Annotated in this window: 46 protein-coding genes, 9 tRNA genes and 3 pseudogenes (2 of these 58 cut by a window edge); 21 read left to right on the top strand and 37 right to left on the bottom strand. The window is 49.4% G+C overall.

Going from position 1 to position 57,671, the window contains the following annotated elements:
• The 3 genes in view from SIL79_RS16845 to SIL79_RS16855 are tightly spaced (each overlapping or abutting the next) and all read right to left on the bottom strand, a layout consistent with a single transcriptional unit that may run on beyond the window.
• A protein-coding gene (locus SIL79_RS16845; protein ID WP_082014331.1) for an ATP-binding cassette domain-containing protein crosses the window boundary here: on the bottom strand, positions 1 to 1,597 show its 5' portion. It extends 269 nt beyond the left edge of the window; the window shows 1,597 of its 1,866 coding nt (coding positions 1–1,597); its start codon is at positions 1,595 to 1,597; its stop codon lies beyond the left edge, outside the window.
• The gene (locus tag SIL79_RS16850; protein ID WP_233962382.1) at positions 1,594 to 2,655 is read right to left on the bottom strand and encodes an ABC transporter permease; all 1,062 of its coding nucleotides are present in this window, start codon (positions 2,653 to 2,655) and stop codon (positions 1,594 to 1,596) included. Before SIL79_RS16850 ends, SIL79_RS16845 begins: the two co-directional genes overlap by 4 nt.
• Complete coding sequence (locus SIL79_RS16855) at positions 2,646 to 4,154, bottom strand: ABC transporter substrate-binding protein (RefSeq protein WP_233962381.1); 1,509 nt, start codon at positions 4,152 to 4,154, stop codon at positions 2,646 to 2,648. Before SIL79_RS16855 ends, SIL79_RS16850 begins: the two co-directional genes overlap by 10 nt.
• Positions 4,155 to 4,796: 642 nt before the next feature.
• Here SIL79_RS16855 and nikR point away from each other — a divergent pair.
• Entirely contained in the window at positions 4,797 to 5,207 is a 411-nt protein-coding gene (gene nikR / locus SIL79_RS16860; RefSeq protein ID WP_039035281.1) for a nickel-responsive transcriptional regulator NikR, read from the top strand.
• A gap of 159 nt (positions 5,208 to 5,366) precedes the next feature.
• On the opposite strand, the gene lpxM is transcribed toward nikR, so the two are convergent.
• From lpxM to pheS, 4 genes are all read right to left on the bottom strand, one after another.
• Positions 5,367 to 6,320, bottom strand: coding sequence for a lauroyl-Kdo(2)-lipid IV(A) myristoyltransferase (gene lpxM, locus SIL79_RS16865; RefSeq protein ID WP_039035282.1), 954 nt, complete (start codon positions 6,318 to 6,320; stop codon positions 5,367 to 5,369).
• A gap of 146 nt (positions 6,321 to 6,466) precedes the next feature.
• Positions 6,467 to 6,763 (bottom strand): integration host factor subunit alpha, encoded by a 297-nt coding sequence (gene ihfA, locus SIL79_RS16870; RefSeq protein ID WP_025009628.1) that lies wholly within the window; start codon positions 6,761 to 6,763, stop codon positions 6,467 to 6,469.
• 3 nt (positions 6,764 to 6,766) lie between these two features.
• The gene (pheT, locus tag SIL79_RS16875; protein ID WP_039035283.1) at positions 6,767 to 9,154 is read right to left on the bottom strand and encodes a phenylalanine--tRNA ligase subunit beta; all 2,388 of its coding nucleotides are present in this window, start codon (positions 9,152 to 9,154) and stop codon (positions 6,767 to 6,769) included.
• 15 nt (positions 9,155 to 9,169) lie between these two features.
• Positions 9,170 to 10,150 carry a phenylalanine--tRNA ligase subunit alpha gene (gene pheS / locus SIL79_RS16880; protein ID WP_039035284.1) on the bottom strand — a complete coding sequence of 327 codons (981 nt, stop codon included), beginning with the start codon at positions 10,148 to 10,150 and terminating at the stop codon, positions 9,170 to 9,172.
• Positions 10,151 to 10,515: 365 nt separating this feature from the next.
• On the opposite strand from pheS, the gene SIL79_RS16885 reads away from it, so the two are divergent.
• Complete coding sequence (locus SIL79_RS16885; protein WP_039035303.1) at positions 10,516 to 12,264, top strand: DEAD/DEAH box helicase; 1,749 nt, start codon at positions 10,516 to 10,518, stop codon at positions 12,262 to 12,264.
• A 50-nt stretch (positions 12,265 to 12,314) separates the two neighbouring features.
• Entirely contained in the window at positions 12,315 to 12,572 is a 258-nt protein-coding gene (locus tag SIL79_RS16890; protein WP_025009626.1) for a GrxA family glutaredoxin, read from the top strand.
• Positions 12,573 to 12,841: 269 nt separating this feature from the next.
• Here SIL79_RS16890 and SIL79_RS16895 read toward each other — a convergent pair whose 3' ends face one another.
• A complete protein-coding gene (locus tag SIL79_RS16895) occupies positions 12,842 to 14,683 on the bottom strand; it encodes a sensor histidine kinase (protein ID WP_162206388.1) in 1,842 nt (613 codons plus the stop codon).
• A 110-nt stretch (positions 14,684 to 14,793) separates the two neighbouring features.
• Positions 14,794 to 17,016: a GGDEF/EAL domain-containing response regulator gene (locus SIL79_RS16900; RefSeq protein ID WP_162206389.1), complete on the bottom strand. Its 2,223-nt coding sequence runs from the start codon at positions 17,014 to 17,016 to the stop codon at positions 14,794 to 14,796.
• A 497-nt stretch (positions 17,017 to 17,513) separates the two neighbouring features.
• Between SIL79_RS16900 and SIL79_RS16905 the strand changes: the two genes are divergently transcribed.
• On the top strand, positions 17,514 to 17,984 hold the full coding sequence (locus SIL79_RS16905) for a GNAT family N-acetyltransferase (protein WP_144362212.1): 471 nt from the start codon (positions 17,514 to 17,516) through the stop codon (positions 17,982 to 17,984).
• Between the two features lie 40 nt (positions 17,985 to 18,024).
• Positions 18,025 to 18,510, top strand: a complete 486-nt coding sequence (locus tag SIL79_RS16910) for a LabA-like NYN domain-containing protein (protein WP_039035287.1) — start codon at positions 18,025 to 18,027, stop codon at positions 18,508 to 18,510.
• A 158-nt stretch (positions 18,511 to 18,668) separates the two neighbouring features.
• On the opposite strand, the gene SIL79_RS16915 is transcribed toward SIL79_RS16910, so the two are convergent.
• Positions 18,669 to 19,298, bottom strand: coding sequence for a DUF2987 domain-containing protein (locus SIL79_RS16915; protein WP_039035288.1), 630 nt, complete (start codon positions 19,296 to 19,298; stop codon positions 18,669 to 18,671).
• On the bottom strand, positions 19,276 to 20,103 hold the full coding sequence (locus tag SIL79_RS16920) for a glucosaminidase domain-containing protein (protein ID WP_039035289.1): 828 nt from the start codon (positions 20,101 to 20,103) through the stop codon (positions 19,276 to 19,278). Before SIL79_RS16920 ends, SIL79_RS16915 begins: the two co-directional genes overlap by 23 nt.
• 148 nt (positions 20,104 to 20,251) lie before the next feature.
• On the opposite strand from SIL79_RS16920, the gene yvcK reads away from it, so the two are divergent.
• The gene (yvcK, locus tag SIL79_RS16925) at positions 20,252 to 21,154 is read left to right on the top strand and encodes a uridine diphosphate-N-acetylglucosamine-binding protein YvcK (protein ID WP_039035290.1); all 903 of its coding nucleotides are present in this window, start codon (positions 20,252 to 20,254) and stop codon (positions 21,152 to 21,154) included.
• A gap of 79 nt (positions 21,155 to 21,233) precedes the next feature.
• Here yvcK and SIL79_RS16930 read toward each other — a convergent pair whose 3' ends face one another.
• Positions 21,234 to 22,427 carry an amino acid aminotransferase gene (locus tag SIL79_RS16930; RefSeq protein WP_071476958.1) on the bottom strand — a complete coding sequence of 398 codons (1,194 nt, stop codon included), beginning with the start codon at positions 22,425 to 22,427 and terminating at the stop codon, positions 21,234 to 21,236.
• A 988-nt stretch (positions 22,428 to 23,415) separates the two neighbouring features.
• A tRNA-Ser gene (locus SIL79_RS16935) sits at positions 23,416 to 23,506 on the bottom strand.
• 206 nt (positions 23,507 to 23,712) lie between these two features.
• On the opposite strand from SIL79_RS16935, the gene SIL79_RS16940 reads away from it, so the two are divergent.
• Both SIL79_RS16940 and fabA read left to right on the top strand, forming a co-directional pair.
• Positions 23,713 to 25,317 carry a Lon-insertion domain-containing protein gene (locus tag SIL79_RS16940; protein ID WP_144362196.1) on the top strand — a complete coding sequence of 535 codons (1,605 nt, stop codon included), beginning with the start codon at positions 23,713 to 23,715 and terminating at the stop codon, positions 25,315 to 25,317.
• A gap of 76 nt (positions 25,318 to 25,393) precedes the next feature.
• The gene (gene fabA / locus SIL79_RS16945) at positions 25,394 to 25,909 is read left to right on the top strand and encodes a bifunctional 3-hydroxydecanoyl-ACP dehydratase/trans-2-decenoyl-ACP isomerase (RefSeq protein ID WP_039035293.1); all 516 of its coding nucleotides are present in this window, start codon (positions 25,394 to 25,396) and stop codon (positions 25,907 to 25,909) included.
• Positions 25,910 to 26,005: 96 nt separating this feature from the next.
• On the opposite strand, the gene rmf is transcribed toward fabA, so the two are convergent.
• The 5 genes from rmf to rlmKL form a co-directional block, all read right to left on the bottom strand.
• Complete coding sequence (rmf, locus tag SIL79_RS16950) at positions 26,006 to 26,182, bottom strand: ribosome modulation factor (protein ID WP_082014336.1); 177 nt, start codon at positions 26,180 to 26,182, stop codon at positions 26,006 to 26,008.
• 182 nt (positions 26,183 to 26,364) lie between these two features.
• On the bottom strand, positions 26,365 to 28,206 hold the full coding sequence (locus tag SIL79_RS16955; protein WP_162206390.1) for a DUF3466 family protein: 1,842 nt from the start codon (positions 28,204 to 28,206) through the stop codon (positions 26,365 to 26,367).
• 28 nt (positions 28,207 to 28,234) lie between these two features.
• Positions 28,235 to 30,148, bottom strand: a complete 1,914-nt coding sequence (locus SIL79_RS16960) for an ABC transporter ATP-binding protein (protein WP_039035295.1) — start codon at positions 30,146 to 30,148, stop codon at positions 28,235 to 28,237.
• Position 30,149: 1 nt separating this feature from the next.
• Entirely contained in the window at positions 30,150 to 30,380 is a 231-nt protein-coding gene (locus SIL79_RS16965) for a glutaredoxin family protein (RefSeq protein ID WP_039035296.1), read from the bottom strand.
• On the bottom strand, positions 30,373 to 32,502 hold the full coding sequence (gene rlmKL / locus SIL79_RS16970) for a bifunctional 23S rRNA (guanine(2069)-N(7))-methyltransferase RlmK/23S rRNA (guanine(2445)-N(2))-methyltransferase RlmL (RefSeq protein WP_039035297.1): 2,130 nt from the start codon (positions 32,500 to 32,502) through the stop codon (positions 30,373 to 30,375). Before rlmKL ends, SIL79_RS16965 begins: the two co-directional genes overlap by 8 nt.
• Positions 32,503 to 32,876: 374 nt before the next feature.
• Here rlmKL and SIL79_RS16975 point away from each other — a divergent pair.
• The 6 genes from SIL79_RS16975 (at position 32,877) to SIL79_RS17000 (ending at position 33,701) form a co-directional block, all read left to right on the top strand.
• Positions 32,877 to 32,953 (top strand) — tRNA-Met (locus SIL79_RS16975).
• Positions 32,954 to 33,131: 178 nt separating this feature from the next.
• Positions 33,132 to 33,208: transfer RNA gene (locus tag SIL79_RS16980), tRNA-Met, on the top strand.
• A 41-nt stretch (positions 33,209 to 33,249) separates the two neighbouring features.
• Positions 33,250 to 33,326, top strand: a tRNA-Met gene (locus SIL79_RS16985).
• A 48-nt stretch (positions 33,327 to 33,374) separates the two neighbouring features.
• Positions 33,375 to 33,451: transfer RNA gene (locus SIL79_RS16990), tRNA-Met, on the top strand.
• 48 nt (positions 33,452 to 33,499) lie between these two features.
• A tRNA-Met gene (locus SIL79_RS16995) sits at positions 33,500 to 33,576 on the top strand.
• Between the two features lie 48 nt (positions 33,577 to 33,624).
• A tRNA-Met gene (locus SIL79_RS17000) sits at positions 33,625 to 33,701 on the top strand.
• 241 nt (positions 33,702 to 33,942) lie between these two features.
• Here the strand turns inward: SIL79_RS17000 and SIL79_RS17005 are convergent.
• Positions 33,943 to 34,188: pseudogene (locus SIL79_RS17005) on the bottom strand (integrase core domain-containing protein); the annotation flags it as partial.
• A gap of 47 nt (positions 34,189 to 34,235) precedes the next feature.
• Entirely contained in the window at positions 34,236 to 34,934 is a 699-nt protein-coding gene (locus tag SIL79_RS17010) for a DUF3334 family protein (protein WP_039036120.1), read from the bottom strand.
• 315 nt (positions 34,935 to 35,249) lie between these two features.
• Between SIL79_RS17010 and SIL79_RS17015 the strand changes: the two genes are divergently transcribed.
• The 5 genes from SIL79_RS17015 (at position 35,250) to crr (ending at position 40,319) form a co-directional block, all read left to right on the top strand.
• Entirely contained in the window at positions 35,250 to 36,884 is a 1,635-nt protein-coding gene (locus tag SIL79_RS17015; RefSeq protein WP_039036121.1) for a methyl-accepting chemotaxis protein, read from the top strand.
• Between the two features lie 380 nt (positions 36,885 to 37,264).
• Positions 37,265 to 37,654 (top strand): ACT domain-containing protein, encoded by a 390-nt coding sequence (locus SIL79_RS17020; RefSeq protein ID WP_025010258.1) that lies wholly within the window; start codon positions 37,265 to 37,267, stop codon positions 37,652 to 37,654.
• Positions 37,655 to 37,733: 79 nt separating this feature from the next.
• Positions 37,734 to 37,991: an HPr family phosphocarrier protein gene (locus SIL79_RS17025; RefSeq protein ID WP_028779985.1), complete on the top strand. Its 258-nt coding sequence runs from the start codon at positions 37,734 to 37,736 to the stop codon at positions 37,989 to 37,991.
• Between the two features lie 11 nt (positions 37,992 to 38,002).
• Positions 38,003 to 39,706, top strand: coding sequence for a phosphoenolpyruvate--protein phosphotransferase (ptsP, locus tag SIL79_RS17030; RefSeq protein ID WP_162207325.1), 1,704 nt, complete (start codon positions 38,003 to 38,005; stop codon positions 39,704 to 39,706).
• Positions 39,707 to 39,809: 103 nt separating this feature from the next.
• Complete coding sequence (gene crr, locus SIL79_RS17035; protein WP_039036123.1) at positions 39,810 to 40,319, top strand: PTS glucose transporter subunit IIA; 510 nt, start codon at positions 39,810 to 39,812, stop codon at positions 40,317 to 40,319.
• A 140-nt stretch (positions 40,320 to 40,459) separates the two neighbouring features.
• Here the strand turns inward: crr and SIL79_RS17040 are convergent, their stop codons facing one another.
• The 10 genes and pseudogenes from SIL79_RS17040 to SIL79_RS17085 all read right to left on the bottom strand — a co-directional run.
• Complete coding sequence (locus SIL79_RS17040; RefSeq protein WP_162207326.1) at positions 40,460 to 41,182, bottom strand: response regulator; 723 nt, start codon at positions 41,180 to 41,182, stop codon at positions 40,460 to 40,462.
• Positions 41,157 to 42,842: an ATP-binding protein gene (locus tag SIL79_RS17045; RefSeq protein WP_162207327.1), complete on the bottom strand. Its 1,686-nt coding sequence runs from the start codon at positions 42,840 to 42,842 to the stop codon at positions 41,157 to 41,159. The genes SIL79_RS17040 and SIL79_RS17045 overlap by 26 nt, the downstream gene beginning before the upstream one ends.
• 10 nt (positions 42,843 to 42,852) lie before the next feature.
• Positions 42,853 to 44,370 carry a tripartite tricarboxylate transporter permease gene (locus tag SIL79_RS17050; protein WP_144362200.1) on the bottom strand — a complete coding sequence of 506 codons (1,518 nt, stop codon included), beginning with the start codon at positions 44,368 to 44,370 and terminating at the stop codon, positions 42,853 to 42,855.
• A 3-nt stretch (positions 44,371 to 44,373) separates the two neighbouring features.
• Positions 44,374 to 44,847: a tripartite tricarboxylate transporter TctB family protein gene (locus tag SIL79_RS17055; protein ID WP_101095128.1), complete on the bottom strand. Its 474-nt coding sequence runs from the start codon at positions 44,845 to 44,847 to the stop codon at positions 44,374 to 44,376.
• A gap of 13 nt (positions 44,848 to 44,860) precedes the next feature.
• On the bottom strand, positions 44,861 to 45,826 hold the full coding sequence (locus SIL79_RS17060) for a tripartite tricarboxylate transporter substrate binding protein (protein WP_039036151.1): 966 nt from the start codon (positions 45,824 to 45,826) through the stop codon (positions 44,861 to 44,863).
• Positions 45,823 to 46,482: a hypothetical protein gene (locus SIL79_RS17065; protein WP_039036150.1), complete on the bottom strand. Its 660-nt coding sequence runs from the start codon at positions 46,480 to 46,482 to the stop codon at positions 45,823 to 45,825. Before SIL79_RS17065 ends, SIL79_RS17060 begins: the two co-directional genes overlap by 4 nt.
• A gap of 502 nt (positions 46,483 to 46,984) precedes the next feature.
• Entirely contained in the window at positions 46,985 to 47,335 is a 351-nt protein-coding gene (locus SIL79_RS17070; RefSeq protein ID WP_071477220.1) for a hypothetical protein, read from the bottom strand.
• 64 nt (positions 47,336 to 47,399) lie between these two features.
• Positions 47,400 to 47,765: pseudogene (locus tag SIL79_RS17075) on the bottom strand (IS630 family transposase); the annotation flags it as partial.
• Between the two features lie 35 nt (positions 47,766 to 47,800).
• Positions 47,801 to 48,751 (bottom strand): IS30 family transposase, encoded by a 951-nt coding sequence (locus SIL79_RS17080; protein ID WP_319619655.1) that lies wholly within the window; start codon positions 48,749 to 48,751, stop codon positions 47,801 to 47,803.
• 103 nt (positions 48,752 to 48,854) lie between these two features.
• A pseudogene (locus SIL79_RS17085) lies at positions 48,855 to 49,529 on the bottom strand (IS630 family transposase); the annotation flags it as partial.
• Positions 49,530 to 49,719: 190 nt separating this feature from the next.
• On the opposite strand from SIL79_RS17085, the gene SIL79_RS17090 reads away from it, so the two are divergent.
• Entirely contained in the window at positions 49,720 to 50,742 is a 1,023-nt protein-coding gene (locus SIL79_RS17090; protein ID WP_162206998.1) for an IS110 family RNA-guided transposase, read from the top strand.
• Positions 50,743 to 51,103: 361 nt separating this feature from the next.
• Positions 51,104 to 51,790 (top strand): IS110 family transposase, encoded by a 687-nt coding sequence (locus tag SIL79_RS17095; RefSeq protein WP_162206575.1) that lies wholly within the window; start codon positions 51,104 to 51,106, stop codon positions 51,788 to 51,790.
• Between the two features lie 273 nt (positions 51,791 to 52,063).
• Here SIL79_RS17095 and SIL79_RS17100 read toward each other — a convergent pair whose 3' ends face one another.
• The 7 genes from SIL79_RS17100 to dnaQ form a co-directional block, all read right to left on the bottom strand.
• Positions 52,064 to 53,104 (bottom strand): helix-turn-helix transcriptional regulator, encoded by a 1,041-nt coding sequence (locus SIL79_RS17100; RefSeq protein WP_082014229.1) that lies wholly within the window; start codon positions 53,102 to 53,104, stop codon positions 52,064 to 52,066.
• A complete protein-coding gene (locus SIL79_RS17105) occupies positions 53,091 to 54,095 on the bottom strand; it encodes a hypothetical protein (protein ID WP_039033207.1) in 1,005 nt (334 codons plus the stop codon). Before SIL79_RS17105 ends, SIL79_RS17100 begins: the two co-directional genes overlap by 14 nt.
• 79 nt (positions 54,096 to 54,174) lie before the next feature.
• The gene (locus SIL79_RS17110; protein ID WP_233962375.1) at positions 54,175 to 55,089 is read right to left on the bottom strand and encodes a hypothetical protein; all 915 of its coding nucleotides are present in this window, start codon (positions 55,087 to 55,089) and stop codon (positions 54,175 to 54,177) included.
• 317 nt (positions 55,090 to 55,406) lie between these two features.
• Positions 55,407 to 55,483 (bottom strand) — tRNA-Asp (locus tag SIL79_RS17115).
• Positions 55,484 to 55,534: 51 nt separating this feature from the next.
• Positions 55,535 to 55,611 (bottom strand) — tRNA-Asp (locus SIL79_RS17120).
• Between the two features lie 101 nt (positions 55,612 to 55,712).
• Positions 55,713 to 57,005, bottom strand: a complete 1,293-nt coding sequence (locus SIL79_RS17125) for a TIGR03503 family protein (RefSeq protein ID WP_405130444.1) — start codon at positions 57,003 to 57,005, stop codon at positions 55,713 to 55,715.
• A 35-nt stretch (positions 57,006 to 57,040) separates the two neighbouring features.
• Positions 57,041 to 57,671 carry the 3' portion of a DNA polymerase III subunit epsilon gene (gene dnaQ, locus SIL79_RS17130; protein WP_039033209.1) on the bottom strand. The gene runs 116 nt beyond the window's last position, so 631 of the gene's 747 nt are visible here — the last part of the coding sequence; the start codon falls outside the window, past its right edge — the gene reads right to left on this strand; the stop codon is at positions 57,041 to 57,043.

The following is a 57,671-nucleotide window of genomic DNA, read 5'->3' on the forward strand; positions in this document are numbered from 1 at the left end:
CGGCAATACTCGTTCGCAGACTGGCGCTATCCGTCACCTCGGTGAGCCGACCGCGGCGCAGCAGATACAGCTCGGCATCCAAGGCCAGCACAGCCCTGAGGTTATGACTGATAACCAGTACCGCCTTGGGGCTGGCGTCTAAACCCAGCCGCTGCTGCAAGGCGCCGCTGGCAAAGTCGTTGAGTAAGGCGTAAAGCTCAGTGGCGGCAAGCTCATCCAGACCGCAACAAGGCTCATCGGCCAGCAATAGTTCCGGCGCTTGCAATAGGGCCTGCGCCAGTAATACCCGCCGGGCCATACCGCCGGAGAGCATGGGAGGATAAGCCGCCAAGATCTCCGCTGTGATACCCAGCTCGTCATACAGAGCCTGCCGGTAAGGACGCATGGCATCATCACAGTACCAGTCAAGCAATTCGCTTATCTTAATGTTGGCGTCCAGCACCTGGGTACTCTGAGCGCAAAGCGCCGTCTTTTGCGGCCGCATCAAACCAGCGCATTGCATGACTATCCCCTTTGGCAAACAGCCCATGATAGCCAGCGCCAGCAAGCTCTTACCGGCGCCGCTCTCACCCAGCACTGCAGTAACCTGTCCTGGAACCACCTCAATATTGAGCCCATCCAGCAAGGTTCTGCCACTACTATCCTTAAGCGTTAAATCTGTCACTTGGGTATGAATGGCGACGACGGGTTTAACATCGCTTGAGGAAAGTAAATCACCTTTAGATCTCAAGACATTGGTGCCCGGTAACTTAGGCGCAGCCATACCGTCTCTGGCAAACTGGATCAGATTTTCGGCAAGCTTAGACAACAGCAAAACAAAGCTCAGCAGCAAGATCCCGGGAAACAGCGCCAGCCACCATTGGCCAAGCAACAGATAGCGATTGGCCTCAGCCAGCAGTTCGCCTATGGAGGGCGCGTTGCTGTCGAGGCCAAAACCAAGAAAGCTCAGCGCCGCGACATGAAGCAAGGCGTGCGGAAACAAGTTGAGCCCGCCAATCAGCCACTGCGGCATGATATGAGGCCATAAGTGGCGCATGCGGGTGCTTAACCTGGAGCCGCCAAACCCCAGCGCCAGACTGACATAGGACTGAGCCAGGATTTCATCCATTTCCAGTAAGAGTAAACGGGTCAGTCTCGGCCAATGACTCAAAGCCAGGGCCGCAATCACCCCATATTCCTGTCCACCAAAGGCCAGCGCAAGTAAGATCAGCAGCAACAGATGTGGCAGTGACATACAGAGATCGCAACCGAGTAATACAGCTTGACGCCACCTGGAGCCGGTTTGCGCCAGCAAGGCCAGCAGCAGTGCCAGCGAACTGCTGAGCAGTACCGCCAGCGCGCCTATCCACAGACTTTTGAGCATGGCCGCGCCGCTACGCTCGGCCATATCACGCCCAAGCCAATCCGTCCCCATGGGATGAGCCCAGGATGGCCCCTGACTCTTGGCCAGCAGGTTAAGCTCACTGGCATGATTGCCAAATAGCAGGCATAGTGTCGTCAGCAAGAAAAGTCCGCAAACCGGCCAAAACCAGATGGCGACGCGACTGCCATCCTTGGCCTGAAGGCTTTTCAAGCAAAGCGTTAATCCGCCCATCATGCCTGCACTCCAGTGGCATGAGTCGAAAGTCCACTGAGCCTGCCACGCTGCAATCTGGCGCTGATAAGCTCGGCGGCCAGGTTACCGCAAAACACAAACAGCGCCGAAAACAGGGTAATCCCCATCAGCAAGGGCGCATCGTTACCGAGTCCGGCCTTGACCAAGGCGCTACCGAGTCCGGGGAAATTAAACACGGTTTCGGCGAGAATAGAGCCGCCGAACAGCTCGGCAAAAGAAGCAAAGTGCAGCACTATCGCGGGCTTTAGACTATTGGCAAAGATATGCTTCTTGAATACCGCCAGACGACCTTTACCGTGACTTTGGGCATATCCCACATATTCGCTGTGGTAGAGATCCAGCACCTTTTCCCGGGTGTGCAGCACCAAGGGTGAGAGTTGGCTTAGCGTCAGGACAGTCAAGGGCAAAGCGAGGTGCAACAACATACTGCCAAGGCTCTGCTCGGTAAAACTCAGCCCCAGCGGCGCAGCGCAGCACACGGGTGTCCAGGCCAGAGTGACAGAAAACAGGCTTATCATTATCATTGCCAACCAAAATGACGGAATGCTCGAAAGCAGCCAGGCAAAGCGTCTCAGCCAGCGATCGCAGAAACTCCCTTCGGTGATGGCACACAGCAGTCCCAGGCCATAACCGAGCAGCAGAGCCAGTCCCCAGGAGAGCGCCATCAACAGCAAGGATAGCGGCAAGCGCTCGGCAATCACCTCGGAAACGCTCTGGCGAAACACCAGACTCTGACCCATATCGCCACTCAGCAGAGCGGAAAAGTAACTGCTGATCTGCTGCCAGAGTCCAGTGTCCAACCCTAGCTCGCGGATCATCTGGGTGCGCTGGGCATCGGATACCGCCAGCAGATTACCGCCCAGATAGTGAATTAAGGGATCGAGCGGCGACAAGGACAAGAGCACAAAAGCCAGCAAACAAGCAAGCAACAACAGCAGCGCCAGCCGCAGAGACCGCAACAAAGCTCCCCGCCAGCAAACTGACGACCACTTTTGCGCCACTATCGGCTTGTTGGCAGACAACATTGGTTTCATGGACATTGCCAGCGCCACTGGTTGATATTATTGGTGATCGGCCAGCCATGACCGTGAGGTTCCACCAAGGGTTGCCCCAAATCGAGACAAGGGTTGGCGGCATACAGATGCTGCAGATTCACCAACCAACTCCAGGGCACATCCCGGCTTATCTGTTGCTGTGCCTGTTTCCAGAATGCAATCGCACTGTCGACAGAGTCTGCCTCGCGAGCCTTTTCCAGCGCCTTATCGACCAGCGGGTTATCATAATAGCCGGAGTTGAAATAGCCTTTACCGGCATTGCGGCTGTCGTAGACAAGCGCCATCTCATTGGCCGAAAGGCTGCCAAAGCCAAAGAGCACCGGCGCCTGATGCATCACCCGATAGATATTTTCCCAGCTGTCCGCCTTGGGCTCCACCTCGAACCCAGCCATTCTGGCCATCTGGGCACTGGCCAGCGCCAACTGCTCACGTATGCTGTCACCGGCCAGATAGTAGAGCGGGAATGTCAGCCGTTGCCCATTCTTTTCGCGAATGCCGTCCGCTCCCGGTAACCAACCGGCGTTGGCCAAGAGTTCTGACGCTTTGAGTAAACGCTGCTTCATCTGCCAATCGGCCCAATCGGGAACCGCGCCGCCCCATGGCAAGTCATCGGCGATTGACCAGGCCGGTCTTGCGTAGCCCCCCAGCAGATTATCGACCAGTTGCTGGCGGTCGATCACCATATCGAAGGCTTGGCGCACCGCCAATTCACTGGTGACCGGGTTATCTTCCGCCCGCATCGGCCAGGCAATGCCGCGGTTATCGACGCTGGTTTGTGACCACAGGCGATAATTACCCTGCGCCATCAGGGCATCGGCATATCTGGGTGCCAGCGCCGAGAGTTGCAACTGCCCGGTTCTGAGCATGGCAAAGCGGCTGTCTTCGTCGGCAAAGACGATAACCAATTTGTCGAAAAAGGGCTTTTTCAGCAGCGGGTTGTCAGGATCGGCACTCTGATATTTAGGGTTAGCTTCCAGGATCAACTGCTGCCCCTTATCCCAGCGGCGCATTTTATAGGGCCCCGAACCTATGGGATGCTGACCATAATCCGGGCCGTAACTGTCGCTTGGTACTATCGCCAGCTCGGCCAAGGTATCGATAAAACCGATATCTGCCTGCTTGAGGGTGAATTCGACTTGCAGCTCAGACTTTTGTTCCACCTTGACCAAATTGGATAAATCCTGCATACCGGCAGCATTTCTGGCCTGCTCAAAGGTAAAAGCCACATCCTCTGCGTTGAGCGGACTGCCGTCACTGAACAGCAGATTAGGCCTCAGGGTTACTGTCCATTTGAGCCTGTCGGGGCTCAAGGTCCAATCGCTGGCAATATCACCGATAAACTCGCCGCCGCCTGAGCGGCGCAGCAAGGCAGATTGAATGAGCGGATTATTGTAGCGCCCCCAACCTAGGATGGGGTCAAAGCCACCATCGGGCTCCGCACCCAGCACCATGACCAAGGGCTCTGGGGTCGTATTCGCTTTCAACTGGAAAGGCAAAGCTACTGCCAACAGAGTCAGTAACAGCAATCCGGTAGTTGATATTGTCGACTTAGACCCATGTTTTGATTGTGTCAGTTTTTCTGACCTTTGCGGCTTGGACCGGCAAATGGGTTTGCTCTTGGATTTGATATAAGCAGATGAAAGCAACACCTGAAACTCCCGAACCTGGCTAAAATTTTTTAGACTTATTGACGGATATGATGGCGGTTCCGCGGCAAAGTGATACTAACTTGTATGTTGGTTTGCCAAGGAGAAGAGCGCAATTCAAGTTCAGTGCATAACCAGATCATTTGAGCCGAACCCTAACTATTCATATAAGCTAGGGATCCGACCAATGGGTGCAGCAGGAAATGATCAAGCTCTCTTGATTGCTTAAATAGGCTTGTTTATTAAACGCCCACAAGGCATTTTCAGTGTTATGTTCGACCGGAACCTAACGCCACCCGCCGATATTACTTATTTATTTTTAGTAACACTACCCCGATTCCTTTCAGTGTAACAGCACAAAAAACCAACAAAGATAAAAAGTTTGCTATAGATCACACCCAATGAAAATGGAAAAGGACATTTTGTGGCAAAGCTTGTGTAAGCTCTACTAACCAATAGTGTTTTTCTGAAGAAACAGTCATGACAGATGAAACTCAACGTTTTACCGTATCCCTACCCCAATCACTGTTCGAAGAGATAGAAAATGATAGCCGCGAGCGAGGCTATCAATCACGTTCAGAATATATTCGCGATCTGTTTCGCGACAGGATAGTTGATAAGCAATGGAACAACAGCAAAGAGGATGTTGTAGGTGTACTGACCTTGGTTTTCGATCATCATCAGAGAGGTTTGTCGGAAAAGCTGATTGAAATCCAGCACAATCATCTAGTACACGTGCTCTGCAGTACCCATGTCCACATAGACCATCATAAGTGTTTGGAAACCATTATCCTCAAAGGTCAGGCTTTTGAAGTAAATAAGTTGGTCAATCAAATAGCGGTACTGAAAGGGGTTAATCTCGCGCGTTTAAGTCGTGCCGGAATTATCTGATATTGCATAGTGCCCACCATCAAGCACAAACCTGCCGGTATTGCACGCAAAGTCATTGCCATAAGCAGCTATCCCGCTATGGCAATGACCGCATGAGACACAAGTCTAAATGCAAGTAATGATATTAAGTTCCTTGGTAATCCGAGCCTATGTTGATATTCAATAGATAGACGGCATACCTTCCGGGCGGGTACGCAGCACCTTAAGAAACCACATATATTGCTCGGGATAGGCGGTAATCACCTGCTCCACGGCCTTGTTTAATGCAATGGCTTCATTTTCCTTACCTTGCATCGACTCAGGGGCAATCGCCGGCATAACCGTCAAACGAAAACATCTGGCTTGGTCATCATAACCAATTTTCACAGGCATCACCTGGGCGTTACCTGCCTGTGCCAAGCGGCCAACCACTGGCAAGGTGGCCTTGACAGTCCCTAAAAATGGCGCAAATACGCTCTGCTCCGGCCCTAAGTCTTCATCCGGCAGATAGAAGAAACTGTTGCCCTGTTTCAGCTCAGCCAACAAGGCCCGGATCCCGGCTTCACGCATATAGATATTGCCGCCTTGCGAACTACGCATCCGGTTATTGAACCAGTTGAACAATTCATTTCGATGCGCTTTGGCCATAGACACCATGGGCAAGTCCAAATTGAGTCTTAGGCCGGCATACTCTATGCCCCAAACGTGAGGCATGATAAAGATAATCGGCTGCCCGGCTTCACGGGCAGAGGCAATATGCTCTTCTCCCTCAACCTTGACTCTTTTGCGTATATAGGAGCTCGGCATCAAGATAAGCTCAGATTGTGCCAGCAGTGTCATTACAAAAGCTTCGGTGTTGCGTTCCAGCAACTGCTCGATTTCCTGCTCACTCTTATCGGGGAAACAGGCTTTAAGGTTGGCTCTGGCTACACTTATCGGTTTATGAGCGACACGTTTGACCAAACGCGACAACCCACGGGCAATAGGATCTCTAATGAGAGCAGGCAAGAGACCAAACAGAACCAGTACGCCTATCGCCAACCAACTCCCCCAAAACCTGGGGTGCAGCAATGACCAACGGAAGCGCCTATCGAAGTATTTGCCTTTCTTAGGCTTGGAAGGTGTATTTGACAAGGTTTAACCCCTGGGTTTAATCCCAATGCAATGCCAAACCAGGCATTAAAAATGCGACACAGCAGGGTAGAAGCACTTTCTACAGACACAAACAGGGAAGCCACCCACAGGAGCGGCTTCCCTGTTCTAAATTACTGACCGAGCAGTTATTTGCCTTTGTTAGCGGCTTCTACGCGACTCTTCAGTTTCTGTCCCGGACGGAATGTCACCACCCGGCGGGCAGAAATTGGGATATCCTGACCTGTTTTGGGATTCCTTCCCGGTCTTTGATTCTTATCCCTAAGGTCAAAGTTGCCAAAGCCAGATAACTTGACCTGCTCACCATTTTCAAGCGCGGTTCGGATCTCTTCGAAAAACGCTTCAACCATCTCTTTTGCTACCCGCTTGTTAATACCAAGCGTTTCAAAAAGATGCTCTGCCATTTCGGCCTTGGTAAGTGCCATACTTTAATCCCTCAACGATGCGTTGAACTCAGACTTGAGTGCAGAAACCACTGTATCAACCATCTCAGCAATCTCTTTTTCCTCAAGTGTACGAGTGTTATCTTGTAACGTAAGTGCGATCGCCAGACTCTTTTTGCCCTGCTCTACACCTTTACCTCGGTATACATCGAACAAGTTTAAGCCAACCAACTGATTTTCGCCAACTTTTCTTATCAGCGTCATCACTTCACCTGCGGCGACTTCTTCATCAACCACTATGGCGATATCGCGGCGATTGGCTGGAAACTTAGACACAGCCTGGGCTTGCGGCAATTTAGCCTGCAGCAAGGCGTCCAATTCCAGCTCAAAAACTATGGTTTTGCCATTCAGCCCAAAAGGCTTCTCGAGGCTGGGATGGACTGCACCTATATAGCCTATGACCCGATCATTTCTCAATATTTCAGCACATTGCCCCGGATGCATAGCCGGATGCTGCGCTCCTTTAAAACTAAATTCAGCTTCGGAAACTGTCAAGCCAATAATGGCTTCTAAATCACCTTTAAGATCGAAGAAATCAACGGTTTTCGACTCCATGCTCCAGTGTTCATCGCTCTGGGGGCCGGCGATCACCGCGCCCAGCATGGTTTGTTGTCTTACGCCGGATTCTGCTTGTACATCAGGAATAAAGCGTAAACCTGTCTCAAACAGGCGTACACGAGCCTGCTGACGGGCCTGGTTGTAACCCACGGCATTCAGCAATCCGGTGAACATGGACAGGCGCATGGCCGACATTTCACTGGAAATCGGGTTAGGCAATACCATAGCGTCGCTGTCAGGGTGAACCAGTTTTTGCAGCTTGGGATCCACAAAGCTGTATGTGACGGCCTCCTGGAAACCCCGTGCCACCAACAAAGCTCTTACCCGGCTCAATTTAAGATCCGACTCTTTATGATCTGTCATAGACAGACGCGCCAGCGGGGCTGTGTTCGGAATGTTGTTATAGCCGTAAATCCGGGCAACTTCTTCAATAAGATCTTCTTCAATTGCCATGTCGAAACGGTAAGTGGCGGTTTTCACCTGCCAGTCACTGCCCTGTTTTACAACTTGGAAGCCCAATCGGGTCAGAATTTGTTCAACATCTGTGTCATCGATATGATGTCCGAGCAGTTTGTCCAGTTTGCTGCGGCGCAGTTTAATGTCGGCAGCCTTTGGCAGATGCGCTTCGCTCTTGGCTTCAACCACAGGACCGGCTTCGCCGCCACAGATATCCAGCACCAAACGGGTGGCTCTGTCCATGGCTTTATGCTGCAGCTCTGGATCAACACCGCGCTCAAAGCGATGCGAAGAGTCGGTGTGCAATCCAAGACGACGGGCCTTGCCCATGATAGCCAGCGGCGCGAAGAAAGCACACTCAAGCATGATATCGCGGGTTTGCTCGCTGACACCGGAAACCTCACCACCGAAGACACCGGCCAGGGCCAATGCCTGGCTGTTATCGGCAATCACCAGGGTATCGGCTGGCACAGTAATTTCGTTGCCATCGAGCAGAGTCAGTTTCTCTTCACCGTTACCCAGGCGTACCTTGATACTGCCGTCAATCTTGTCCAAATCGAAAGCATGCATCGGCTGGCCGAACTCAACCAACACATAGTTGGTGATATCCACGATAGGGTCTATAGAACGAATACCGCTACGGCGCAGCTTTTCCACCATCCAATCAGGCGTTTGCGCCTTGACATTGACATTACTGATAACCCGGCCCAAATATCTTGGACAGGCTTCCGGGTTGGCGACCTCTATTTCAACTGTACGCTCACTACTGACACTGGCGGCTTCCCAACTTGGCTCGGTCACGTTCAGTCGGTTGAGCACGCCCACTTCGCGGGCCAGTCCCACCATACCCAGGCAATCGGCGCGGTTAGCGGTAAGATCCACATCGATAATCACGTCATCGAGCTGCAGATATTCGCGAATATCTGTACCAATAGGCGCCTCCAGCGGCAGTTCAATGATGCCGTCGCTTTCAATATCTATGCCCAACTCGCCATAAGAGCACAGCATGCCGTGTGAAGCTTGTCCACGCAGTTTGGCTTTCTTGATCTTGAAGTCGCCAGGCAGCACAGCACCGACAACGGCCACGGCAACCTTGAGTCCCTGACGGCAGTTAGGGGCGCCGCAAACAATATCCAGCAGCTCTTCGCCACCGACATTGACCTTGGTAACCCGCAGCTTGTCGGCATCGGGGTGTTGACCACATTCAACCACCTCACCCACTACCACGCCGGAAAAGTCACCGGCTACGGCAATGACATCGTCCACTTCCAGGCCGGCCATGGTGATTTGATGAGTTAATTCGTCACGGCTAATCGCAGGGTTAACCCACTCACGAAGCCAGGATTCACTGAATTTCATAATACTAAAGCTCCGTTATTTGAATTGCTTGAGAAAACGCAGGTCGTTTTCGAAGAAGGCACGCAGGTCGTTGACACCATAGCGCAACATGGCCAGACGCTCGACACCCATACCAAAAGCAAAACCGGAGTATTTATCAGGATCGACTCCCACACCGCGCAGCACATTCGGGTGAACCATGCCGCAGCCGAGCACTTCCAGCCAACCATTCTTGCCTTTTACATCCACTTCGGCAGACGGCTCGGTAAAGGGGAAGTATGAAGGACGGAAACGAATCTCCAAATCCTCTTCAAAGAAGTTACGTAGGAAGTCGTGCAAAATGCCTTTCAGCTCGGCAAAGTTTACATTCTCGTCCACCAGCAGACCTTCCACCTGATGGAACATAGGCGTGTGGGTCATATCATAGTCATTACGATAGACTCGGCCGGGAGAGATGATTCGCAACGGCGGTTTTTCCACTTCCATGGTGCGAATTTGCACCCCTGAAGTCTGGGTACGCAACACTAACTTGGGATTGAAGTAGAAAGTATCGTGATCAGCCCGAGCTGGATGATGCTCAGGAATATTCAAGGCATCGAAGTTATGATAATCATCTTCGATTTCCGGCCCCTGTACGACACTAAAGCCCAACTCACCAAAAAAGCTTTCAATTCGTTCTATGGTACGGGTGACCGGATGTAAACCACCATTATCCAGGCGACGTCCCGGCAGGGTGACATCGACTTTCTCTGTCTGGAGTTTCTGTTCCAACTCGGCGGCTTTCAGCCCTTCAATGCGCTGATTGAGGAACTGCTGTACCTTTTGCTTGGCTTCGTTGACCTTCTGGCCGAAGGCGGGCTTTTCTTGTGGACTCAGGGTCGCCATCAACTTCATCATGTCGGTGATCTTGCCCTTCTTGCCAAGATAATCGACGCGGATGTCATCGAGGATTTTCAGATCACTGGCCCCTTCGATGGCGGCTAAGGCCTGTTCTACGATCTCAGTTAACTGCTGCATCTTCTCTTCCAGTGCATGCCGGCCCGTAGGCGGCGATTTTGGTGTCTGTTTGAATTAAAACAGTAAAAGCGTGAAATTTTACGTTAGCCACGAGTCTTTGACCAGTGTCATGAGGCATTTTAGCAAATGAATTGCCTAGAAAAAGTGCTTTTTTTAACCATTGATGTCCTGAGGCGGATGAGTTGTGGTGTCCGAAGGTAAAAAGTCGCCAACAAACCCGGAAAACCACAGAAGCCTGGCGCGTCTGTGATAAGCTCGCCCCACGGTCAACTCCTCTTCGCAACTCAGTGTCCACAGATAGTAAAAAGCCAGCAGATCAGAAAGCGACGACAAACACTCAGGCAGAAGATACCGCCAAGGTCGGCATTCGCCTACGTGATTATCAGCAGCAAGCCGTAGATGCTGCAGTACGTTATTTCCGCGCTCAGTCTGGCTCGGCTGTGATAGTGCTGCCCACGGGAGCCGGCAAGAGTTTGGTGATTGCTGAGCTGGCCCGCATCGCCAAAGGCAAGATACTGGTACTGACCCATGTCAAAGAGCTGGTCGCCCAAAACGCCGAAAAAGTTGCTCTGTTGACCGATGAAGCCAGCATCTACTCGGCCGGACTGAGGCAAAAGCTCACCCAAGGCAAAACCGTTGTCGCCAGCGTGCAATCCGCCGGGCGCAACCTGGAAGCCTTTGACAGCCACTACTCCCTGGTAGTCATAGACGAGTGCCACAGAGTGAGCCTTGAGCAAGACAGCCAGTATCAACAACTGCTTGAACACCTCAAATCCCACAACCCCAAACTTAAGCTGCTGGGATTGACGGCCACCCCTTATCGCCTTGGACTGGGATTTATCTATCGCCGCCACTATCACGGCCGGGTTGGTAATCCCGACCGAGGGATTTTCGATGACTGCATTTTCGAGTTGCCCTTAAGGCCCCTCATTAAGCAGGGCTATCTGACACCGCCCAGGCTTTACGATGGCCTGAGCGCTCAGTATGACTTCAGCAGCCTGCCGAGCAACGGCAATGGAGAATACGATGAGGCCAAGGTCGATGCCCTGCTCAGTCACAATGGCCGCGCGACCAAGGCCATTGTTAACCAGCTAAGACAACTGGCCAACACCCGCAAGGGGGTGATTATTTTTGCAGCCACAGTGCGTCACGCCGAAGAAGTGCTAACACTACTGGCTGACGAACAGGCAGCGCTCATCACAGCGACCACAGAGATGCAGCAAAGGGATGCCATCATCCGCGCCTTTAAAGCCCAGAAACTTAAGTTTCTGGTCAATGTAGCAGTGCTCACAACAGGGTTTGATGCGCCCCATGTGGATCTTATTGCCATCATGCGGCCTACGGCATCTGTAAGCCTGTTTCAACAGATGGTTGGCCGCGGCCTGAGACTGGCCGAAGGCAAACAGGACTGTCTGGTCATAGATTATGCCGCCAGCGGCTTTGATCTCTTCTATCCCGAGGTTGGCACTCCCAAGCCAGCGGCAAACTCGGTGCCGGTGCAGGTTCCCTGCCCCGAGTGTGGTTTTGCCAATATCTTCTGGGGCAAGACGGATGAGGATGGTGACATCATCGAACACTTCGGCCGCCGCTGCCAGGGACTGTTGCAGGACAATAATCAATGCAGTTATCGCTATCGCGCCAAATCATGCCCGGATTGCGGCGCCGAAAACGATATCGCTGCCAAGATTTGCCACCAGTGCCAATCGACCCTGGTCGACCCGGACAAACGCCTCAAAGAGGTGTTGTCAAAACAGCATCACCACCTGTTCAAAGTGCAGCAAATGTTGCTGCATGCCGAAGAGGGGCGTCTCAGAGTTCAGTATCTGGATTACGACGGCAATGACTTCAACCAGTATTTTAAAATGGAGACCAGTGCTCAACGCCGGGCACTGTTTGCTTGTTTTATCCATCCCCACAGCAAAACACCCGGGCTGAATCTGCCGAAATACAGCCAACCACAACAAGTTGTCGAAGATGCGGCGCGGTTTCGGGCACCGGACATGCTGCTGCTGAAAAAACAGGCGCGGCGCTGGGATTTATTGCAAACTTTCTTTGATTATCAAGGCAGGTTTCAAACCGAAAAATCATTCCTGGGATCAAGCAACTTAGCATAGGCCTTTAAGCTGTGGTATAACTGCTGCAAATCAAGTCCATGGGAGTCAATATGTTTGTAGTTATTTTCGGTCGTCCAGGTTGCCCATATTGTGTACGTGCAGTGCAACTTTCTGAGCAACTGGCAGAGAAGCGTGATGATTTCAAGTTTAAGTATGTCGATATACACGCCGAAGGCATCACCAAGGCCGATCTGGAAAAAACCGTAGGCAAGCCGGTTGAGACTGTGCCGCAGATCTTTGTCGACAAAGAGCACGTCGGCGGCTGCACTGAATTTGAAGCCTACGTCAGAGAAAACAACCTGCTTTAATCCAAGTTACACTTCCCAATCAAGGACGATACCTTTTATGCTCAAAAGCAAGGGTATCGTCCTGCATCCAACCTTTTCTGCCTCAATCGAACGACAACTTCAAAAGCAAACAGTTAAGCCGACCTACTGCGAGTAACACCGTGACTATGTATGCCCGTTTCGTTCCAGCGGGTGTTGTCAGTGTCTTGCTTGCCAAGGAGTAGATAGACAGCAATTTTGTTTTTAAAGCACTCTCAAGCGCCATAGAGCTCAGCATCTATGCAGCTTGTTCAGGAAGCCATATTCCCGGTAGCAGCCTTTTCCGATTTGCCATCGACCTGCTCAAGCGGCAACAGCAAAATCATCGAAGTACCTATACCATTGACTCCTCTTGAAACCCGCACGCTCCCCCCCAATACTTCAGTGGTCAAATGATGCACTATATGTAGCCCAAGCCCGGTGCCGCCGCTGTTGCGTTTGGTAGTATAAAAGGGGTCAAACACTCGCTGACGATCCTGATCTTCAATCCCGACACCATTATCCATCACACAGATCTCAACCTTATGCTGAAGTTTACGGGCGCAGATATGGATCTCTCCCCGATCAGTATCTTCAAAAGCATGGATGAGTGCATTGTGCACCAGATTCTGAAGTACCTGCCCCAAAGGTCCAGGATAACTGTGCATATGGATATCCGAGGGAATATCAGTGGTCAGCTTATGATGACTGTGTTTCCACTGACCATGATTCAGCGCCAGAATGTCCGTCACCAACTCATGCAACCAAAAGGCTTGCCGGTCAGCATTAGCTCTGTCGGCAGCTACCTGACGAAACTGTTGAATAAGCAGTGCCGAGCGTTTGAGATTGCGTTCGGCCAGAGTCAAACCTTCCTCCTGGTATTGAATAAATTCCTCCAGTTGCGAGCGTTTGATAGTACCGTTGTGATAATCCCGCTTGAGTTCACCTAGCCTGTCATTGAGTGCAGTAACACACAGCATTGCCGCACCAATAGGTGTATTGAGTTCGTGAGCTACCCCGGCCACCATCAAACCCAAAGATGATAATTTCTCGGTACGAACCAACTCCTGCTGCGATGCCTTCAACTGAGCCAGCGTCATTGCAAGCGCCGCGTTACTTTGCTGTAACTCATGAGCCTTGTCTTCCAAACGCAGGTTGGAGCGCGCTAAAAACGCTCCCAGCAAAGTCATACATAAAAAAACTACTGCACCAACGCCGGCGTAGAGCCGTTTTAATCTGGCTTGAATGAGCAGTGGCTGTTCATCATGGGATAGGGTGTAAAGTATGGGTACCTTGCTGTCACCGTTCAGTATTGGCGCCACGCGGGAGAAAGTCCACATCCCGGTTTCATCGATAAACTGCCCTTGTTGTTCCTGTTGTATACGCCGCCAAACTTCAGGATGGACAACTGCCAGGCGCTGTTCAGGAGCGTCGAACATAAAACCCCACTCTCTGTGACCCAAAGTTGACAGCAACCAATAGCCTTCAGCATTCAGCAACATCGTCTTACCGGATTGGCGCAAACGTTCAAGTAAACCACTGCCATCCAGGTTCAATAGTGCCAGCCCGAGCTCCTTGCCGTTACTATCCATTACCTTGGTAGCAGCACGTAAGGTGGGTCGATAGGGGATCTCTATTTTACCGGCTTCGATATTGAGATCGAAAGGAGAATAATAAACCGCCCCCGAAGCCAAACGCTTGGCCTCAATGACATAATAGCGCGATGATTTATCCTGTAATGCATCTGCAGCGACAACTCGCCTTTGATTATCTCTATAGTCAACCCTCACCCGCTCAACGCCGGAATTTCCAATCCAGCGCACTTGCATATAGCTGGGATAGGCGCTGCTGAAGTCAACAAATAGACGCTGCAATAATTCCAGCTGTTCAGTATCACCAAGCCTGTTATCAGCTAATACCGATGCGGTCATCTGTGATAGTAAACTGACGTCCTGATGAACTCTGGTAAGCGTGGCGCCGAGTACCAGAGTATCTCTATCTACCAGTTCCTGCTGGGCATAACGCACCTGATCTATCTGCCATTGAGAGGCATAGTGATACATAAGCCAGCTTCCAAGGGGCACCAGTAACCACCAGGGCAGCAAATAACTCACCCAAGTCAGCCAAGAGTTTCGCCTTGTTCGTCCTAAAGATACGCCCTCAGAGTTCGGCGGTGCCATTAAAGCTTGTTCGGGCAAATCTATCGACATAACCAAGATTCCATTCAGCGATTATTGAGCCATTGCAATAACTCATCCAATGGCATGGCCTTTCCATACAACCATCCTTGACCTATGTGGCAACCATGTTCTCTGAGCCAATTAGCCTGGCTGTGAGTCTCAACCCCTTCGGCAACAACCGAAATATTCAGTCGCCTTCCCAATTCAATAATCATTGATGCCAGGAAGCGACTGCGTTCATCTTCATCCAACCTGGCGACAAAAGTCATATCTATCTTCAGGTGATCGGCAGGCAGTTGCAGCAAATATTCGAGTGATGAAAGACCTGTGCCGAAGTCATCTATCGCCACTGTACCTCCCGAAGTTCGGTGACGCTGGAGAATATTGGCGACCTGTTGAAAAGACTGCATCATAGCGGTTTCAGTGACTTCCAAACACAGTCGGCTCGGCTCCACCCCGGCCAGACGACATTGTTGTTTGAGCCTGTCTAAAACATCCGGCTTATCCAGTTGCCGGGCGGAATAATTGACGCTGATCAGAATATCGCTAAACCCCGCCAGATCGAGTGCATGCACGGCCTGACAGGACAAAGCAACTACTATGTCGCCTATCCCGTGAATGTAGGACGACTGTTCCGCCAGCGGAATAAAGGTGCCGGGTGGCACCATACCCTCTTCGGTCTGCCAGCGTAATAAAGCCTCAACCCCAACAACCTCACCAGTATTGAGGTCTATCTGTGGCTGGTAATGCAACACAAACTCCTGACGTTGAATCGCGCTATGTAAACGCTGCATCAATTTGAACCTGTGTGCCGCTTGATGTTCAAATTCAGGGTCAAACGCCTGTATGCTGCCGGGGCCTCTGGACTTGGCATTTCTCAGCCCTGTACCGGCTGTTCGTAACAACTCCGCGGGATCCTGTCCACGACTGATAGCCAAAGAGACTTCAGTCATACAGGCGGTCAGAATATGGCGACTATTATCAATTTCAAAGGGTGCACCAAACACCTTTTGGGCCTTGTCAATATTGACCTGTTCTTTATGGCCGATAATGGCAAACAGATCCGAGTGTAGTCTTCCTATGACTATCGGTTGAGGAAATGCCTCCTGTAACCTTTGAGCCACAGCCTGTAATACCTGATTACCGAATACACAGCCAAATAAATTGTTAAGCCCGGAAAAATGATCGAGATCCAGTAGCAGCAGGTTATGGGCATCAGCGCTGGACATGGCCTGCAACCTGGACAATTCACGCAGCAGTGCACTGCGGTTGGGAATACTCAACAACTCATCCTGATAAGCCACTTTATCCAGCCGGCTAATCAAGGCTACATTGCCAAAACCTTTGGAAACATTGGCCGCAAAGACTTTAAGCAACTCCATCTCGGTATCATCCAGCGTGCGGTTAGTAGCCACATAGATGGCAAACTCAGCCAGTGCTGCCGATTTGGGGAAAAATAGCACCTGACTTTCATCGGTACTGACAAAACGTTTTTCCCTGAGTGCCTGCTCAACCATGGATTGAATAGTCGGATCCGGCAATTCCCTCAAGGCACGATTAATATACTGACGAAAACGACCACTACAGGCTATGGTCAAGGGTTCATAGATCTCCTGACCAGAGCTATCCATTGCGTGGGGGCCGCGATTAACACAAACCAAGCCTTCGTCGGCGACATTGATGAGATTAGCAATTTCACTCAAAGTCACAGAGGCTATCTGCGTAAGCGTCCTCAGCCCCAGCAAACGATTGCTGGACTCCACAATGAGCTGCAAACCACGACGAGCAGAAGAAATAGTCTTGAGATGATGATAATTACGTACTGCACCTGTGAGTATATTGCGTATCCCACGGTTGGCGAGATCTGACTTGAGCACATAATCAGACAAGTCATAATCCTGCATCACAGATTCGACCGGCGCCATTCCTGGCTGGCCGGTCAAGAGTACGAAACGGGTATCGGATATTCCCAGCAAATCCCGCACAGCTTTGACTAACCTGAGACCGGCATCTTCGGTTTCCATCACGACATCAACCAACACCACAGCAAAGTCGGCATCTTTTCCCAATAAGCTGGATGCCTCTGCCATGCTGTAGGCTTGTATGAGTTCAAGGGGACGTCCCATTAATGTCATTTTATTAATGGCAAAACTCAGCGAATTCTGGAATTTGACATCATCATCCACCGCCAAAATACGCCACATGGCGTCGCGTTGATGAGTTTCTTCCGGTGATGTTTCAGATGAAAACAGTAAATCATCTAGCATAGTTACTAATCCCTCAGTCACTTTGTCCACACTTGCTTTGGGACAAAACCAGCAGGAGACCATTTCCCTGCCCGGTACTCAGCACGGTTTAACTCTCGGTTTAGCTCTCGGTTTAGTTCCTCCCGAGTCTACAATCCAGCTCATTTAATGCTAAAGCTGTTACAGTTCAATTCGGCATTAAGCCCTTTTCAATACAGTACGCTATGTTTGATTTAAAGTGTAATCCACTTTTGGCTTAGTGCCGGTTAACCAACGGAATAACAGTGTAAATTTTTTTATCTGCTGCGTTATCCTTGAACTCAACAACTTCAAATTATTGTCAAATGCCCATAAGCTTGTTAACCGACAAGAACCAAAGCTGCACTCTGAGCGCCTTATCATTTTTTTATTCAACCTACTTTGTTACCCTGCACGTTATTTAGGATTTGTAGCCTGTCCGGTGAGGCAGTAAAGCCCGTTAATCCTCTATTTTGCCCAGTCATCCACAAGGACGTCATATGATCCGCGCATTTACAATGGAAGACATGCCAACTGTATTGAAGATCTGGCTAACAGCCTCTATCGATGCCCATCATTTTATTGCCGCAACATTTTGGCAAGAACAGTTGGATAACATGCGCCAATTTTATATTCCTGCGGCAGAAAATTATCTCTATCAGCATGGTACCCAAGTGCTTGGCTTCTACTCTCTCTATGAGGACAAGTTGGCAGCGTTATTTGTTAAACCCGAAATGCAAGGGTTAGGGATCGGCGGTCATTTACTTGAACATGCCAGGCAACAAAGAGAGCGGTTGACGCTGAACGTCTATTGTGACAACCAAGCCAGTGTCAATTTTTACCGGCACAAGGGCGCTGTGATAATTGGCGAACAAACCTGTCCTTATACAGGACACAAAGAATACAACATGCAACTAACAAGTTTAAACGACTTAAGTACTTGCACAAAAAAGAGCTTTCCCCCGCCATAGGTCAAGGGAGACAGAGTTCATAAAATAAGGAACGGAAACAATGAAAGATCAGCCCAGTAGAGTGCTTCTCTTGGCCGATGTTCAAAACATCTACTACACCACCAAACAAGTTTTCGGGCGAAACCTGGACTACAACCGGCTTTGGTCCAAAGTCACTGATCAGAAACAGCTGGTGAGAGCATTTGCCTACGCTATAGACAGAGGTGATAAAAAACAGCGCGAGTTTCAAAATATCCTGCGGGCCATTGGCTTTGAGGTGAAGTTGAAGCCCTTTATCCAACGCGCTGATGGAACAGCCAAAGGTGATTGGGATGTGGGAATAACCATAGATGCGTTGGAATATGCCGATGCTGTGGACATTGTGGCACTGGTTTCCGGGGACGGTGATTTCGCCTTGTTAGCCGAAAAGCTACGTCAAAAAGGCAAACGAGTTGAAATCTATTCCGTTACTGAATTAACCTCGATGCTCCTGCTCAATGCCGCCAGCGACTTCTGTCCCATTGACGATGATTTGTTACTCAAATGAAAATGGGCAAGCAACCTGGCAGATAAATAGCTAGAACGTTGGCAGTAAGCCAGACCTAGTCTCATCTAGTGAGGCGACTCGAGCGTCAGCAAACTGCCAGCAACATCATTCCAAATGATAACCAGCCTTGGAAACTCATCTGAATAAAAGGCAAGTAGTTAGTTGTCTCGCATGACCCATGGGCTGATCACTGCAGGAGCCGAGTCAAATTTTACTACTTCAATTTGGCTGAGTTCCTCATTACTGAGTTCGTAGCGCTTACCCAGCGTTTGATAGCGCCCATCGAGCCAAGCACCATTTTCACTGCCGGTAAATTCAATATTAAGACCTGAAATAGGCTTGGCAAAATACTTCATCGGAAATCCTTGCATCTGCTTCAGGGCTTCATTCATTTGATTACTGATGTCTCTCAGTTCATCGCCGCTGTACTCCTGTTTGGGAGTACGACCCCTGAGCTGCATACCAATGCCGCAGCCTTGCCCATCTCCAGCCAACTCAAGGTTAATCAGGGCTCTGGCACCCTTGAGCTTTTCATCGAAGGGAATAAACAACCTCTGACTGGCATCAAATGTCAGAGGAAAACGTTCAGTTTCTGTGCTGATACTGCCATTTTTTAATTGACAGTTTTCGGTTTCAGGAACCGTAAAAGCCAGATCAATAAGTGGATAATTGCCTTTATTCATCACTTTCATCCGCGCGTAAAAGTCGGCATAGTTCAAAGACACCTGACTGGCCATCAAAGAGGGGGACAGCAACAATAACGTACTAAACAGCAGTTTTTTCGACATGGTTTTCCACCAAATATTCTTCGTTGTGACGCAGCATATCCAATAATTCGTCAATGTAGGCTTCCTGGCGCTCCGAATAGTTTACCAGGCCATAAACCAACTTCTCTGCCGTCAGGGGTTCCTGTTGACTACGGAGATCGGCACGTATGGAACGAAACAAAGAATAGGCTGCATTGGAATTAAGATTACGCATATAAGAAGCTACTGAGTCGTCGACCGATTTGAATACGGCCACTTCATGGGACATGCCTTCAGAGCGCGACTGTGGAACCAAACCGCAACCTTTTTTGAAACACCACTGACCAAAAAAATTGAGTCCTTCACGGGCAAACCGAGAACTGCCCCAGCCGGTTTCGTTGGCTGCCTGGATAAGCACCATAGATTCCGGGATCACATCAACCCGACGCAGCAATTTATTGATGCTGTCGCTATCGATAGCACGCATGGCATATTGATACTTTTCTGCCAGACGCTGAATACGATATTGCTCGGCATCATTAAGCTGATGTTGGTTTTGCAAGTGCTTTTGCACCTGTTCGAGAAATTTACGCTCCTCAGCGATAATGCTATTTTGCTTTTGCACCGCCGGACGCAAGAAGTCAAAAAACGCCTGCTTCTTATCGCTGACATTACCTATGCTGCTGAAATCTGGGATCAAGCTGATACCCAATTGGTTCTTTATCAGTGGTGCTGAACTCTGCTCGGCAGTTTTCAAACTAGGTATCAGGTACACCCTAAGTGCCAATACCGACAGTATTACCAAAGCCAAAGCCAGGGTAAATGAGCCAAGTTTTCCGGTTTTCAATCAGTCTTTCCTTTTGCCGGTTACCCAAAAGTTAAGGGGAAAATTTCCGCATTATATGTCAGATATCACTTTTCACAAAATAGCTCTCTGACTCTTATGCAGCATTGGTGTAGAATGTTCAAGTTCAAAGCGACGGCAAGGATCAGCTATGCAAAGGCAGTTATTCAGTCAATATCAGCAAGTTGTTGCTATTGGTGGAGGCCATGGGTTAGGAAGAGTCCTATCATCCCTGGCTTTTCTCGGCGATCGACTAACAGGCATAGTTGCGACCACAGATAACGGCGGCAGCACAGGCAGATTAAGAAACAGTAATGACTGTATCGCCTGGGGCGATCTACGTAATTGTCTCAGCCAACTGGCGCATAAACCCTCTGTCGGTTCCTTATTATTTGAATACAGATTCGATAGCCAGGATGAACTCAATGGTCATAACCTGGGCAACCTTATCCTGGCAGCATTGGATCAGCTCTGTGTCAGGCCCCTCGAAGCGATTAATCTTATCCGCGGCCTACTTAAAATTGACACCCGCCTATATCCCATGTCTGAACACCCTACTCACTTGCTGGCGCTTGACGCCTCAGGGAGCAAAGTGTTCGGTGAGCTGGAGGTCGACAGCATGGCTGAGCGCCCGGTGGCGATGAATCTTGAACCTATGGTCAAAGCCACAGAAGAGGCCATAGCGGCGCTGAATGTAGCCGAACTGATTATTCTAAGCCCGGGCAGTTTTCTCACCAGCCTGATGCCACCTTTGTTATTGCCAGAGCTGGCAACAGCGATTAAATACAGTCAAGCCAGAGTGGTATTTATCGATAATCTGAAACCTGAGGCATCAGTGGCCGGAGAGCTGAGTTTGGAGGCAAAGTTGAATTGGTGTCAGCAACTGATAGGCGCAGGGCGTATCGATGCTGTACTGTGTCATGGCCAACCATATCAGGACGGATTAATTTATCGCTCGCCGCTGGCCGATCCACTCCAGAGTGGTTGTCACGACAGAGACGCCTTGGTCAACGCTTTGGTACAGACTTTACAGCCGAAAAAACTTATTGCTTGAATAACGATAAACTATAGCCAAACAGCAAAAAGGACAGCAAAAGCTGTCCTTATCAAGTTTTTGGCAAAATCCAGCAGGTTTAGAGCACCTTGGCTATCGCCTTACAAATAACCGGCATATTACTCTTGGTCATCCCGGCAACACTAATACGGCCAGAGCCGACAATGTAGACGCCAAACTCATCTTTCAGCTTGGCAACTTGTTCCTTGTTAAGTCCTGAGAAGCTAAACATGCCATTTTGACGGGAGATAAAGCTGAAGTCGCGATCGACGCCTTCGGCCTTGAGGCTCTCAACGAACAGGGTTCTCATGCTAGCTATGCGCTGGCGCATTTCAGTCAATTCTTGCTGCCACAGCGTATTGAGCTCACTATCGTTAAGAATAGTACTGACAATCATGGCACCATGAGCCGGCGGGTTGGAGTAGTTGGCACGAATGGTGCGCTTAACCTGACTGAAAGCCCGTGCAGCGCACTCATTGTCTTTGGCCACCAGAGTCACGGCACCGATACGTTCATTATAAAGCCCGAAGTTTTTCGAGAAAGAGTTGGCCACCAGCAGCTCAGGCACCATGGCGGCAACAGCTCTGAGGCCTTGGGCATCTTCTTCAATTCCTGTGCCAAAGCCCTGATAGGCAAAATCAAACAGAGGCACCAATCCGTTTTCGGCACACAGTTTGGCAACTTGCTGCCATTGATTGATATTCAGATCGATACCGGTCGGGTTGTGGCAACAGCCATGCAGCAGCACAAGATCACCCTCAGTCGCCTGTTGCAGATCTGTCATCATGGCATCGAAGTCGAGATCGTGGGTTTCTGCCTGATAATAACTGTACTCTTTGATCTCAAGCCCGGCGGTTTCGAAGATGTTCTTATGATTGGCCCAGGTTGGGTTGCTGATCCAGATAGTTTTGCTGTCTGTATTGCTAAGGACAAACTCGGCAGCGACCCGCAATGAGCCTGTACCTCCCGGAGCCTGAGCCGTTACTGCCCGGCCAGCGGCGATTATGGCGCTATCTTTACCGAATAGCAGTTGTTGAACCGCTTGATTATACAGGGCAACCCCTTCGATACCGAGATAGCTCTTGGTCTTTTCCTCTTCGAGCAACTTGGCTTCTGCCAACTTGACCGATTTGAGTACCGGGGTCTGGCCAGCCTCATCCTTATAAATGCCAACACCCAGGTTGACTTTATCCGTGCGGGGATCGGCTTTAAAAGCCTCAGTTAAACCAAGAATGGGATCGGCCGGCGCGGCGGTAATCTGAGAAAAAATCATGACAGCTTTCCTGTAATTGGACATGTAGGGACAAATCGGCTCCATTTATACCATTGTCCTCGCCCAGGTTATAGTCTCTTTGGCAGATTCTGAGCCATTTAATTTATTACTTGAAGGATATTCACTCGAAAGCGGGATTTGCCATGGATATGATAAGAAAATAGCGGGCTGATTGAGTGGAGATAACGGTAACACCAACTTAGAACCATAATCAAAAACTGTAACCTCTGTAATCCAGCCCCTGTAGTGGTCGAGTTGAATTGATCATTATCAATCTAGGACGAAAAATACTCAGGGACAGCCCTTATGCCTGGGGCTAAAAACCCTACGGTCTTCAGAATAACAACTAGCTTGTAGCTTGGATAAAAATATGGAAATCACATGAAAAGGCCCGCCTGTTTGCACAAGCGGGCGTCTCTGGATCTGGCAAAGGTGCAGGGATTTGAACCCTGCATGACGGCGCTATAAACCCAGCAACCCTCAAAGCGGTGCCAAGCTAATCGCTATCATCAAAACTCAGATACGAAAAAGCCCGCCTGTTTGCACAAGCGGGCTTCTCTGGAGCTGACAAAGGTGCAGGGATTTGAACCCTGCATGACGGCGCTATAAACCCAGCAACCCTCAAAGCGGTGCCAAGCTAATCGCTATCATCAAAACTCAGATACGAAAAAGCCCGCCTGTTTGCACAAGCGGGCTTCTCTGGAGCTGACAAAGGTGCAGGGATTTGAACCCTGCATGACGGCGCTATAAACCCAGCAACCCTCACAGCGGTGCCAAGCTAATCGCTATCATCAAAACTCAGATACGAAAAAGCCCGCCTGTTTGCACAAGCGGGCTTCTCTGGAGCTGACAAAGGTGCAGGGATTTGAACCCTGCATGACGGCGCTATAAACCCAGCAACCCTCACAGCGGTGCCAAGCTAATCGCTATCATCAAAACTCAGATACGAAAAAGCCCGCCTGTTTGCACAAGCGGGCTTCTCTGAATATGGCGGAGGAGCAGGGATTTGAACCCTGGATGGGCTATAAACCCATGCCGGTTTTCAAGACCGGTGCATTCAACCACTCTGCCACCCCTCCGGAACGGCGCAAATATTATAAGCTCCCTAAGCCGTTGTAAACCCTTATTTCTAAAAATATGTTCATATGCCCAAATCTCAGCCATCCGAAAGATTCAAACGGAACTCATATCGCACAATAAAAGCCGCTCCAGAATGGAGATTTACCATGCCGCTCCGTCACCCCTGTGGTAAAATCAGCTTATCTTTAAATGACTTTGAGCCACAATGAAGCCTAGCTTGATCCCGGCCGGGGCCCTTACCCCTCAATACTCCAATCTGCAGCTTCCCACATCGAGCCAACTGACAGATCTATTACTTGGACAGGAAAGAGTCATAGAGGCCTTTGGCCTGCTGCAAACTTTATCAGGACAACAACTTTTCCTGGCAGATTTCCAGGGTATCCACCGCGTTTGGCTATTTAAAGCCCTGAGCGCCCAGAGCAAGATGCCGATGCAATACTTGAGCGGTCGCATCACCCGGGCGCAGCTACTCGGCCATCAGGATAGTCAACAACAAAGGCAACCGGGTGCCCTCACAACGCCAGGAATACTCTTTATCTGCGCCGAATCCCTGTGGAAACGTGAGCCTTTATGGGAGCTATTATTAGATGCCATTGAAAAAGGTGGTTTCGAGCTTCAAGGGCAATGGCAGCCACTTCAAGCCAAAGTTGTATTGGTGGGCTCGAGTCTGCTCTACAGCGAACTCAGGTTCCACGAACGCAGATTTAGCGAGTTATTTGCCCTGCTTGGCGAACTGGTATTTGAAGTAGACCTGCAAAAAGTCGCTATCAATGACTATGTAGTCTGGTTGGCAGAACTGGCAAAACTCAGCCATTGTCAGTTGACAGAGTCGGCCTTACTGCCTCTGCTCAGATACAGTAGTCGCCTGACAGAGCATCAACAACGTTTGAGCCTCGCCAGCGCAGATTTGGCACAAGTGTTCGCTGAAGCTACTTTTTATAGCCAAGGACAAGCGCTGGATGCCAACGCCATTGAACATGCCTTGGCACAACGCCAACAACGGCATAACGCCCAAGAGCAGCAGTCGGCACAAAATCTTGATGACGCCTTCATCTATTTGCCAACTGAAGGCGCTATGGTGGGGCAAATTAACGGCCTGACTGTAATAGACACCTTGGATTATTGCTATGGCGAGCCGGCCAGGATAACGGCATCGGTGCACTATGGAGATGGTGAAGTGGCTGACATTGAGCGGAAATCTGAGTTGGCGGGTAATATCCACGCCAAGGGAATGATGATCCTGTCCGCGTGTCTCTATCGGGTATTTGGCCGCGATGCACCCTTGCACCTCAATGCCAATATCGTATTTGAGCAATCCTATCAGGAAATTGATGGTGACAGCGCCTCTCTCGCCGAATACTGCAGCCTGATCTCGGCCATAACCGAACAGCCGATAGACCAAGGACTCGCGGTAACCGGCGCACTGGATCAGTTTGGTAATGTACAGGCAATTGGGGGCGTCAATGAGAAGATTGAAGGCTTCTTCAAACTCTGCGCGAGGCGCGGCTTGACCGGCAGCCAGGGAGTAATTATGCCCAAGTCCAATGTGCAGCAACTCAACCTGACACCCGATGTTATAACAGCGGTAGAACAAGGATTATTCCAGCTCTACGAAATCACTCATGTAGACCAAGCCGTCACTCTGCTGATGGGAATAAAAGCCGGGGAAGCCGACGAGGACAACAACTTCCCAGAGGACACGCTTTACGGCATGGTTCAACAACGACTGGACAGATTGGCAGGTAATCTTGATGAAGAACCAGGCTATTTTGCGAGGTTACTGGCAAGATTGCCATTTTTTAATCAATAACTAGCTGATCGGAGTTGTTTAGCTTACACCTGTTCGCTAATCTTGGCGGCACTTGAAGAAGGATGTGGTAACAACAATGACTAAAGTAAACAGTTTCAACAAAGAAGAACTTATCGCCTGTGGCCATGGTGAGATATTTGGCAAGAATTCCCCTCGCCTCCCCGTGGATAATATGTTGATGATTGACCGAGTTGTCACCATCAACGATAACGGCGGCACCTTCGGCAAAGGTGAAATTGTTGCAGAGCTGGATATCAATCCGGATCTCTGGTTCTTTGGCTGTCATTTTGTTGATGATCCTGTTATGCCTGGTTGCCTGGGGCTGGATGCCATGTGGCAACTGGTTGGTTTCTTCCTTGCCTGGGAAGGTGCGGTAGGTAAAGGCCGCGCGCTGGGGGTTGGTGAGGTTAAATTTACCGGTCAGGTACTTCCCGGCGCCAAGAAGGTAACTTATAGGCTGAATATCAAGCGCACCATACACCGTAAACTGGTGATGGGCATTGCCGATGCAACTTTGGAAGTAGATGGCCGCGAGATCTACTCGGCCACGGATCTGAAAGTAGGTGTGTTCAGCGATACTTCCACCTTCTAAAGTAGAGAATTCAAATAACAAGGTCGGCAATTGCCGACCTTGTTATTTTCAGAGATGCATAAAAATGCCCTCTTCTGAGAGGGCAATCTTGCTGAATTACTTACTGAACAGGCCGCTTATCCGGCCTTCTACCCCTTCGCGCCAACCTCCTAGCCACTGGGAGCGAGAATCAAGATTCGAATAAGGACAAAGCTCCTTGGAGCGGCCGCCGACACCGGCTTGGAATCCCTTCGAAAAGGCTCGGTCTAAACGATCTCGTTTTTGTCTCTTCATGCAAGCGTCCTCTGTACTATTTTACATAGAAGCATCAGCTTCACTTGCTATGAATAGAACTTTTCAACGCCGAGATCAATCAAAAAATCGCCAATTATAGCGAAGAAATTTTAAACTATTGAGATCCTGATTAAAAAAAATCGGCGCCTTTTAGGCGCCGATCTCACAGGCTTAAACCAAGCTTAAATTTTACGTCTGCGCCACCAGATAAGCGGCAGCAATGCCAACCAACCCAAACTGGCCGCACCGGAACGCTCAAACGGCTTATCAATATCACCGTCGTCCACCTGAGTACAGGCTTCCCCACTGCCACTGGGCTTAAGAACAACCATACGCGGCAGATAAGAAGTCACTGGCTGACCGTTGCCATTAAGCTCAAACAGCGGCTTGCCGTTTTCACCAATTACCAAATTACCTTTTTCATCAAACTGATAAGAAGGCTTACGGATAAAGGCAGTACCGACTATGGTGCCTTCCTCATTGATGCTGTTGGCTTCCACCACCACTATGTCAGTGTTGTAGGTCAGGGTTTTGCCTGAACCGTCCTCAACACTCACTTCATGACGTTTCCAGTTGCCTTCGGCATCTTTCTCATAGCCTTTTGACTCACAGGTCAGCAACTTATTGAGATTACTGAACTCACCGGACTCTTTATCAAACAGGAAGCCCACTTTCGGCCTTGGTTTATCTTTGTCATGGGTTGACTCAATATAACCCACGACCTGACCTTTGTTGTTGATATCTCTGGGCTTGCTGGAGAGATCCGACATGGTGCTATAGAAATCATTGGGGGTAACCGGCTTGGTTTCCGGGGTGTTTGTATCGTAGATAAAGAACTTATCGCGGATATAACCTTGGATATATTTGTTGTAGCTACCAACCAAAATCCCTGCATCATTGATGTCATAGGCAATGGAGTTGCGCACATCATCATCGACAACCGGGATCCAATGGTACTTGTATTCACCATTGGCATCTTTACTCCAGTAAGCCGCATCCATTCTCAGGTTGTCTGAATCGTTATAACGATAAACATGGGAGCGTCCGGCAACAACTCCAGAGTTGTTCAGCCCCAGCCCCTGCGCGGTAAAGGTATAGTCTGAATCACCGGGTGTCAGACCAAGCGGTAACTCGGTACCGGTAACCGCGCCGTTCTCGTATTGCCAAACATAGGCTCGCATTTGGTACTGAATATTGCGGGTATTATTGGCATTAGGGTACTTTTCCCTTTGCAGACAAACATCCAGCGGCAACGTGTTGTCGTCGCTGAGACAAATAGCCACTCTCTCTGCCCCATATTTGCTGATAGCAGTGCTGGCATAACCGGCAATTTGGTTTTTACTGTTGATCGCAGAAGCCATGGACCAACCACCGAGCTCCGCTGTTTTATCATCTTTGGTGTAAGTGGTATAAGGCGGCAACAGCGGCACTTCAGTACTGCTGTCTTTAACAAAACCGCGCTGCTCAAAGTCACGGTAATACCAGTACTCCTGCCCTTCGGTTTCCCCGGTATAGTCAACCTTCTTCTCTTTACCTGTCATGGCACCAACACGAATACCGGCATCATTGATGTCATAGAGGAAACTATCAACCGAGTTGACGCTTGTAGGATCGGCTGGATCCGTATCAGCCGGCGGTGTGCTACCGTTGATACTCTCAAAATTAGGCGTCCAGGGACTCACAGGATCGTTTTCCTGGGAGTTGAAGGTGAAATTATTGGCAATGATGGGTTTATTAATGGAATAAGTGATCTTTTCCTCGGGAGCGATACCATCTTCAATGTCGATGATACCGTCATCATTGTCTACATCCGAGGTGCTGAGCTTTTTCTTGCCCTTAGCCACAGCGATGGCTTCATTATTGGCATTAACGCCCATACCGTAACCGGTGCGAGTATCGGTCAGGTTACCTTTGAGATCATATTCATCCAGGTTAACGACTTCATAGACAGGAGCCGCCTGCGATACCTGTAATACACTGATAACCCCCATGGCCACCAATGACAGCGCACTATTCAACTTCATTAATTTGATTCCCATTATAATTTTGTGCTCACTTCATTGACTCGAGTTCTTCCCAACGCTCGAAGTAAGCCTCCAGTTGCTGTTCTTTCTCTGCCAACTGTTGCAATTCGCTGCTCACAATAGTTTGATCCTGCGAATAAAAGTCCGGCTGATTGACGCGCTCCTGCAGCTGTTCCAGCTCCTGCTCCAGTGTTTCCATCAAGGCAGGTAAAGCATCCAACTCACGTTGAAGCTTATAGGAAAGCTTTTTGGCTGTCTTGGGTTCTGCCGTTTTTTGCGGCGCAACCTCCTGTTTGACAGGCTTAGCCGCCTCAGGTTCCTCAGCATCGCGATAGAAACGTGCCCCTTGGGCAACCGCATCCTGATAGCCGCCGACATATTCACTCCAACGGCCATTGCCGCTGAACCACCAGGAACTGGTGACTGTATTATCAATAAAGGCCCGGTCATGGCTGACAAGCAACAAAGTGCCTTCATATTCAGTGAGCAGAGACTCTAGCAATTCCAGTGTCTCTATATCAAGATCATTTGTCGGTTCATCGAGAATGATAAGGTTGGCCGGCCTAAGCAGCAACCTGGCCAGCAGCAAACGGTTCTTCTCACCGCCACTGAGCGCCTTGACCGGTGTGCGGGCACGCATGGGCGAAAACAAAAAGTCCTGCAGATAACTGAGGATATGCCTGTCTTTGCCGTTAACAGTAACAGTGCTCTTACCCTCGCCGACGTTCTCTTCAACCGTCTTTTCCGGATCCAAGGCTTCGCGGTATTGGTCAAAGTAGGCGACTTCCAGCTTGGTGCCCGTCTTGATTTCACCACTCTGCGGCGCCAACTGACCGATCAACAACTTGATAAGCGTGGATTTACCGCAACCGTTGGGGCCAATCAGCGCGATGCGATCGCCGCGCATCACGTTGGTGGAAAAGTCCCGCACCAGGTCCTTATCTGCCAGGTTGTAATTGAGATCCCGCACCTCAAACACCAACTTGCCGCTGCGCTCGGCGTCGGAGACCTGCATTCTGGCATTGCCCTGACGCTCCAGGCGGGCCCGGCGCTCCATTCTCAAGGCCTTGAGGGCCCTCACCCGACCTTCATTACGGGTACGGCGAGCCTTGATCCCCTGCCGGATCCACACCTCTTCCTCGGCGAGTTTTTTGTCGAAATGCGCGTTTTGCTCAGCCTCAACCCTGAGCCACTCCTGCTTACCATCAAGATAGCTCTGATAATCACCGGGCCAGGAGGTAACCACTCCGCGATCCAAATCGACTATGCGGGTGGCAATCTTTTGAATAAAGCCACGGTCGTGACTGATAAAGGCGATGGCGCCCTTATATCCCAACAGAAACTGTTCCAGCCATTCTATGGTGTCGATATCCAGGTGGTTGGTTGGCTCATCGAGCAGTAACAAATCTGGCTCGCTCACCAAAGCTCTGGCCAGGGCGACTTTACGTTGCCAGCCGCCAGAGAGTTCAGACAGAGGCTTATCCGGGTCCAACCCCAGCAACCGGCAGTTTTGCTGAATACGGTTGTCGAGCTGCCAACCATCGAAGTGATCCAGCTTGGATTGCAACCGCTCGAGGTTTTTCAGCATTTTCTCGAGCGCTTCACCCTGGGCCTTGGCCATAGACTGCGACAGCTGATGGTATTCTTCGAGTAGTTGGCCCACATCTGCAAGACCGGCGGCAATATAGGAATAAACAGTGCCCTGCTCCGCTTTGGGTGGGTCCTGTTGCAAGCGGCTGACTTTCACATCGGTGGCGATATTGAACTCACCATCATCGAGCAGGACTTCTCCTGCCAACACCTTCAATAGGCTGGATTTGCCGGCACCATTACGGCCGACAATACAGACCCGCTCGCCGGCTTCAATACTGAAATCTGCCTGCTGTAGCAGAGGGGTATAACCATAGGCAAGCGAGCCATTATTGATACGAACCAGACTCACATTATGCTCCTGTAAAGCGTTTTACTTGCTGTTCATCAAAGGGCCAACAGAGTTCTTCACCCTGGCGATTGGCCAACACAGGAATAAGCACGCCATAGCGCTCGGCAAGCGTTTCTTGCTCGCAAATATCCTGGGTGCGATAACGAATATTAAGGCCATCGAGCAAGGCCACGGCCAACTCACACAGGTGGCAACCATCTGTGTGGTATAGGGTCAATGGCGTCTCAGGCATGGGTGATCAACCAAGTATTATGAATATGCGGATTGCGCTTGTAATCCATTGGCAACATCTGGGCATCCATATTGGTGACTGACATACCCTGAGCCGCCATGGCTTCGATATCCATTTTGAACTTACGTTTATTGTTGGAAAAGATTATCTCTCCGCCAGGATTGAGCAGTTTGAACAGATCAGACAATAACTTGACGTGATCGCGCTGCACATCGAATGAGTCTTCCATCCGTTTGGAGTTGGAGAAGGTTGGCGGATCGATAAAGATAAGATCGAACTTGCGGTCACAATCGCGGATCCATTGCAGGCAATCGCCCTGCTCGAAACGGTACTGTTTGCCAATCAAACCATTGAGCACAAAGTTATCCTTGGCCCAGTTAAGGTAAGTGTTGGACATATCCACAGTCGTGACCGACTTGGCACCGCCAAGCCCGGCGTGCACCGACGCGGTTCCCGTATAGGCGAACAGGTTGAGTACATCACGGCCGTTGGCTTTACTGCCCACCAGTTTGCGAATAAGCCGGTGATCGAGAAACAACCCGGTATCCAGATAGTCGGTCAGGTTGAGTTTGAAACGGGCACCATATTCCTGGGTAACCAGCTCCAGCTTTTCTTTGTCGAGCCGCTGGTACTGATTTGTACCCTTCTGCCGCTCGCGGGTCTTGAGGATGATCTTGTCCGGCTCTACACCTATGGCGCCGGGCAAAGACAGAAGCACATCAGTCAAACGTCGCTTGCTGACGGCTTCAGGTATGCTGGCAGGCGCTGCATACTCTTGAATCACCACATAATCGATATACTTGTCGATAGCGACATTATATTCAGGAATATCTGCGTCATAGAGGCGATAACTGTCGATCCCCTCTTTACGGGCCCACTTATCCAATTGTTTCAGATTCTTTTTCACCCGGTTGGCAAAGGCACTGGCGATGTCACTGACCTCAGCCCCCGACTGCTCGGCTGCCACCGCCGCCCTGCGGGTAGAATTGGCATGCAGGGTATAGAGGTTAAAGGCGCACTCAAGTGCCCCGTTGAACATCTTCATCTGCTTGTCGGCCTTGAGCTTAAGCGATGAGATCAATTCGATATCACTGCAAAGCAAGGCCACTTGCCAACCACCGAACTCACGCTTGAGCTTGTCGCCAAACTGATAGTAAAGCTGCAACAAGGAGGAGACATTGCCCAAACGCTCGCCATAAGGCGGGTTGGAGATCAATAAGCCTTTGTCCAGCGGTGGCGTAATATTGAGAGCATTGGCAACACTGAACTCGATCAGATCACTGACACCGGCGCTCTTGGCATTACGTTTGGCCAGCGCCACCATGCGCGAGTCTATGTCCGAGCCGAAGAACTTCACTTCACAACGGTTCTTGCCTATGCTGGCGCGCGCTTTGGCTTCCTCGACTATGCTTTGCCAAAGTTTGGCGTCATGGCGATGCCAGTGCTCAAAGCCAAAGCGACTGCGTTGCAGTCCGGGGGCCATATCGGCCGCTATCATAGCCGCCTCAATCAACACAGTGCCACTGCCACAAAATGGATCCAGCAAAGGCGTTTGTTTATCCCATTGGGCGCGGGCCAACATGTTGGCAGCGAGATTCTCTTTCAATGGCGCCTCACCGGTACCGCTGCGATAACCACGTTGATGCAGCGCCGGCCCGGAGAAGTTCAGCGCTATGGTTACCTGGCCGTTACGGTAGTGAGCATCGATTTTGAAGTCGGCATCAACACGTTGCACATTGGGACGGTTAAGATCATCTTCGCGGAAACGATCCACCACAGCATCTTTAATCTTGAGGGCCCCGAACTGGGTGTTCTTGATAAAACCGCCCATGCCGTGAAAGTCGATACTAAAGGTACAACGGTTGTCAAAGTGGCTCGGCCAGTCGATACAGAAAGCAGCATTATAAAGCTGTTCTGCTGAGTCACAGGGCCCGCGATGCAATATAAGAAGAATACGGCTTGCCAATCTGGTCCAAAGAGTAATGCGGTATGCCTGCTCCAGTGGACAGGAAAAATAGACCCCGGCCAAACTTTCCTTGACCTCAAGCGCACCGAACTCGCGCAGTTCCTGCGCCAAAGCATATTCAAACCCCTTGGGGGCCGCCGCAAAAAAATTCAACATGAACTAACCAGATAGCAAAGCAAAAATGAATGGCGCATTATAACCATTGATCCAGGCAAAAGATAAAAACTTCCGTTTTCAGTACCGCTTTTCTTTCTCAACCACAGCAAAATTGTTTGAGTTGTAATCAACTGGTTTAATCTCCACGCACAGATGAATCAAATTTGAACACTCAATGGCATTTTGATGATTTGTCCTTGCATTGCCGCGCCTTGGTCGCTATAGTCCACCCCGCTTTGAAGGACGCCGGATGGAACAGCATGGTAACAAGCCGGGCTCAATTCTCTATAAGAGCCTCGAAGGTTGTCGGTTCATATCCAGCGCCGTAAGCAAATTCCTTAATGATGAATTCAAACTGATTAGCACAAATCGGACGCGGGATGGAGCAGCATGGTAGCTCGTCGGGCTCATAACCCGAAGGTCGTCGGTTCAAATCCGGCTCCCGCAACCAATTTCTAATTCCTTAATTATGAATTCAAACTGATTAGCACAAATCGGACGCGGGATGGAGCAGCATGGTAGCTCGTCGGGCTCAGTTCTTTATAAGAGCCTCGAAGGTAGTCGGTTCAAATCCAGCGCCGTAAGCAAATTCCTTAATTATGAATTCAAACTGATTAGCACAATTCGGACGCGGGATGGAGCAGCATGGTAGCTCGTCGGGCTCATAACCCGAAGGTCGTCGGTTCAAATCCGGCTCCCGCAACCAATTCCTTAATTATGAATTCAAACTGATTAACACAATTCGGACGCGGGATGGAGCAGCATGGTAGCTCGTCGGGCTCATAACCCGAAGGTCGTCGGTTCAAATCCGGCTCCCGCAACCAATTTCTAATTCCTTAATTATGAATTCAAACTGATTAACACAATTCGGACGCGGGATGGAGCAGCATGGTAGCTCGTCGGGCTCATAACCCGAAGGTCGTCGGTTCAAATCCGGCTCCCGCAACCAATTTCTAATTCCTTAATTATGAATTCAAACTGATTAACACAATTCGGACGCGGGATGGAGCAGCATGGTAGCTCGTCGGGCTCATAACCCGAAGGTCGTCGGTTCAAATCCGGCTCCCGCAACCAATTTCTAATTCCTTAATGATGAATTCAAACTGATTAGCACAAATCGGACGCGGGATGGAGCAGCATGGTAGCTCGTCGGGCTCATAACCCGAAGGTCGTCGGTTCAAATCCGGCTCCCGCAACCAATTTCTAATTCCTTCATCCAGCATGGTAGCTCGTCGGGCTCAGTTCTTTATAAGAGCCTCGAAGGTCGTCGGTTCAAATCCGGCTCCCGCAACCAATTTCTAATTCCTTCATACAGCATAGTAGCTCGTCGGGCTCAGTTCTTTACAAGAGCCTCGAAGGTCGTGGGTTCAAATCCGGCTCCCGCAACCAATTTCTAATTCCTTCATACAGCATGGTAGCTCGTCGGGCTCAGCCTTTCCCCTAAATTAATACCAATCTCTTGATGAGATTTTCCAGCTTTTGCTGCTTGGCATACGCAACAGGCGGCATATAGTTCGGTGAACTATGAGGGCGAACATGGTCGTAGTGTTCACGCCATAGCTCGATTTAGTATCAAGCCCCGCCCAAGGTTCTGAACCAGTGCTGATTCAGACATTCATTTCGGAATTTGCCATTCAGACTTTCCACAAATTGGTAAGTAGGGGCCGGGGAAGCTATTTCGAGTCGATTCCCCGACATGCTGAAATGAACAAAACCACCGTCACCTCAGGGGGTCAAATTCCCAACTCTCTGAACAGATCATCAGTGTCATCATCGACATTTGCCGCTTTCACCCAAGGAGATTCAGGAGCTTTACTCTGTGACTGTTGACTGCCATGGCGAGCTAGTAGCAGATCAGGATCAAATTCTTCATCGGTTTCAAACTCTGCCAGACGAATAAACTCTGTCTTGTCCATAGCAAATTCAAGATAAAATATATGGTTATTTTCTGTTTTGAAGGACACTCTACGAGCAATGGGCTCGTCCAAGTTGGCATCAATCGATATCGTCAGTTCCTTGTTTATAGTCAGCATCTTTGGCTGGCTTTGGCTAATAGAAGTTTGCAGCTCCTTGGATACCTTGCCGATAAAATCCCCCAGCATCTGATTCATCAACTCACCCATTACATCACCCACCTCATCTGAGGTATGGGAGAAAGCTAACTCTTCCTCCGGCATGCCCATATGCAGCATGTAGCGGCGATAGATTTCCAACGCGGCGGCCGCTGAAAAGTTAATCACCACCAGGCCGGAAAAACCGCCATCAAAGATAGAGAAACAACCGAGATCCGGCTTAAGCCGAGTGCGGGTAATACGCTGTACGACTCCAGCATGAGACAAAGAACTTGCTGTAGTGGCTGATAAGACATGGATCACAGAATGACAAAGCTTCAGTAAAATATCGTCTGAACTAATGACTTGAGGTGTATTCATGAAAAGAGACCAATAATAGACATAGGGTTAATCTTGAGCCCTTCAGGCAAAAAAATCAAAATAAAAACAATTAATTAGACCCCCAAGGTTAACTAAAGTGACTTAGCACGGCTTAAGTTTCTGATATTTGAGCCGATATCCTCTGTGCAGCATTGAGAGCAGCGAAGCAAGGAGCTCTTTTTAGGCTTGATATAAGCTGAACAATGAGCCCGATCAACAAAGCAATACACACAAGGTAAAAAGGTTTCACTTGGTTTTTCCATCGCGTTATAGTCGCTGCCAACTACCTAATAAGAAATAACAAAGGAGTACAAAATGGCATTACTCAGGAAGCTCACCATTCTTCAGCGCCTTATCCTTATGTTGGTTCTGGCCGCAATAGGCACCCTGTGTTTCGCCAGTTTTTCCATCAAAGAACAGTATGATAATCTGATAACTCAAAAATGGCTGCAAAATGATGCCCAACTGAACACAGCCCTGTCTGTAGTTGCCGCACATCGCACTCAAACACAGGCGGGTAAACTGACTCTCGAAGAGGCTCAACAAGAGTCAGCTGCCTTGGTGGGCCAGATGCGTTATGGCCGTGAAGGTTACTTTATTCTGCTCTCAGATCAGGGAAAAATCATCGCCCACGGCGCTGAGCCGTCGCTGGTGGGCCAAGCCATTGCCGATTATCGTATCAAGGATGGCAGCAATCCGCTGGCCCAGCTACAACAACAAGCCAAGGCCAATGGCACAGGCAAACTCAGCTATGAGATCCGCAACCCAGCCAGTGGTAATAGCGAAGAAAAGCTCACCGAATCCAGATATGACAAAGATTGGGGCTGGACTCTGCTCACCGGCACATATATCAGCGATGTCAACGCCACAATGAAGTCAGTCTCAATCGATTATCTGATCATTATGATGTTGATTTCAGCGCCGATTTTCATCTTCTTTCTGGTGCTCAATCAATCCATTACCGCGCCACTCAAGACCGCCATCGCCGCAATGGAGGATATTGCCCAAGGTGAAGGCGATCTCAGTAAAAGGCTCGAAGGTCAAGGCCGTGATGAAGTAGCAGCACTCGCCCGTGCCTTTAACAGTTTTGTAGAGAAGATAGGTAGAACCGTCAGCGAATTGCAGCCACTTGGTGCATCACTTGGCGAGGACGCCGAGCACCTGACAGTCGCAGTCAAAGAGTCCAACCACAGCGCCGATAACATCCACAGGGAAACCGCCAGCGTGGCCACCGCCGTGAATCAGATGCTGGCAACCACCCAGGAGATGGCCAACAATACCCAGCAGGCTGCCGATGCTGCTTCCAGCGTCAAACAACAAGCCCTCAGCGGTAAAGAGACCATGGATGCGACACTGGCAAACTGCCAGGAGCTGGTGCGCGAACTGCAGGCCGCTGAAAACCTTACCGAAACCTTGGGTCAGGCTTCAGGCAGAATTGGCGGCATTCTCGATGTGATCCGAACCATTGCTGAACAAACCAACCTTTTGGCACTCAACGCCGCCATCGAAGCCGCCCGCGCCGGTACTCACGGCCGCGGCTTTGCAGTAGTGGCCGATGAAGTGCGCGCCCTTGCCAACCGCACTCAGGACTCCACCAACGAAATTCACAAGCTGATCAGTGAAATTCAATCCGGTGTCAGCGCCGTTATGGAGAGTAACAGCCAAACACAGAGCCAATCCTCCGAGCTGCAAAAACAAGCCGAAGCGGCAGGCTCTGCCATGGATCAAATCCTTTCCCTGGTAGCACAGATAAGCGATATGAATACCCAACTTGCTAGCGCTACCGAAGAGCAATCTTTGGTGACCGAAGAGATCAATCGCAATGTCAGCACCATTTCCGAGCTGACTCAAGTTTCAGTGCAAGCCAATGCCAGCAACCAAAGCGCGGCAATGTCGCTTGAGCAAATCAGCCAGAACATGCGCCGCACTCTGGGGCAATTCAAGATCTAACATCTCGAGGGGCAGAACGTATTCTGCCCCTTTCTTATTGTGATAAACTAAGAAAGGTCCTCGTGGCACTCTGGTTTGCACAGCAATTGGCGTTCAAGGCATCTGACTGAAGGCATGCCGGGGCCTGTCGAAGTTGGATAACGAGAGAGCCGGTTGCTGCGAAAGCCCCCAAGGGCGTGGCTTACAGGCCTGCCCACTGTGTTCTGCTTCTTGCAAAGGACGAGGGCCATTTTGCTGCGAACCAGGCCTTACATCCAGGCCTGTAAGCCGACGCAGAGCACACATGGAACTTTTTCTACCTTCCCGGAGTTTGCCGTACCCGGCAGGTGATACCGCAGCGGCGCCCATAGGTCGCCCGGGCGAGAAAAGAGGTATTGGCTTTGCGCATGACATTGGCGGTCTATCCGCAGCTATTCACTATCCACAGTTTCAGCTCAGATACCCAGGTTCCGGCTGAGGTACTGAGCCAGCCGCTGTTTTTTATCGCCAAAACCCGCGAGGAACTTTCGGTTGTCGTCGATTGTAAACTGGAGCTCGATAGCCTGGAGCAGGAAGAAGACTGGCGTTGTCTTGAGCTTTTAGGGCCGCTCGGCTTTTCAATGACGGGTATCATGGCCAGAGTCTCTGCTACTCTCGCCGATGCCCATGTGAGTATTTTTACTGTTTCAACCTTCGATACCGACTATATACTGCTGAAGAAAGATAAGTTGGATACCGCCATTCGCGCCCTCAGAAAGCAGCAATATCAGGTTATTGAATATGGCAATTGACGGCTTGGTCGCCGGAGTATTGCAAAACATCAGCCGTTACCGGATATTATTCAGTTAATTACATGAGTTAAAGAAGTCTATGTACGAAAAAACCGTCACTATTACCGCCAAACACGGGATCCATACCCGCCCTGCCGCACTGCTGGTAAAAGAGGCGAAACAGTACGATTGTGATGTGATGGTTGAGTGCCAGGGCAAACAAGCCAGTGCCAAGAGTCTGTTCAAGTTGCAGACACTGGGGCTCTATCAAGGCGTGTCTGTCAGAGTATTTGCCGAAGGTGAACAAGCTCGCGAAGCCGTTGAACGGGTGTCGGAACTGTTGATCACCTTAAGTTGAGAGGAACACAGATGCGCCTCGCCGGAATTGCAGTCTCATCGGGTATCGCCTTCGGAGAAGCGGTAGTCTACAACCCCTTTGACAACAGCATGGACTACCGCCTGCTGCCACTTGCCAAAATCCCCCAAGAGCTGAATAAGCTCACCCAGGCATTGCAGCGCTTGTGCCAGCAGTTACAAACCAGCCTGGATAAACTGACCGAAGATTCAGACAACTTCCAATTGGTGGAAGCCGATCTGCTGTTGCTGGAAGATGCCGAACTTGTTCAACAAATTCGCGAGTCCATCAGTGGGCTGCAGTTTTCGGCGACCGCGGCAGTAGAGCGGGTCTTTGCCCACCAGGCCAGTGAACTTGAAGCGTTGGAAGACCCTTATCTAGCAAACCGGGCCCAGGACGTACGTTGCCTCGGCAGACGACTTATCAGTAGTATCAACGGCGCCGATGCCGATGGCCTGGATAAACTCAAGCATGACTCCATCTTGTTGGCCCAGGATCTGACACCGGCGGAATTTGCCCTATTGCCCCTTGAACATATCAAAGGCATCATACTGAAAACCGGTGGCCTCACCAGTCACACTGCTATCTTGGCCCGTGCTGCCGGCATCCCCGCCCTGCTTTCCTGCAACTATCAAGCAGGCAATATCAATGCCGGCGATCAACTCATTCTGGATGCCAACCAAGGTGCCTTGTTTGTTCGCCCTGAGCAAACCGAAGTCACAGAGCTTAAGCAGAGATTTGAACGAGAACAGGCAAGACGCAGTGCGCTGGAGCAATACCGGGACAGACAGACCCAGACCCGGGACGGCAAACGCATAAGCCTAATGGCCAACGTGGGTAACCTCAATGAGATCTCTCGCCTGCCCCAGGTCGGTGCAGAAGGAATAGGCCTGTTTCGTACCGAATTCATGCTGATGGATGTCAGTTGCATTCCAGATGAAAAGGCTCAGTACAACCTCTATTGCGATGCCCTGCAGCTACTCAATGGCCAGCCCTTTACCATACGTACACTGGATATAGGTGCTGACAAGGAACTGCCTTGCCTGGATCAGGCAATCGAAGACAATCCAGCACTTGGCATGCGCGGCCTGCGCTACACCCTTAAACATCCTGAAATCCTGCAGACACAGCTACGGGCCGTATTGCGCGCCGCCAATCATGGCCCGGTTCGGCTGATGTTGCCCATGGTTAATCAGGTTGAAGAGTTGGATGCCGTCCTGGATATGCTGGAGCACTGCAAACAGCAGCTCAGCGAGGCCGAGAAAGGCTATGGAGACATCAGCCTCGGCATAGTGGTGGAAACCCCTGCCGCGGTTATGAACCTGCCAACGCTGCTGCCAAAGCTGGACTTTATCAGCATAGGGACCAATGACTTGACGCAATATGCCATGGCGGCGGACAGAACCAACCCTGAATTAACCCGGGATTATCCCTCATTTTCACCGGCGATCCTCAGGCTGATTGCCATGACAATAGCAGACGCCAAAGCGGCCGGCATCAGGGTCTCTTTGTGCGGAGAGCTGGCAGGCGATCCGCGCATTGCGCCAATACTGATGGGCATGGGGCTGGACGAGTTGTCGGTCAACCCCGGCTCTGTGCTGGAAGTCAAAGCGGCGCTGTGCGAGGGTAACTTCAGTCAATTTGCAAAGCAGGCCCAAAAAGCACTCACCTGCACTCGATTGTCTGAATTGACATCCTTGATCTCCCTCTGTCATTAAGGCAGTTAATTCAGTATGCTAAGCAAAAATCCCCTTCCCCAACCTGAACGTTGTCGAGGGACTGTTTAACCGGAAACCAAAAACAAAAAGGACAAAACAACCCATGGGATTTTTAAGCCGGATCCGCCGCATGGTATCGGGGCAGCCCACCATAGAAGGCGGTATTAAAGTTTATGCCCCTATCAGTGGCGATATTGTTGCCATTGAAAAAGTCCCGGATGTGGTCTTCGCCGAAAAAATTGTCGGTGATGGCATTGCCATAGAACCCAAAGGCCAATTTATGCTGGCGCCGATTGACGGTACCATAGGCAAAATTTTTGAAACCAACCATGCCTTCAGCATAGAGTCGCCCCAAGGGTTGGAACTGTTTGTTCACTTCGGCGTTGGTACCATAGAACTCAGAGGCAAAGGCTTCAAACGCCTGGCACAGGAAGGTCAAGACGTTAAAGCCGGCGAACCTATACTAGAGTTTGACCTCGAGTTTCTCAAAGATCAGGTCAACAGCCTGCTCACCCCTGTGGTGCTGGCTAATATGGAAGACGTAAAGTACCTGGAAAAACGCCAGGGTAGCGTCAGCGCCGGCAAAGATGTGATATTTACGGTTCAAGTCTGAGCTAATCCCCAATAATACTCAAATGCATTATTTGACATAGTGCATTTGAGTGCGGCTCAGCGTACACGACCTTCTGGTTGTGGTTCATTCAAAAATCGCCGTTCCTGGAACAGATAACTCTCTCACTTAACAATATCGCATCAGCTTTTGTTAAAGGTGATAAAGCGATAACTTCGTTCCGGACGGCCAATAGCCCCGTAATTTTGATCAACAATCAACTCGTCAATCGCCAGCATATATTCCAAATAACGCCGTGCAGTTGAACGACTCATGCCGACAAGCGCCCCCATTTGTTGTGCGGTATAACTTTGTTTCGGATGTTCTGTAAACACGCAACGGATTTTATCTAAAGTCAAGGCATCCACACCTTTGGGTAAACGAACCGGTGCTTGATTACTCGATTGCTTATCCCCCCCAAATAGAGTGTCTGCGATGGATTGGGTTACTTCTTCCGCTACCGAGAGACAGTGTTGACGAGCTTCGAAGCGAGCAAGTGCTTGATCTAAACGTTTTAACATTAAAGGTTTAACAAGAAAATCACATACTCCCAATTGCATGGCTTGTTCTAAAATGGTGACTTCCTTGGCTGCTGTAATCAACATCACATCACTTTTGAGTCCTTGCTTACGAACCTGTTGTAACAACTCAAGTCCAGAACCATCCGGCAGATAAATATCCAATAAAATTAGGTCAGGTTGTAATGCTTTTAACAAACCGGTCGCAACTTTTATGCTACCGGCACAACCCACAACTTGATACTGTCCCTGGCGTACAGTGTCTTGAGTTTGGGGAAACAGTAAATACTGAGCCAACAATTGTGAGACGGCAACTTCATCTTCAACAATGATTACTGAATACGCCATGAGAGGTTCCTTTAACATGTTTCTTCGGAATGTAAACGGTAATCCTTGCACCGCCTAAATCAGATTCTCCCAATTCCAATGTACCACCACAAGATTCCAAATGCGTTTTCACCAAATACAACCCTACCCCATGTTGTGCACCCGTTTTCGAACTGTATTGCGGTGTAAAAATGGCAGCTTTGTCAGCACCTAGCCCTATACCACTATCTTCAACATCGAATATAATATTTTGCGCCGTTTCATCAATGGTCACTAACACACGAGGCACCCGCATGTGTTGTACCTTTTGCACCGCTTCAATCGCATTGTCAATCAGATTACCCAAAATAGACACCATGCGTTCCAGAAGTTCCTTGCGTTCAATACTGCATAACAAACTATCATTATTCAGCTCCACGCTGACATTCACTTCCCGGGCTTTGTGGTACTTACCCAGTAATAATCCAGCGATAACAGGTTCTTGAATATGGGTCAATAAACTTTCAATCTGAGCCTGTGAACCTTGGCTCTCTTGGCCAATTAGCTCAATCGCCTTATCCAACTCTCCCATTTGGATTAACGCACCAATAGTGTTTAATTTATTTGAGTAATCATGAGTTTGTACCCGCAATAACTCAGCAAATGCCTGTACCTTGGCTAATTGTTGCGATAAATATTCTAACTCATCAGCAGGACGCATACTCAATAGCACACCGTCATTGTAGCCGTGGGCTTGAAGTAAAAAACGTGATAAAACCAGACGTTTATCGGCAGCAAACAACTCGAAACCTAGAATACGGCGGCTTGGATTGCGCAATAAAAATTCTGCATGTTCCGGCAATAGGTCACTTAAATGAAGACTTTGATGCTGGATACGCAACGGTTGCTCCAGGATTTCACAAGCCCGTTGATTTATTTTCCGAACATTCCCATTAGGATCAAGTGCAATAATGCCGGAACGCACTGTGTTCAAGATGGCTTCCTGTTCAGCAAATAGCCTTGCTATTTCATCTGGTTGCAATCCAAATATGGCGTTCCGCACCCATCGACCAATAAATATGGCAGCAAAAATACTAAATAACAGTAATGAAATACAGCCCCAAATCAGTATACTACTGCGTTCTAAAATCAACAATTCAACAGAGCCGGCCAAAAAACCGACAGATACCAAACCTAAGACTTCACCATTATGATCATAAACAGGTACCTTGCCACGAATAGATTCACCTAAACTCCCAGTGGCCTCAGAAACATAATACTCGCCACGTAATCCAGCTTCTGAGTCTTCCCCAACCATGCGTTGACCTATTCGCGTTGGTTCAGGATGCACCAAACGAATTTTTTCAGTATTGCCTATGACAATAAAATCAGCATTTACTTGCTGACGTAATTGTTCCATTTTAGCATTGAGATCAGGGTGTTCATTCGCTTTCTTCTCGGCTTTTAAAGCCATGATCACATCAGGCCTAGACGCTATTGACATAGCCAATGCTAACGCCTTCCCCCCCACTTCTTGATGAAAGTTTTGCGTGGTCACATTATAAACCAATGCAAAAAAGAACAATGCTTGAAACACACAGACGCCAACAACCCAAATAATTAATCGGGTTTCCAATTTTTTTGGACGGCGAATCGATTTAAATGCGGACGTAGGAATTGCCGCTTGTTCTGAATTTCGCATGATATCCATCCTATAAATTGGCATCCTGACGAAGATAGTTATTCAAAAAACTTTTTAATGGAATAAGCAACACGAGTATCGCAACAATGCCTATAGCTAATGTAAGAGGCCGTTCCCATAAAAAGCTAATTGAACCATCAGAAATCATCACGGCACGACGATAATTTCGCTCAATCATATCTCCTAATATAAACCCTAGTAATAAAGGCGCCATAGGAAAACTTAGCAAGCGCAGAACAAGAGCTATAACAGCAACACCCACCATCATAAATAAATCGAAGGTATTGAATGTCACTAAATAAACTCCAATTAAGCTGAAGAATAGAATCATTACCGTTAACACTGCCCGCGGCAAGGTTAATGCTTTAGCAAAGTAAGGAATCAAGGGTAGATTCAGAATAAGCAAAACAATATTACCAAAATACATACTGATAATAACAGACCAAAACACCGCAGGATTTTCTTGCATTAGTGTAGGACCAGGCTGAATACCATAAGCTATTAGTGCACCAAGCATAATCGCTGTGGTTCCTGAACCAGGTATCCCAAGTGTCAATAGAGGGACAAAGGAGCCGGTACAAGCTGCATTATTTGCAGATTCCGGTGCAGCTAAACCTCGCATTGAACCTTGTCCAAAGCGTTCCTGTAATGCTTTCGGTGCCAAATTACGCTCACAGGCGTATGCCATAAAACTTGCGATAGTTGCGCCAGCCCCCGGTAATACACCAATTAGAAAACCCAATAAGGATGAACGCCCAACAGTAGGCGCAAGTTCCTTTACTTCCGCTTTACTCAGCTTGGTCGAACCGATTTTAGGCGTGCCCATGTCCTGTTCCCCGGGATTTTTTTGTTCCGGGCGAATTACATTAATCAAAGCTTCCGATAACGCGAAGGTCGCCATGGCAACTAATAGAAAGCTCACGCCATCAAGCAAATCTGCTTGCCCAAAGGTAAAACGTTCAGTACCTGAAGAGGGATCTATACCTATAGTAGCTAACATCAATCCAAAGACTGTCATCATCATGGCTTTTAAAAATTGACCTTTATTAGAAAAGGCTGCAATTGCCGTTAACCCCAGGAACATCAACATCATATAATCCGCAGAATGAAAGCTTAAACTCACCTCTGCCAATAAGGGGGCGGCGACCATCAGCATCAACGCGCCAATGGTTCCACCAGTGAAAGACGCATAAGCCGCAATCGCCAAAGCTTTGCCTGCGTGTCCTTGCTTTGCCATAGGGTAACCATCAAAGGACGATGCCACTGTACCGGCCACCCCGGGCGCATTAATTAAAATAGATGACGTTGAGCCTCCAAATATAGCGCCATAATAAACACCAGCCATCAAAATCATGCCGGAGTCAGCGCCTATACTGTAGGTAATAGGGATCATCAGCGCGATCGCAGTCATGGGTCCTAAACCGGGTAACATGCCAATAAAGGTTCCCACAAAACAACCTATGATCACGTACATCAAGTTTTGCCAAGCAAAAGCGGTTGATAAGCCTGTTAAGATTCCATCTAACATGATTTAACTCCAAAATTCACCGGGGGCAAGATAAACACCTAATAACTGGGTCATGATGATCCAAAAAACAATCACAACAGGGATTGATGCCAACAATAATGTTTTTTTACGTCTTTCACCCATCAACCAAAAACCGAAAAGTAAAAAAAGTGCTGTTGATAATACAAAACCCAGAGGTTCCAGCAATCCGCTATAAAGCAGCATAAGTATTATCAACAATAATGTTTGACGGATACTTTTCCAGCTTATGGTCGTTTTAATTTCCCGTTTATTATTCACTGGCGATTTCACTATTTCTGCTATCATTGCCAGTAAACAAATCACTATCCCTAATACTGTGTACAACTTTGGTAAGCTTGCTGAATTAACACTTTCGTACTCTTCAAATGGCATCAGGGGTATCTGCCAAGCATAAATGCCATAACAAACAAATAGCAGCAAAAATAGTGTTGGTCCTATGAGCTCTCGATTCATCATAGTCATCTCTCCTTTAACGATGGATAAAGCCCAACGCTTCCATTGCGACACGAAGCTGCTGTTCTTGTGCTTCCAATACATCAACAAAGCCGTCCTGGCTGGTAAATAATGTGCGCCAGCCATTACGTTGACGTACGCTCTCCCATTCAGGTGTCGCCATTAAACGTTGAAACCTGTCACTGTATTCCTGCACTTTTGCTTTTGAGACATCTGGGGCAGCAAAAAAGCCGCGCCAATTTACAAATTCCATGTCATAACCCAGTGTTCTCATAGTGGGGAGTTGTGGATATTCCACCAAAGGTTCATCAGCAGTGATCGCAAGGATCCTTACCTGACCCGCACGCATCATATCGAGCGCTTCGCTTAACCCGGTCGATAAGAGATTTACTTCACCGGACAGCAAGCCCGCCTTGGCTTTTCCACCTGCATCATAAGGAATATACCTGAGCAGTCTGCCATCAATACCTGCCGCTTGAACTGCCTGTGCGGCAACTAAATGGTCCATAGACCCGCGGGCTGAGCCACCAGCTACTTTGATCGTTTTTGGATCCCCGCGTAAGGCTTCAATAACATCGTGCCAGCTTTGATAGGGAGAATCTGCACGCACAGCAAACGCCCCGTAGTCGGCAATAACGCTGGCAACTGGTGTCAAATCGCGATAGCTGTAAGGCAACTGTCCCGAAAGCGCTCGCAGCACTATCGGCGTAGAATTAACCATCAACATATCGCCTTTTTTCGTTCCCGACTCAATCAAATAAGCAATCGCGCGGCCGCCTCCACCACCAGAAATATTCTGGAATGAGGTGTTGTCATCCAGTCCTGACTTCACCATGGCTTCGCCAACAGCTCTTGCTGTCGTATCCCAGCCCCCGCCTGGCCCTCCTGGAATAAGAAAGTGCGTTTCTGCGCGACCTTGGACACTGCAGAGCATCAAGGCGTATGCCACTATGGCGATCAACCGATAAGTTATCTTGATCATTGTCCTTCTCCTTTAACCCGGATTTGGTACAGGTGCGTCGCATCCAATACAGGGAAAACCATGAACACCATTTCCCGGACGTAATCTTTAATTTCTTTTGAGGGATGTAGAACAGAATTACTTAATCGCCTTGATAAGGTGTTCCGGACGAAAAATGTTCTTACGTTGGTTTTACGTCGCTGTGCCTTTAACTCATCGTTTTGCCCCCTTCCAAGAAAGCAATCATTCGTGATTCGGCATTCGAATAAACAACCACCGTCAGCGAACTTACGGGACTTTTGCCTGTAGACTCGCCATTTATCGCAATTAAGCCCCTTGAATGGATACGTGTTCTTCACTCTGAACTGCCCAGAAGAATTACAGTCAAACATCTGATAGATGCCGGGAAAATGTTTAAAACATCTTTGTGGGCAACCAGGCTCAGTTCGCCATTGCGTTAAACAGAGAAACCTGCGTTCTATAGCACGCTTTAACTGTCTAATGCCTAAGCAGAGTACGCTGGCGACCGGGATAACTGCCCCTAATCCACCAACAAAGCTAATTGGCAAAATGTCTGTTTGCGCTTTACAAGAAAGAGCATGGGACTGTGACTTTGCTATTGCCTCGGTTGCTTCCCGATAACCCAGGGCATTGATAAAAATAAGCTTATTATTCATTGGCTAATTCCTATTCTGCGTCCGCATTCAATAAGGTTGCTGACGTACAGGACAGCCTAGTGTTAAATCGGGGTTAATATAAGATTGCGAAATTAATTTCCATAAAAACCTTTGACGAAATTTTCTCCATTAAACGCATGCCCAAAATGAACAAAACTAAGGAAGGTGCGAATAAGTCCTCGTAGCACTCTCTTGAGGTAAAGAGTGGCTTGCACAGCAATTGGCGTTCAAGGCATCTGACTGAAGCCATGCCGGGCCTATTGAAGTTGGATAATGCAGAGAGCCGGTTACTGTAAATTCCCCATCAAGATAGCCCTTTTCATCGGTTTAGCCTTTGTTATACTCGCTGACAATCACGAACTATAAGCAATATAGAGAAACGGACTCATCATGACAGATAGACTCTATGGGATTAAAAACTGCGAGCACTTTTTATCAGATCTACCGTTTAATAACGAAAAGAAGGGGTTGGCCCCCTTCTAAAGGGCCTAATCTCCCTTTCCTATCGTCCCTTGCTTTCCTGAACAACCATATCTAATGCACTTGCGAATGTCGGATCAGCCATCATTCGCTTTCCCACAAACTCTATATCACTTGGGCCGCAATCCATCCCTCTCACTTGTGTTGGTGCCCAGACCTGGGCAAGGTTTTCCAGTTGTTCAAACCAAAACGTTGCTCTTTGCTCTGGGGCCAAGGCCGCTCTGAGCCCATCCCTAATCATACGTTGCCAAATGATGATCTGCTTATCTTGAATGAGCTTCATCTTGTTCCAATCATCCTGGTATGTTGGTGCTTTGGCGTGACAAAGTACGGAGACTTCTCTCCAGGCATAAACACGCTTGAGCTGTTCCATCCAATCGTTCGCGTAGCTTGGAGATGATTGAACAAGAACAGAAATCAAAACTAAATAAGTGATCCTAATTGTGCTCCACTTTCATGAGACCATGCCCGCCACCAGGGAATGGTGAAGCATGGTCCATAAAATACTTAACCCGCTCCATCAACTTCCAGATGTTTTTGCACTGATGGTTTCGGGTAACGGTTTCATGTAGTGCGTGCCACAACTGCTCTATTTTGTTGACCCAAGGTGAGTAAACTGGCTGAAACAACAAGATAAACTTTGGGTTTTACTTGAGCCAAGCTTGAGTCTTTTTACTCTTGTGGATGATGTAGTTATCGATAATGAGCGTAATCGTTTGGGCTCGTCTGTACTGTCTTTTGAGCAATTTCAGCATTGAAAGAAATAGCATAGAATCTTTGCTGGAACTGGCGACATAACTGACCGCGAATTCAACTCCGAAGTGCACCACTCGCTAAATTAGGCTGCTTTGCGTAATTCATTGAATACCGCAACAGGTTGCCTGAAGCCGAGGCACTTTCTCGGTCTGGCATTTAATGCCCGTTCAATCTCACTAATTTGCCTATCTGTTACCGTCCGCAAATCGGTGCCTTTCCGTATGTATTGCCGCAGCAAACCGTTGAAGTTTTCATTCAGTCCGCGTTCCCAGGACGAATAAGGGTTAGCGAAGTAGACATCCGTTTTAAGCTTTTCTGCGACCTGTTCGTGGTCACAGAATTCGCTGCCGTTGTCCGCAGTGATAGTTCGAACATAACCTCGATATTTCCACAGCATACCAACCATGGCCCGGGCCACATCGGCTGCGCTTTTCGCTGGCACTTTGCGTATCAGGTACAGCTTACTTTTTCGCTCAACCAGGCTGACAATCGCGCCCGTACCTTGCTTGCCCAGAACCGTGTCAGCTTCCCAGTCCCCAAACCGCTTTTTCTTGTTCACGATAGCGGGACGATGCTCTATGCCTACGCGATTCGGGATAATCACACGCTTCGCGCGGTTACCTTTACGGTATCTTCGGTGACTCTGGCGTAGCTGTTTGTACAACTTGCCGCCGCATAATTTATCACGCTGGACATAGCCATAAATCCACTCGTGACTGACGTTATATCCGATGATTTTACCGACACCGGCTATTTGTTCCGGACTCCACTTCTCATTGAAACCGAACTCAACAAAGGTGATGGTCAGTCCAGATATTCTAGACTTCGCGGACTGACAACGGCGTTTTAATGCCTTCGCCTGAGCGACTTCCGGCAAGTAATGGTTATCCCGAATTCGATTGCGATTTACTTCCCGGCTGATTGTGCTGTGACTTACTTTCAGACGTTTTCCTATCTCCCGATAACTGAAACCCTCGCGTAAATAGGCCTCAATCTGGTATCGTTGTCCCTCGATCAACTGCTTGTAATTCATGGTAACTACTCATGTTTGTTTGGCGACTACAGAGTATCACCAACAGGCAGTTGATCTCTCCTCACCGTTTAACCATGAGTGGTGCACTTATATCTGAATTCGGGACTTTCCCCGTTCCTGTGTGTAGCGCACCTGCCAAGTATCGTTTGCTATTCTGTCCCGGCGTTGTCACTCGTTTTTGATGGCCTTTATGCATCCATTCTGCGCCGATTTTTGGATTGAGATGGATATCAACTTCATCTTCATAAAATACGGGATGGTTTATATTGCAACGCTTCAAAGCTGCCTTAATTTCCGCAAGCTTCTCATCTTTATGAGGATCTTTGATATGCAAGGTGGGAGCGGCTCTACGCCAAACAACGCCAAGTTTAGGCAACCACCGCCGAATCGTTGAGGAATGAACCTGCAGCGAAAATAAGCGGTTAACCTCAAGAGCTATTAATTCAGTACTCCAGCGGGAACGTTGGTATCCAAGCTCTTGGGGGGACAATTGAAGCAGTAGTTTGATTACACTCGTTATTTGTTGGAAAGGAAGCACACAGGAACGGCCTCTGGTTGAAGACTCCAGCCCCTCAATGCCACATTCAGTGTACCAACTGACCCATCTGTTGATTGAAGAACGCGCCGCAGCTATCAAGCCTGATACTTCAGTAACAGTACGTCCAGATGCCAACAAGAGAATGGCATTCAGGCGACGGCACTCGTCTTTATCTCTGGTTTTATACATCTTTTTTTGTATTCGACGTCTTTCAGAGCGGGTTGGTAATGTTAGAATCATGATCTCGGCTCGGTTTGTGTGAGTTGGTTGGTTTGGCGATTGATCAGATCGCTTGAATCGAGCCAAGTTCCTTCTATTTTCGAAACTCAGTGATCTACATTTAGGAACTAATGAAATGGACACCTCCCCACAAAGACTTCAGTGAGCCATGCTGTAAGTGCAAACCAACAGCAATATGAAGAGGTGTCCCATGGAACAAATTATCGGAATTGATCTGGCAAAGCGAGTTTTTCAGGTGAATATCGTATCTGCGCAGGGTGAGAAGAAAGCGAATAAAATGATCACCCGTGAAAAATTGACGGCGTTTATTGTTCAGCAGCCTCCGTCCCGTATTGTGATGGAAGCGTGCGGCAGTGCAAATTACTGGTCACGCCAGTTCAGGCAATACGGACATGAAGTTAAACAAATCAGTCCACAATATGTTGCCCCCTTCAGAATGGGCAGTAAAAATGACAAAAATGATGCAGCTGCAATTGTCGAAGCTGACAGTCGCCCGGGTATGCGCTATGTGCCGGAGAAGTCTATTGAACAGCAGGATATTCAGTGTATGCACCGGGTTCGCCAGCGGCTGATGAAAAACAAAACTGCGCTGATTAACCAGATACGGGGGCTAGGCCTGGAATACGGTATCGCCATACCGGAAGGGGCTTATAAAATTATGACCCACCTGCCTGAGCACCTGGAGGATGCAGAAAATGAGCTCACCACGCTCAGCCGGGAGCTGTTCCATGAGATGTTGCAGGAACTTCAGGACAATCAGCAGCGGATTAAAACTCTGGATCTGCGCCTTGCGCTTATCAGCCAGCAAAATGAGGATACCCTCAGACTGAAAAGCATACCTGGTATCGGGCCATTAGGGGCTTCAGCCTTGACGGTAGCTCTGGGCGACAGCGCTGATTTTCAGAATGGCCGGCATTTTGCCAGCTATCTGGGGCTGGTTCCGAAGGAGCACAGCAGTGGTGGTAAAGTCAGACTACTCGGGATAACAAAACGCGGAGATGGTTATCTGCGAGGACTGCTTATTCATGGCGCCCGCTCAGTGGTTTACCGGGTCATCAACCTTCCGGAAGAACGATGTGGAGGTCTCCAGCGGTGGCTGAAAGGTATTATTGCCCGAAGTGGCGTAAACAAAGCTGTAGTGGCGCTGGCTAACAAAAATGCCCGAATAGCGTGGGCGCTAATAAACCAAAAAACAGAGTATATCGTTAAGTAACTAACTGATTTTAATAAGTCCAAAGAGTTGATGTGCTGACAGGTAGAACCGACTCTCTGTGAACCTGACAAATAGCTGGGCTGCTAAAAGCCATGGCACTAATGAGGACAGAGAGTACGGATGTTCATCAGGGCTCACGAAGCCGGATATATGTGTGTGGCTACTTTGTCAGAAAGAGACCTGCCGGTGCTTGCATCGGAGAGGTGTCCATATAAGCTATTTAGTGTTCTTATGAAATTTACCTATCCTAGACATAATGATTCCCTGTGCAGGTGTCGGCCTCCGTGTTTTCTCGTGGATTAGTTAAACCAGAGCCACACTGTTTGTTGATCCAATAGGCAAACAATCACAGGAGGCCGACATGTCTAAAGCTAACACACTTTTTATCGGGTTGGACGTACACAAGGAGACCACTGACGTGGCCTGGGTTTCTGATAAGTCTGCTGAGACAGTGCATTACCATGGCACAATCCCAACCAACCTGCGTTCATTCGATAAACTCATTAAAAATCAAACAGCCAAGACCAGTAAGATCTGTGTTATCTATGAGGCCGGTCCCTGTGGCTTCTGGCTCTATCGTCATCTGTTGCGCCGTGGCATTGAATGTTGGGTGGTAGCGCCGGCACTCATCCCCAAAGCTCCGGGCGACCGGGTCAAAACCGATAAACGCGATGCCATGACATTGGCCAGGTTAGCGCGTAGCGGCGATTTGCACTCTATTTATGTTCCGGATGAGCGGGATGAAGCTATCCGCGACCTTATCCGCTGCCGGGAAGATGCCATACTCGATTTGCGCCAGGCACGGCAACGGCTGAAATCCTTTCTGCTGCGTCATAGTCATCCCTGCACAGGTCGGCAAAACTGGACCGAGGCCTATCGACGCCACCTGGCGGATATCAGCTTTCCACAAAGTGCTACTAAAATCACCTTTCAGCATTACATTCATATCGTTACCGAGCGCTATGAGCGCTTGCAACGGCTGGAATTGGAACTGCAAAGCCTGGCAGAAAGCTGGCGTTGGTACTCAGCAGGCTTGGCTTGCGACTGACCAGCAGTCCACCCACTCCCGCCTGATGTTGTTTGACCAGATGCGCGCCTATGTAACAACCCAGATCGCCCACCCCTATCACCAGGATCTGCGGCGCATTAATTGTGGTGGCGAGATTATCCGCGGATAAAAATACCGGCTCGGTATCCGTTAAAGTCGATTGAGGCATAAGGTGCTCCACACAATGAACAAGGACGAAAAGCGACTTCCGCCTGTTGTTGTGCAAAGCTTTGCGTCAACTTGTGTCGCAGAAAAACGGCCATCAAACATTTTTTACAGCGTTGTCATTTTGTAGGCCATCAGCGCCTTCTCAAGGGACGCAATCATACTTGCTCTCAGTGGCTCGGGGGATATCACTTCGATATTGGCCCCCTGCCCTTTAAGCCACCATTTAAGCTGCCAGCCATCAAATACCGTGGCGGAGAGGCGCCAGCGACCATCCTCAAGGGGCGTGAGAGTTTGATCGTCACTGAGCGGCGTTTCGTTGAGATAGAATTGCAACTGCGGTTGAATATTGGCTTCGAGGTGAATACGGCCACCATCAGAAAACTGCATGGCACCGGAATCGAGGTATTCACTCAACGAAAAATTCGCTGGCCGCGGGTAGCGCTCAAAACTGCGTTCAACCTGCTTAAATCTGTGTATGGCAAAGAGTTTTGGCGCACTGGGTTGAGCGCGGCGTTCACTGCCTAACGCCCTTTTTGTATCGCTGCGGTCCTGGTCTGCTTCACTAGCCACCAGATACAGTACCCGACCGCGCAGCACCAGCGCCAAAGGGACAAGCAGGTAGGTTTTGGCTTCCGCCTTTTGGGTTGCCTGATAACTGGCCTCAATGCAGTGGTCAGCAAGCAGTGCTTCCTGAATAACCGTAAGCAGCGAATCGTCAACTTCCGGCGATTGATATACGTTGTCCCCCGAGTAGCAGGCTATTTTATTGCTGTACGGGACTTTTGCCTTGGCAAGCAGCGCCTTCGCCTCGGCGGATTTATCCAAAAGCCCTTGCTTCATCTGCTTGGGCATCACGGCCAGCATGGGCTCAAACAGCATCAGAGTCAGGGCTTCCGCCTGTGTCATCGGCTTTGGAGGCTCACGGCGATGCCAAAGAAACTTACGGCCATCTTGTGTTGAGAGTGCCAAATTGCGCTGCGCCAACGCATTCAGATCCCGCTGCACTGTGCGCGTTTGCGCTTCAATACCCATGGCGCCAAGCTTGGCAATCAAGCCGGCAACATCCACACCGTTGCCCTTTTCGGGCAACAATTGCCACAAGCAAAGCATTCTGTTCGCCGTATCGCCGGCTTTATTCGATGACATGACTCACCTCATCCCTGTGCTGAAATGCCGCTGGAAACAAGCGCTGAAAGTACTCAAGATATTCTGATTTATCAAGATATTCATCCCAATGTAGGTCGGGATCGTGCATTGCATCAAACAGCGTCACAATCTGCTTAAGCTCATCGTCAGCGAGCTTGGCAACATCGCACAGATACAAGAGTTCTTCGCCGCTAAAGGCCAGCAGATGCCGTTTGATAAAGCCCGCACCATCCCGTGTGACCTGATGTTTGAGCAGCAAGCGCCTTAAGTACAACTCATACTCCTCGTTGGTTTTAGGCTGATACTGACTTTGCAGCGCAAGCCCTTGCAGCAAGCCGCTTTGCGGAAAAAAGTGCATCACCAGCCTTGCCGCCAGCATCAGCGGCAAAAAGTCTTTTGCAAATGCCTTATTCGGCATCTGCGAGCGTGATGGCTTTTTAGGAAGTGTTAAGCTGCTTTGATGTTGCTTGGTCAAAAACCACGGCGTTGCTAATAAGAGCCGCGGATCGCCTGAGTACCTTTTGCAACGCTTTTCGGTGCGTCGCCAATGCTTGTCGAGCAGCGCTTCGGCATGAAAGAGCAGTTCAGCCGGATTAAAATCTGCCCCTTTATCTTCGCAAAGCCAGCTCAGCAGACTTTGGCGCCCTTCAACAAAGCGTTTCCACCATGGATAAAAAGGCGAGTCTTTGCTGATACTCTCTTTACCTCTTCGAGTGCTGCAAAGCATCAGAATTTCTCGCGCCCCCTGGCAAGGCGGATTGTCCCAGCACTCAAATACCATCCGGCCAAGCGCAGTGACATCCCAAAAGTCACCCCAGGGATTGTAGTCTTCATCCCTAAGCCAGTCGGCGAGTTCAGCCAAATCGACGCACTCCTGCACCCACAGGCTTTCGTGATTGCGATAGGCAGTTTCAAGCCTGCCAACCCTGTGCTTAGCCAGCAGATAGTCGCGCAATGCCGTAGCATACTGTGATGAGGTTTTTGACCGCATTTTCTCTTCCTTCTGAAAGTTTGCCATAGCGAATTCGCAAAGCTGCTTATGGGGGCTGCTTATGGGGAATGAATTGTGATTACCGGCTCAAGGCACGTTGTGAAAGCATCTCAAATGCCTCCCTTAAGGCCTGCTCACCATAGTGCGGAGGATGCAAAACCATTTGCCCTTCTAACGCAGTGAGGTAAGCCTGACTGACCGCACTGATTTCGCTCACATTGGCTAAGGCAGTTTGCAGTAAATAAAGCAGATGCTCCGGCAACAAGGACGCCGCATTGTCGGCTAAAAAGGCCGCGCCCTTTACGCGATAGCAAAGCTGCAGCAGCCAACGCTGCAGTCGGTATTCCAGCGCGAGAAAATCCACCACATAGTGAGGCGAGGCAACGGCAAAACGTTGGAGAGTGCTGCTTTCTGGCGCCCAGGTAAGCAGCAGAGCGCAGGCAAACAGCCGGTGACGAAACTCATGCCAGCAAGAATCCAGGAATATATCTCGATTTTTGCCATACTCCTTATCGCCAAGTTCCCAACCACTGTTGACACCCAGGCAATTAAGCATGGTGACACAGAAATGGGCACGCAGAAGATGGCGCTCCAGCAGAGCGGTCGCCTCGGCAAGCAAGGCCGTATGATTAAGCCCTTGCTGACCGATGTAAGCCGCGATCCCGAGCGGGAATTGACTCGCCTCATCAAGCTGAAACGACAGTGTGGGATATTCGGGTAAATCTCCTGCAAGATCTTCTGAAAGATGGTTCCAAAGGGCCCGTTGTCTTTCACTCAGCGGTTTTTCAAAACAAGTGATAAAGAGCCTGGCCCACAGCACTCGATTATCCAGAGCGGAGTCAGGTTGCTTCTTGAATCGTTCGATAATGGCAACCCAATCATTGCTGAACTCAAACCAGTAATGCGGAAACTCTGGGTCTGCCTTCTCAACCGCATCGAACCCTTCGGTGACGAAGCGATAGACAAACCCCTGCTCCAAACATAAACCGCACATAGCCTGCTCCTTATTCATTTTACGGATTAAGTATACATGCCTATGCGTCAATATGTGTCGCAATAAACTAGCTTGATGACAAGGTACTCGAAATATCTTGTTCACATTTCAAAGGAAGGCAATGCGACCGGCGCAAAACTGGCAAAATCGCTGATGTTGAAAGAGGCAAGCGCTAAGGAAATGACACTCGGCCAAAACTGGGTTTGGGTCACCGAATGGTCACGAATTGGTCACGGTCACAAACCGCGACATGAGGAAGTGGAAAGCGTAAAAATCAAAAAGCCCAAGCTATTTAAAAGCTTAGGCTTGATGAATGTTGGCGGAGCGGACGGGACTCGAACCCGCGACCCCCGGCGTGACAGGCCGGTATTCTAACCAACTGAACTACCGCTCCAAAATTCTGCTTTATCACCTGGGCAATAAAGTTTTAACTGGCTGACTTGATTGGCGGAGCGGACGGGACTCGAACCCGCGACCCCCGGCGTGACAGGCCGGTATTCTAACCAACTGAACTACCGCTCCACTCAAGTTGCCGGGAATAATACGTAGAGCCTATGCCAGCGTCAACAACTTTTTCTTTAATCGGCTCTCAAGCAGCCAAAAAAACAGCAAACTACTAATAATCAAAGTGTTCTGTTTGATTTTTGTTCATCTTCATCCGGCAAGGTCAAATCGATCTCCGGTAAAGTATCAACCTCAGGCCTGGACTGCTGCTGTTCCAGCATTTGGTCCTCAGCCACAGCCAAGGCCTGTTTCAAACTCTGGCGCTTGCGCCAAAACAGAATGGCGCCGACCCCAAACAGCAGTAGCAAAACGTTACCGCCTATGATCAGGTAAAGGGCATTTTCTTTGGCTGCCGCCTCTTCTTTGGCTGCTATTACTGCAGCCCTGGCGGCCATCTCTTCGGCGCTCGGTGGCGGCTTGGGAGGCTCAACGAAATTGAAGAAACGCTCCGGCAGGCTCAATACCAGTTCCCTTCCCTGTTTATCTGTACTGAAGACAGTACCCTTGATGCGGTAACTGCCAAAATCACTCACTTGGGGCAACACAAGCTGTGTGCTACCTTCCTTGGGCTGACGTACAGTAAGCGGTAATTGCAACCCGGCCGGTCCCAAGAGTTCAATATCAAAATAGGTTTCCTCAAGGCGCAGAATATCAGGGTTGGCCCTCAGCATTAGGCCCCAGGGCTGAGTCAGAGGATCGTCCGGCTCCAGCACCTTGATATCCACAGGACTAGGCTCCAGCCTAAATGCCTGTTTATACTCCCGTTCAAACACATCGTTTTGCACATTGACCTGTAGGGTGTAATCCCCCCAGGGCTGGTTGAGGTTAATGTTTGCAGTGAAAGTGCCATCATCAGGCCTTTCATCCAGCGCTTCACCATTATCCTGATAACTGCCGACAATCAGGGTACCGGCAGCAAAGTTTTCATCTCCAGGTTGATGGGAAGAGGCAAAACGCGCGGTCCATCTCAATAGATATTCAAGCCCAGGCAGCCGCATTCTCAGCGAATCACCGGTGAGATGGGCGGTCAATTTAAGCCGCTCACCTTGATAAAGAGGTTGAGGCAGCTCATCCACCTCAATACCCAACTCTGACACCCGGGTAATTTGCGAGCCGGGCACGACTTTACCAATGAGCTGCCAAGGGCCGGGCACAGGGTTTTCCACCGAAATCATGTCGCCTGTAACCCCATCGGTCCATTTGACATTCTCCGGGTGACGCGAGGCATACCATTTACTGCCATCGGGCAAGACCACCACCACAGGGGCGGAGCCGTATTCCCGCTGCACCAGCAGTACGATTCTGTCGACCATATGATCGATCCGAAAACGATTCTTAAGCTCAGAAGCCTGTTCCTTGGGGACAATCTCGGCAGCTGTCGCCCCCCCAAAGCCAAGCAGCAGACACGCCATGAGGCCCAGCGCTGGTCTCAATCCCATTATTTGCTTCAATCCATAGGTTGTGGCTCGTCGCGCCAGAGGCACTTGCCTGATTTTGCAACTAAATCGAGCCTTTGCTCATGCATATTCAGTTCATCGGCCGATGCGGCGATCACTTTAAGTTTTGCGCGATTGGTATCGAGACGCATGATGCCACCGGCTTCCTGCCCTGCTTGATCGCTGGAAAGGTTGAACTTGGTCTGGCCACCTGTCATCGCCAGATATACATCGGCAAGGATCTCGGCATCGAGCAAAGCGCCGTGATATTCACGACGGGAGTTGTCTATATGGTAGCGCTTACACAGGGCGTCCAGATTGTTCTTTTGCCCCGGGTGTAAAAACTTGGCAATGGCCAGGGAGTCGAGGATCTGACAAATATCCGCCGTCACCGGCCCCCTGGGATTGGTCATGGAAAACTCATGATCCATAAAGCTCACGTCAAACGAGGCGTTGTGCGCAACAATCTCAGCCCCTTGAATAAAGGCGATAAAGTCGGCGGCAATTTCATGGAATCTGGGTTCGTTGGCCACTCTCTCATTGGTAATACCATGAACCGCAATCGCTTCTTCATCAATGGGTTGGCCCGGGTTGATGTATTGGTGGAAAGTGCGACCTGTCAGGCGGCGGTTAATCACTTCC

The sequence above is a fragment of the Shewanella indica genome (assembly GCF_033842865.1).
Classification (GTDB): Bacteria; Pseudomonadota; Gammaproteobacteria; order Enterobacterales; family Shewanellaceae; genus Shewanella; species Shewanella indica.

Coding starts and splice junctions, on each gene's coding strand:
- SIL79_RS16850 (WP_233962382.1), bottom strand. CDS start 2,655: ATGTCCATGAAACCAATGTTGTCTGCCAACAAGCCGATAGTGGCGCAA.
- nikR (WP_039035281.1), top strand. CDS start 4,797: ATGACAGATGAAACTCAACGTTTTACCGTATCCCTACCCCAATCACTG.
- ihfA (WP_025009628.1), bottom strand. CDS start 6,763: ATGGCACTTACCAAGGCCGAAATGGCAGAGCATCTTTTTGAAACGCTT.
- pheT (WP_039035283.1), bottom strand. CDS start 9,154: ATGAAATTCAGTGAATCCTGGCTTCGTGAGTGGGTTAACCCTGCGATT.
- pheS (WP_039035284.1), bottom strand. CDS start 10,150: ATGCAGCAGTTAACTGAGATCGTAGAACAGGCCTTAGCCGCCATCGAA.
- SIL79_RS16890 (WP_025009626.1), top strand. CDS start 12,315: ATGTTTGTAGTTATTTTCGGTCGTCCAGGTTGCCCATATTGTGTACGT.
- SIL79_RS16900 (WP_162206389.1), bottom strand. CDS start 17,016: ATGCTAGATGATTTACTGTTTTCATCTGAAACATCACCGGAAGAAACT.
- SIL79_RS16905 (WP_144362212.1), top strand. CDS start 17,514: ATGATCCGCGCATTTACAATGGAAGACATGCCAACTGTATTGAAGATC.
- SIL79_RS16910 (WP_039035287.1), top strand. CDS start 18,025: ATGAAAGATCAGCCCAGTAGAGTGCTTCTCTTGGCCGATGTTCAAAAC.
- SIL79_RS16915 (WP_039035288.1), bottom strand. CDS start 19,298: ATGTCGAAAAAACTGCTGTTTAGTACGTTATTGTTGCTGTCCCCCTCT.
- yvcK (WP_039035290.1), top strand. CDS start 20,252: ATGCAAAGGCAGTTATTCAGTCAATATCAGCAAGTTGTTGCTATTGGT.
- SIL79_RS16930 (WP_071476958.1), bottom strand. CDS start 22,427: ATGATTTTTTCTCAGATTACCGCCGCGCCGGCCGATCCCATTCTTGGT.
- SIL79_RS16940 (WP_144362196.1), top strand. CDS start 23,713: ATGAAGCCTAGCTTGATCCCGGCCGGGGCCCTTACCCCTCAATACTCC.
- fabA (WP_039035293.1), top strand. CDS start 25,394: ATGACTAAAGTAAACAGTTTCAACAAAGAAGAACTTATCGCCTGTGGC.
- rmf (WP_082014336.1), bottom strand. CDS start 26,182: ATGAAGAGACAAAAACGAGATCGTTTAGACCGAGCCTTTTCGAAGGGA.
- SIL79_RS16955 (WP_162206390.1), bottom strand. CDS start 28,206: ATGAAGTTGAATAGTGCGCTGTCATTGGTGGCCATGGGGGTTATCAGT.
- SIL79_RS16965 (WP_039035296.1), bottom strand. CDS start 30,380: ATGCCTGAGACGCCATTGACCCTATACCACACAGATGGTTGCCACCTG.
- rlmKL (WP_039035297.1), bottom strand. CDS start 32,502: ATGTTGAATTTTTTTGCGGCGGCCCCCAAGGGGTTTGAATATGCTTTG.
- SIL79_RS17010 (WP_039036120.1), bottom strand. CDS start 34,934: ATGAATACACCTCAAGTCATTAGTTCAGACGATATTTTACTGAAGCTT.
- SIL79_RS17015 (WP_039036121.1), top strand. CDS start 35,250: ATGGCATTACTCAGGAAGCTCACCATTCTTCAGCGCCTTATCCTTATG.
- SIL79_RS17025 (WP_028779985.1), top strand. CDS start 37,734: ATGTACGAAAAAACCGTCACTATTACCGCCAAACACGGGATCCATACC.
- ptsP (WP_162207325.1), top strand. CDS start 38,003: ATGCGCCTCGCCGGAATTGCAGTCTCATCGGGTATCGCCTTCGGAGAA.
- crr (WP_039036123.1), top strand. CDS start 39,810: ATGGGATTTTTAAGCCGGATCCGCCGCATGGTATCGGGGCAGCCCACC.
- SIL79_RS17040 (WP_162207326.1), bottom strand. CDS start 41,182: ATGGCGTATTCAGTAATCATTGTTGAAGATGAAGTTGCCGTCTCACAA.
- SIL79_RS17045 (WP_162207327.1), bottom strand. CDS start 42,842: ATGCGAAATTCAGAACAAGCGGCAATTCCTACGTCCGCATTTAAATCG.
- SIL79_RS17050 (WP_144362200.1), bottom strand. CDS start 44,370: ATGTTAGATGGAATCTTAACAGGCTTATCAACCGCTTTTGCTTGGCAA.
- SIL79_RS17055 (WP_101095128.1), bottom strand. CDS start 44,847: ATGATGAATCGAGAGCTCATAGGACCAACACTATTTTTGCTGCTATTT.
- SIL79_RS17060 (WP_039036151.1), bottom strand. CDS start 45,826: ATGATCAAGATAACTTATCGGTTGATCGCCATAGTGGCATACGCCTTG.
- SIL79_RS17065 (WP_039036150.1), bottom strand. CDS start 46,482: ATGAATAATAAGCTTATTTTTATCAATGCCCTGGGTTATCGGGAAGCA.
- SIL79_RS17070 (WP_071477220.1), bottom strand. CDS start 47,335: ATGGAACAGCTCAAGCGTGTTTATGCCTGGAGAGAAGTCTCCGTACTT.
- SIL79_RS17080 (WP_319619655.1), bottom strand. CDS start 48,751: ATGAATTACAAGCAGTTGATCGAGGGACAACGATACCAGATTGAGGCC.
- SIL79_RS17090 (WP_162206998.1), top strand. CDS start 49,720: ATGGAACAAATTATCGGAATTGATCTGGCAAAGCGAGTTTTTCAGGTG.
- SIL79_RS17095 (WP_162206575.1), top strand. CDS start 51,104: ATGTCTAAAGCTAACACACTTTTTATCGGGTTGGACGTACACAAGGAG.
- SIL79_RS17100 (WP_082014229.1), bottom strand. CDS start 53,104: ATGTCATCGAATAAAGCCGGCGATACGGCGAACAGAATGCTTTGCTTG.
- SIL79_RS17105 (WP_039033207.1), bottom strand. CDS start 54,095: ATGCGGTCAAAAACCTCATCACAGTATGCTACGGCATTGCGCGACTAT.
- SIL79_RS17110 (WP_233962375.1), bottom strand. CDS start 55,089: ATGTGCGGTTTATGTTTGGAGCAGGGGTTTGTCTATCGCTTCGTCACC.
- SIL79_RS17125 (WP_405130444.1), bottom strand. CDS start 57,005: ATGGCGTGTCTGCTGCTTGGCTTTGGGGGGGCGACAGCTGCCGAGATT.